Below are 56086 nucleotides of genomic sequence, written 5' to 3' on the forward strand. Positions count from 1 at the left end.
CGAGACCGGCAGCGCCCGCTTCCGCCGGATAGGTGATGTCGAGGGTCTTGGTGTCGAAGCGGTCCTCGAAATGGCCGATGCAGCGGATCTTCTCCAGATCCTCGTTGGTGAGGATCGGCTGGCGAACCTCCAGGCGCTTGCGGCGCGAGGTGCCCTCAAGATCGAGAATGTTCGGACGCGGTCCGATGAACGACACCAAGCTCATGACGAGCTCCTCGCGGATCGGATCGATCGGCGGGTTCGTCACCTGAGCGAAGTTCTGCTTGAAGTACGTATAGAGCAGCTTGGCCTTGTCGGAGAGCGCCGAGATCGGCGTGTCCGATCCCATGGAGCCCACCGCCTCCTGGCCGGTGATGGCCATGGGCTGCATGAGGAGCTTGAGGTCCTCGGCCGTGTAGCCGAAGGCCTGCTGGCGGTCGAGGAGCGACACGTCCGTGCGGGACTCGCGCGCCTGAACGGGCTTCAGGTCTTCGAGCACGATCTGGGTGCGCTTCAGCCATTCCTTGTAGGGATGGGCCTCGGAGAGCTGCTGCTTGATCTCGTCGTCGGAAACGATGCGGCCCTGCTCCAGGTCGATGAGGAGCATCTTGCCGGGCTGGAGGCGCCACTTCTCGACGATCTTCTCCTCCGGAATCGGCAGCACGCCCATCTCGGAGGCCAGCACCACGAGCCCGTCATCGGTCACGAGATAGCGCGCCGGGCGCAGGCCGTTGCGGTCGAGGGTCGCGCCGATCTGCTTGCCGTCCGTGAAGCACACGGCAGCCGGGCCGTCCCACGGCTCCATGAGGGCGGCGTGGTATTCATAGAACGCGCGCCGGTCCTCGCTCATGAGCGGGTTGCCCGCCCATGCCTCGGGGATCAGCATCATCATGGCGTGCGAGAGCGAATAGCCGCCGCGCACCAGGAATTCGAGGGCGTTGTCGAAGCAGGCTGTGTCGGACTGGCCCTCATAGGAGATCGGCCAGAGCTTCGAGATGTCGTTGCCGAAGAGTTCGGAATCGACGGAAGCCTGGCGCGCCGCCATCCAGTTCACGTTGCCGCGCAGGGTGTTGATTTCGCCGTTATGGGCGACCATGCGATAGGGATGCGCGAGCTGCCAGGTCGGGAACGTGTTGGTGGCGAAGCGCTGGTGCACGAGCGCAATGGCGCTCTCGAAGCGCTCGTCCTGCAGGTCCTTATAGTAGCCGCCGAGCTGGCCCACGAGCACCATGCCCTTGTAGACCACAGTGCGCGAGGACAGGCAGACCGGATAGTAACCGGCCGTGCGCGGGTCGGTCATGTTGTAGACGGCGTTGGAGATAACCTTGCGGGCGATGAACAGGCGACGCTCGAACTCGTCCTGATCGTCCATGCCCTTGCCCTTGCCGACGAAGATCTGCCGGTGCAGGGGCTCGGACGCCTTGATGCTTTCTCCGAGATCGCTGGAATCCACCGGCACGTCGCGCCAGCCGAGGAGTTGCAGGCCCTCATCCGCGATGGCCTTGGTGACCAACTCCTCGACGAGCTTGAAGCCTTCCGGGTCGCGGGGCATGAACAGGTGGCCGACGCCATACGCGCCCGCCTCCGGCAGCCAGATGCCGAGCTTGGCGCATTCGGCCGCGAAGAACATATGGGGGATCTGGACCAGGATGCCGCAGCCGTCGCCGCTCTTCGGATCCGCGCCGACCGCGCCCCGGTGGTCGAGGTTCAGGAGGATTTGAAGGCCTTGCTCGACGATGGCGTGAGTCTTGCGGTTCTTCATGTCGGCGATGAAGCCGACGCCGCAGGAATCCTTCTCATGGGCCGGGTTGTAAAGACCCTGGGGGGCGGGAAGCGCCGGATCGCGCACGAACGTGACCGTATCGGTTTTGGCGGTGCGGCCCGAGGTTTCGATTTCCAGGCTCTTCTTCGACACGTCGCTCATTCCAGATCCTCACATCCATTCGAACACGTCATCAGGGTTCTTTGAGGCGGCTTTAGGGACCGCCGGATGATCAGATCGCCCGGATGCCCTCCGCTTCTTGCGTTCTTTGAGGCTCGGGTCCTGTAGGGGAGCCCGCTCCTCGCGGGCATCCTGAGCTGGAGTTAGCTCAGCACCGCCCGTTCCGCCCACGTTTTGCGGGCGGCTTTATGGGTATCTCGTTTCGTTCGCGTCTGGCGAAACATCAAGAAACCTCGGGGCCAAGAGTGCGAGCACTCGAAAAGGGACAGCATCGCTGTCCTAATGTCAGGCAAATTGCCAGAGTTCCTCCGGGCGCACAAGTGGGTTTAGAAAGATTTTAGACAAAAGTTTCAACCCGACCGCCCGGAATGTAACAAAGGCATTTTTCTGGCGGCCGGAATGAAAGCCTTCGCCGATAGGTCAATGACCTTGACATGTGCCGCAGGGTCGGGAGGCTGCACGGCCTGAGGAGACTGATTCATGAACTTTGCGAGCGACAACATTGTGGGCGCCAGCGCTCCGGTGCTTCAAGCCCTGGTGCAGGCCAACAGCGGCGCGCTGCCGGCCTACGGCAACGACGAGATCACGAAGCGGGTGAAGGCGCGTTTCGCGGACATCTTCGAGCATGAGGTCGCGGTGCACCTGGTGACGACCGGCACCGCCGCCAACGCGCTTGCGCTCGCTTCCGCCGTGCCGCCCTGGGGGTTGTGCGTATGCCATCAGGAAGGGCACGTGATCGACGATGAATGCGGCGCGCCGGAATTCTTCATGCACGGAGCCAAGCTGGTCGGCCTGCCCGGCGTAGGCGGCAAACTCGCGGCTGATGACGTGGCGTCGTACCTCAAGAGCCTTCCCAAAGCGGTCAAGCAGATGCCCCCGAAGGCGCTGTCGATCTCTCAGGTGACCGAATGCGGCTTGGTCTACAGCCTAGACGAGATCAAGGCCCTGGGCGCGGTTTGTCGCGAGCACGGCCTGTCGTTCCATATGGACGGGGCCCGCTTCGTGAACGCCCTGGTGTCCTTGGACTGCACCCCTGCCGAGATGACCTGGAAGCAGGGCGTGGACATCCTGTCTTTTGGGGCCACCAAGAACGGCTGCCTCATGGCCGAGGCCATCGTAGTGTTCAATCCCGCCCTAGCCGAAGCGCTCGACTACCGGGCCAAGCGAGCCGGGCAGGTGGTGTCCAAGGGGCGCATCATCTCGGCCCAGTTCGAGGGCTATTTCGCTGATGACCATTGGTACGCCAATGCCCGCCACGCCAACCGGATGGCCAAGCTTCTGTCTGAGGGTTTGTCCGGGATCCCCGGGGTGCGGTTGGGATGGCCGACCCAGGCTAATGAGGTGTTCCCCATCGTGCCGAAAGCCATCGATCAGGCCCTCAAGGCGACCGGCGCCCATTACCACGCCTGGACGGATGTGAGCCTGCCGGCTGATGAGCGTGTCGGTCCGGACGAGGCGCTGATTCGCCTTGTCACCTCCTTTGCGACCACGGAGGCGGAGGTGCGACAGGTTGTGGATATCGCCCGCTCAGCCCTGTCCCGGCAGGCGGCGGAGTAACTTTCACCGGATGCTGCCCTATCCTGGCCGCATTCTCCCCCGATTGATCGCCTCGAAACCGTTGACCGAAGGGGTGGCTTCAAAGCCCCGCGGGACTTCAAGGACCAGGTTTCAACCAAAAAGAAAAGCGCCCCGGACGAACCGGGGCGCTCTTTTTTTGTTGTCAGGCGGATCGATTAGGCGGCCTTCTTGGCCTCGATCGTCGGAGCGCTGTTGCTCGCGATCGGGATCAGCTTCGGCTTCTTTGCCTCGGGGATTTCGCGAACGAGATCCACATGGAGCAAGCCATTCTCAAGGGCCGCGCCAACCACCTGGACGCCATCGGCGAGCTGGAAGCGCCGCTCGAAGGTGCGCGCCGCGATGCCCTGATAAAGGACGTCGGACTTGCGCTCTTCCGAGCCCTGCCGCTCACCGCGGACCGAAAGGGTGTTCTCCTTCACTTCGATCGTGAGGTCACGATCGGTGAAGCCGGCCACCGCGACCGAGATGCGATAGGCATTCTCGCCGGTGCGCTCGATGTTGTAAGGCGGGTAGCTGGGGGCCGCTTCGACGCTGACCAGCTGGTCGAGCATCGAGAAAAGACGGTCGAAGCCGACCGTGTTGCGGTACAGGGGAGCAAGATCGAATTGTCGCATGGCATATCCTCCAATTGAAGCAACATGCAGGTCCGATCCACCTAGGAGAGGCTGGATCGTTTAAGGTCGTGCCGCCGTCATGGCCGGCACGTGGTTGATGTGGGAAGAGGCTTTTTTGCTGTCAAGAGCCGCATGGCATCTTGTAATAACGCCCTATAAAAAGGCCAAGTTCGTGTTCTGGGATTCATCCGCCGTGCAACTTTACGACCATCCCGAAAACCCCATACCGGGCGATCCGACGCTCGTGAACGTCACGGCGAAGGATGGCCTTGCCCTACGGGCGGCCTATTGGATGCCGGGCGCCGAAAAGCCCAAGGGAACGGTCTGCATCCTCCAGGGCCGGGCGGAGTTCATCGAGAAATATTTTGAAGTGATCGGCGAACTGCTTGAGCGAGGCTTTGCGGTCGTGGCCTTCGACTGGCGCGGACAGGGCTTTTCCGGCCGGCAAGTGGGTAACCCGCGCAAGGGGCATGTGCGGCGCTTTGCCGATTACCGGCACGATCTCGAAGCGGTCCGGGACCAGATCCTCGTTCCCCACATGCCGGAGCCGCATTTCGGCCTTGCTCACTCCATGGGCGGCGCCATCGCCTTGAGCGCGGCCTACGAGAGCTGGCTGCCCTTCCGCCGCCTGGTCACCTCGACGCCGATGATCGCCCTGTGCATGATCCGCTATACCCGCGCCGCAGCCCTGACGGCCAGGATCCTGAAACTGCTGGGCTTCGGGAAGACGTTCGTGCCCGGTGGAGGCGAAACCTCGATCAGCACCCTGCCATTCAAGGGAAACCGCCTCACGAGCGACCCTGTCCGCTATGCCCGCAACGCCCATGTGGCCAACGCCATCGGGGCCGGTGCGATCGGCGCTCCGACCGTCTCGTGGCTCGATGCCGCCTTCCGTTTCATGAGGCGTTTCGTCGATCCTCGTTACGCCCTAAAAATCCGCCTGCCGACCCTGATCATCGCAGCTGGGGCCGACCCGGTCTGCGCAACCCCGGCGACAGAGCGGTTCGCCGCACGCCTCAAGGCCGGGCGCGCCATCGTCCTGCCCGGGGCCAGGCATGAGATCCTGATGGAGCGCGACGTGATCCGCGAGCAGTTCTGGGCCGCCTTCGACGCCTTCATTCCCGGAAGCCCCGACAGTGCAGGGGCGAAACAGGATGCCGTCGAAACGGCGTCAGCGGCTGAGCAGCTCGACGGCGGCCGCGTGGACGCGGCGGTCGCCGGCCGCCACAATGCGCCCGCCCTCAGCGGCTGAGCCGCCGTCCCAGGCGGTGACGATGCCGCCTGCGCCTTCGATGATCGGGATGAGCGCCACGATGTCGTAGGGCTTGAGGCCGGATTCGACCACGAGGTCGATATGGCCCGCCGCCAGCATGCAATAGGCGTAGCAGTCGCAGCCGTAGCGGGCGAGACGGGCGACGCTCTCGACCCGGTCGTAGGCCCGCAGCTCCTCGCCGGCGAAGAGTTTCGGGCTGGTGGTGGAGATGACCGCATCCTTGAGGGAAGCGCAGCGGCGCGTCATCAGCTTGCGCTCGCCGCCGTGCCCCTGATAGGTCGCGCCGCCCTCGTCCCCGAAGAAGCGCTCGCCCGTGAAGGGCTGGTGCATCATGCCGAAAACCGGCTGCCCGTTGCGCGAAAGGCCGATCAGGGTGCCCCAGGTTGGGAGGCCCGCAATGAAGGCTCGTGTGCCGTCGATGGGATCGAGCACCCAGACGTATTCCGCATCTGTCCCCTCGGAGCCGAACTCCTCGCCGATGATGCCGTGGGTCGGGAAGGTGCGCTTGATGAGCTGGCGCATGGCCGCCTCGCTCGCCCGGTCGGCTTCCGTGACCGGATCGAAGGCTCCGCCCCGGGACTTGTCCTCCGCCGCGATGGTGGTGCGGAAGAAGGGCAGGATCGCCTGGCCCGACACAGTCGCGAGCTCGTTGACGAAATGCTTGAAGTCGATGAGCCCCATGTGCCCCGATCCCTTGTCTCTTGCCGCAGACCGCCCTGGCGGCCCCGTTTCCCCTCCGCTTTTATCAACAGCGCCTCGCGCGGCAAGCGATTCCATGGCAGGAAGCCGTTCCCGTCACGGATACCAAACGGCATGAAGACTGCTCACAGCTCTGCTCCGACCCGCTCTGAGACAGCCATCGTTCTCATCCTCGCGCTTGTGGCGATCTACGCGGTCAGCCAGTTCCTGCGTAATTCCGTGGGGGTCATCGCCCAGGATCTCGCTCGGGAACTCAGCCTGACGGCGACCCAGATCGGTCTCCTATCGAGCACGTTCTTCTTCGCCTTCGCGGCCGCGCAAATTCCTGTCGGGATCGCGATCGATCGCTATGGCCCCAAGCGGACGATGGTCGCAACCGCCGTTCTGGCGATTCTCGGTGCCGTCCTGTTCGCCCTTGCGTCATCGGGCGCGATGCTGGTGACAGCCCGCGCCGTTATGGGTCTTGGCTGTTCGGCGTTCCTGATGGCCCCATTGGTGATCTATGCCCGGCGCTTTCCGCCGGAGCGGTTCGCGAGCCTGACGAGCCTTCAGATGGGCTTTGCCAATATCGGAACCCTGACGGCCACGGCCCCGCTTGCGGCCGCGGCCGGCCTGTTCGGCTGGCGTGCCTCTTTCCTCGTGGTGGCCGGCTTCGCCGTTCTCGTGACCCTCTGGATCGCCTGGAAAGTGCCAAGCGACAAGGATGCCGGTCCGGCGCGGGAGAGCTTGTCCGCAGCCGTTCGGGGCGCGGTGCTCGCCCTCAAGGTGCGGTCGTTCTGGCCGGTCTTCTTCGTGCACCTGACCGCCTATTCGTGCTTTGCCAGCGTCATCGGTCTCTGGGGCGGCCCCTGGCTGGCGGATGTCCATCAGGCGGACGCCGCCGTGAAGGGCAATATCCTCCTCATCGGCGCGAGCGCCCAGATCGCCGGCCTGCTTCTCTGGGGCGCCATGGACCGCTTCTGGGGAAGCTACAAGCAGCCGGTGCTGTTCGGTGGCGGGACTGTGGTGTTTCTCCTGATCATCGTGACTTTCTTCCAACTCGACAGAACCTCGGCTGCCGTGTGGTTCGGCCTGTTCGGTCTGTTCGTCGCCTTCACGCCGATCCTGACGGCGCACGGCAAATCCCTCTTTCCGCCTGAGCTGACGGGACGAGGGATCACCCTCATGAACATGGGCACCATGGGAGGCGCGTTCATTTCCCAGAGCGTGACCGGAATGCTGATGGACCTCATAGGCCGGACTGAGACCGGAGCCAACCTGCCGGAAGGCTATCGGCTGGTTTTTGCCGCTTTGGCAGGCTGGCTGCTCATCAGTCTTGCATTCTATACCAGGGCTATTGACCTACATCCAAGCAGGTATGCATCCAATGCATAACAAAAAGCTGGATTTCGGTTGCAAATGTTGCGGCGCGGTGTAATTGTTGCAGTGCGGTAAGGCGATGGCGTCGCCCTACCGCAGCCCTTCTTGGGCGTTTCCTCCCTAAACTTTGGGCCGCTGGCAACAGCGGCCTTTTTTCTTGCCCGGATTCCTAAAATGCCCGGCCGAGACGTGGCAGTTCATCGGGCGCGAAGCTTCCCGAGGGCAGGGGAGGTGGGATCGGGATTATTCGGCTGCGATCTGCCGGGGGGTGAGTTCGCCGGAGAGTTCGCCGATGACCTGGGAAAAGGTCTCCATCAGATCGCTCGCCAAGGGAGCGAAGCCCGCCTTCTTCTGCAGACCGCGCTCGTCCATGTAGATGGCGCGATTGATCTCGACCTGCAGGGCATGCCGGCCCAGCGCCGGTTCGCCGTAATGTTCCGTAATGAAGCCGCCCGCATAGGGCTTGTTGCGCACCACCGTATAGCCTCTGCCCCGCAGGGCCGCCTCCACCAGATCGATCAGCAGCACGGCGCAACTGGTGCCGTAGCGATCCCCTAGGACGATGTCGGCCTTGGCGCCGTCTTCGCGGCTCACGCTGCTGGACGGCATGGAGTGGCAGTCGATCAGGATGGCGTGGCCGAAGGTCCCTCCCGTGCGGCGCAGGAGCTGCCGCAAGGCCCGGTGATAGGGTTTGTAGAGCCATTCGATGCGGTGGAGCGCTTCTTCGACAGGCAAGCGCGAGCGATAGATCTCCTGCCCGTCGGCGACGATGCGCGGGATGGTTCCGAGGCCTCCCGCGACCCGCATGGAGCGCGTATTGGCGAAGGCTGGCAGCCTTCCATCGAACATGCGGGAATCGAGTTCGTAGGGCTCCCGGTTCAGGTCGAGATAGGCGCGCGGGAAACGAGCCGTCATGAGGGGCGCACCGAGGCTTGGGACCTCGGCGAAAAGCTCGTCCACGAAAGCGTCCTCGGACCGCCGCAGGGCCATGGCGTCGAGGCGGGATTCGGCCAGGAACGATGCGGGGTACACAGCCCCCGCGTGAGGAACGTTGAAGATGAACGGCACCGATTGGGCCGGTGGTTCAACGACGACGTAGGGTGGATCGAACTCGTCAGCGATTACTGGCCGCATCAGGGTGTTGGTTCTGCCGGAGATGAAGGAAAATGAAAACGTTTCATTTAGTGTAAGGAAGCGCTCTCGTCTGTCCATGACAATATTGTTGACGAACTGCGTCGTTCTTTCACGGCTTGTTTACCACGAGGCGTCATGAAGGCTGGAGATATCCGCCACGATTCGGGGTCGGCAACCGATGAAGATTATTCTCGCTGAAGATGACAATGACATGCGGCGCTTCCTTGTGAAGGCGCTGCAGAACGCAGGCTACGACGTGGCCTCGTTCGACAACGGCCTTTCGGCCTACAACCGGTTGCGCGAAGAACCGTTCGAGCTCCTGCTGACGGATATCGTCATGCCGGAGATGGACGGAATCGAGCTGGCGCGTCGGGCGACGGAGCTCGATCCGGACATCAAGGTGATGTTCATCACCGGCTTCGCGGCCGTGGCTCTCAATCCGGATTCCCAGGCTCCTCGCGACGCCAAGGTCCTGTCGAAGCCGTTCCACCTTCGCGACCTCGTCAACGAGGTCGAGAAAATGATGGCCGCCTGAAAAAGGTTGCCGTTCACGGCTTGCGTCCCTGGGCGCTTGCCGCTATATCGCCCTCCACACCGGGGGCGCGGTCTTTTATAGATCATCTTCCGGATGGAGATGGGCGATTAGCTCAGCGGGAGAGCACACCCTTGACATGGGTGGGGTCACAGGTTCAATCCCTGTATCGCCCACCATCTCCACCCCAATATTCCAGCCCCGTGAATCGCTGCGGCTGGCCGGCACCCCTTAAAATTCATTCCTTTGGCTCCCGCTTGCGGGCGCATCGAGCTTTGCCGTTGCGACGCGGCCCATGCAGCGCGTCATAGGCTCAGTACGCGCGAAAGATGCCACGAAAGGGGTTGCTTTTCTTGAGGAAATCCGTAGATAGACGGCTCCAACAGCACGGCAGTGATGTGTCCACATCGTGGGGTCGTTCATTCGATCCCAGCCGGGCTCAGTCTTTGCTTATTTTCCGGCCTTCCTGAAAGGCCGCAGGAGACCGGATATGAAGATCCGTAACTCGTTGAAGTCGATCCGCGGCCGTCACCGCGACAACCAGCTGGTTCGTCGCAAGGGCCGGGTCTACATCATCAACAAGACCCAGAAGCGCTACAAGGCTCGTCAGGGCTGAGTTTCGCTTGCGGCAATGCCGCACGCATTATTGAATTGACCGCGCATGCCGGGACCCTAAAATCCCGGCATGCGCTTTTTCGCGTTCCTGCTGACCGCCTCATTGAGCCTCCTCATCCACCCCGTTGGGGCGCAGGAGGGCGCGCGTCCCAAGGAGCAGGCTCCCGCCGCGCGACCGGCGCCCCGCGCCTCGACCCTCGATGAGCTGTTCGAGCGTCTCTCCAAGGCTGAGAACGAGCAGGAAGCGCAGGGCATTTCGACCCTGATCGACCGGCGTCTGTCACGGTCCGGGTCCGATACGGCCGACCTACTGCTGAGCCGGGCAACGCAGGCCTACGAGTCGAAGGATCATCCGCTGGCGGTCGAGCTTCTGGATCGCGTGTTGGCGCTCCAGCCCGCCTGGGCTGAGGCCTGGTACCGGCGGGCCACCATTTTCTACCAGCTCGATGATCCCATCGGCGCCATGGCGGATCTCCACAAGGCCCTGAAGATCGAGCCGCGCCATTTCGGAGCTTGGGCCGGGCTCGGCCATATTCTCATGGCGTCAGAGGACAAGATCCGCGCCCTGGAGGCCTACCGGCGCGCCCTTAAGATCAACCCGCAATTCCCGACCCTTCAGACCATCGAGAAGCGCCTCAGCCAGGAGGTCGGCGGTCAGGACCTCTGACCCGACCATCCATCAAGACATGATGTCCCAGCCACGCGCGGCGGCCGGGACCTGCAGGCTCAGGCCTGGGCGGCGTGTTCCGGGCTGACGAAGGCGATGCGCACCATGTTGGTGGCGCCCGGCGTGCCGAAGGGGACGCCCGCCACGATGATGATGCGGTCCCCGACCTGCGAATGGCCTTCGCGTACGGAGAATTTGCAGGCCCGGAACGCCATGTCGTCGATGTCGCTGGCATCCTTAGTGCGGATCGAATGCACCCCCCAGACCAGCGCTAGGCGACGGGCGGTGTTGACGCTCGGCGTCAGGGCAATCACCGTCGAGTTGGGCCTCTCGCGGGCGATGCGGAACGCGGTGGAGCCCGAATAGGTCCAGGCGGCAATGGCCTTGAGGTTGAGCGTATCGGCGATCTGGTGCGCGCCGGCCGCGATGGCGTCGGAGCCGGTGGCCTCGGGCGCGGCGTTCTGGGTCTGCACGATCGACCAGTAGCTCTGGTCCTGCTCGACCTCCTCGGCGATCCGGTTCATGGTGGCGACCGCTTCGATCGGGTATTGGCCTGAAGCGCTTTCCGCCGAGAGCATCACCGCATCGGCTCCGTCATAGACGGCCGTCGCTACGTCGGACACCTCGGCGCGGGTCGGCACCGGCGACGTGATCATGGATTCCAGCATCTGGGTCGCCACCACCACGGGCTTGCCCAGCCGGCGCGCCGCGCGAACGATCCGCTTCTGGATGCCCGGCACCTTCTCCAGGGGCATCTCGACGCCCAGATCCCCGCGCGCCACCATGACCGCGTCCGAAATCTCCATGATTTCGTCGAGGCGGGTGATGGCCTGGGGCTTCTCGAGCTTGGCCATGACGAGCGCGCGCCCGCGCGCCACCTTCTTCACCTCGGCCACGTCCTCGGGGCGCTGCACGAACGACAGGGCGATCCAGTCGACGCCCGCGTCGAGAGCGGCTTCCAGATCAGAGCGGTCCTTATCGGTCATGGCCGCCACGGGGATCACCGTGTCGGGCAGGCTCACGCCCTTGCGGTTGGAGATCTTGCCGGCCACCTCGACCTCGGTAGTGGCCGAACCCTGCTTCACGCTTTTCACCCGCAGGCGAAGCTTGCCGTCGTCAACGAGAACCGTATCGCCCGGCTCCAGGGAGGACAGGATTTCCGGATGGGGCAGGTGAACGCGGTCTCCGGTGCCGAGGGTCTTGTCGGCGTCGAGGGTAAAGGTCTGACCCTGCACCAGCATGGTGCTGTCGCCTTCGAACGCGCCGACCCGCAGCTTCGGGCCCTGAAGATCGGCCAGGATGGCGATGGGGCGCTTGAACTTCGCCTCCACGGCGCGGATCATCTCGACCCGCTCCTTCAGGCGCTCCCGGGGCAGGTGGCTCATGTTGAGGCGGAACACGTCGGCGCCCGCCTCGAACAGCTTGGCGATCATCTCCGGGCTCTCGGAGGCCGGGCCCAAGGTTGCCAGTATCTTCGTGCGCCGTGCGCGTCTCATGTCATTGCCCCCCTGGGCGGTTCGTTTCGGTCAGCTGAATTGTCCAGCTCTTCTGTTCCCCGGTATCGACTTCGAAGAAGCCGCTGCGATCGAAGCCCCTGGCGAGGCAGTCCTCCGTGCCGCGAATGGTAAATTCCCGCTCGCGCGTGCACATGAAGGAGCGTCCGCTCCACTCGCCGCCCCGGTCGTAATCGACGGCGTACACATAATAGAATCGCCCGGCGAGCTGCCCCTTGAGAAGGGTTTCGCACCCGCGCGCCGTCAGATTCCACCAGCCTTCGGTCACCCAGCCATCGGCATCCCGGTAACCGAGGGCGATGCCAACCCGACTCGACGTCATGTTGCACAGGCGCAGGTCGGCCCGCGCCGGGGAAGCGCTCAACATTCCTCCCGTGACGAGAAAGACCGCGAGCCCGAGGCTTCGCCGCCAGCAAGGAGCCGAGAGGATGGATGCGGGCTTCATGGATGCCGGTTCAGGTCTGTCCGAGAGGAGCGGGATCGCGCAATGCTTCGTGAACGATGGTGAGCCCTTGTCGATCAGAAGTGCCGTCGCATCAAGTCCCACCGACAGGATTGATGCAGCTTGAGCGCGTTTAAATTCACCAAGCCTCTCTGTTCCAAGGGGGAAAAGGGCCTGGATCAGCCGATCGGCGCCTGCGGCTGTTTGGGCCGCGCGGCCCAGATGCCGATGAGGATCAGCGCGCCGCCCAAGCTTTGGACGAGGGTCAGCGCCTCGCCCAGAATCGCCCAGCCGAACAGAGCCGCCGCCACCGCTTCGAGAAAGATCACCAGCGACGAGAAGACCGGAGGCAAACGCCCAAGGGCTAAGACCAGCAATCCCTGGCCGCCCGCATGGCTGATGAACGCCATGGCGGTCAAAGCCGCGACACCCTGCCAGGTCTGCGGGATCACCCGCGTGTCGAACAGAGTCGCGATCACCAGGAGAACCGCGGACGTGATCACGCCCGTCTCGAACGTCACCCGGGCGGCTCCCGCCGTTTCGCGGGCGCGGCCGACGGCGAGGAAATAGAGCCCAAAGAAGAACGCCGTGGCGATCCCATAGAGATCGCCCCGAATGCGGGCCGGGTCCACCTGGAGGCTCTGTCCGATCAGGGCCGCGCCGCCGAGCAGGCAGAGCAGCAAGCCCACGAAAGTGCCGCGCGATACCCGCTGCTTGAGCACCAGCCAGACCATCAAGATCACGAACAGGGGGGCGGTCGTGGCGAAGAAGGTGGCGTTGGCCACCGTGGTGCTGAGGATCGACAGGTGCCAGAAGAAAAGGTCGCCCGAGAAGGCGAGGCCCGCCAGGATCGTCCCCTTGCTGTACGAGGTTCGGGGCGCATCCGCCGGCGCTTTGGCTTCCTCGAACCTCATCCAGGCATAGAGAAGCGGCAGCGACAGGGCGACGCGCCAGAAGGCGCTGGCGAAAGGACCGACGTCGGCCGCGGCGAAACGCACGAAGATGGGCGAGATGCCCATGGCGACGGCGCCCAGGCAGAGAGCCGCAAAGGCCGACGCGAAGCCTGTCTCCAGGGGAGCCGTGGTCGAGGGGGAGGTCATGGATTCTTCTGATGCTGCGCGGATGGTCGCGTTGTGTTGTTTCGTAGGTCAGTTTAAGGCTTTTCTTCAACCCCAAAACCACTCCGCTCCTCGTCCATGCATTCTTCTGCCGCGCTCAAGCTTGCCGACCCCTCCCTGGAACCTTGCCCTGTCGAGACCATCGAAGGCGCCGTCGAATCCGGCGTGCTGGTCCTGTGCGATCACGCGTCCAACGCGGTGCCGCCGGATCTCGGGGACCTCGGCCTGCCCGACACGGAGTTCCAGCGCCACATCGCCTACGATATCGGGGCCGCCGCCGTGACCCGGTCGCTGGCCCGGCGTCTCAAGGCTCCGGCGATCCTCACGCAGTTCTCGCGCCTGATCATCGACCCCAACAGGGGGCGGGACGATCCGACCCTGGTCATGCGGCTGTCCGATGGCGCGGTGGTGCCCGGCAACGCGCAGGTGGACGAAGCCGAGGTCGCGGCCCGGATCGAGCGCTTCTACGATCCTTACGATGCCGCCATCACGGCCCATATCGAGCGGGCCATGGCGGCCGGTCATCCGCCCGTCATCGTGACGGTCCATAGCTTCACGCCCATCTGGCGCGGCTGGGTTCGCCCCTGGCACGTAGGCATCCTGTGGGATTCGGACGAGCGTTTCGCGCGGCCGCTCCTGGAGGGCCTGAGCGCGGAGGATGGCCTCGTGGTCGGCGACAACGAGCCCTATGACGGCGCGCTCGCCGGCGATACGGTCGACCGCCACGCAAGCGTGCGCGGGCTCGCCAATGCGCTCATCGAGATCCGCCAGGACCTGATCGCTTCCGACGAGGGCGCCGAGGAATGGGCCGAGAGGTTCGCGCGGTTGCTCGATCCCCTGGCGAAGCGGCCGGATCTGCGGGCCCCAAGAATCCACGCTTCCCGCACGCGGGAGCGCCTGCGCCGTCACTGAGGACAAAGTCATGAAGGACATCGACGCCCAGACACAGCTCGAGCTGGAAGCCGCGGCTTTCCGACGGCTCCTCGAACACCTGCGCGAAAGGACGGACGTTCAGAATATCGACCTGATGAATCTTGCGGGTTTCTGCCGCAACTGCCTGTCCAACTGGCTGAAAGAGGCGGCCGATGCGCGGAGCGTTCCGCTCACGAAGGACGACAGCCGGACACATGTCTACGGCATGCCCTACGAGGAGTGGAAGGAGCGCCACCAGCGCGAGGCCACGACCTCCCAGCTTCGGGACTTCCAGGAAACGAAGCCGTCGCATTAAACCGGCTTCAACCAAATCGGTGTAACCCTGGTCCCAACACTATCAATCAAAGGCTAGAATTCATGGACGACGCAGCTTTTCAGACCGAATCGGTCGCAGCCGACCAGCTCAAGGCCTTCATCGAACGCATCGAGCGCCTCGAAGAAGAAAAGGCCGGCATCGCGGGCGACATCAAGGATGTTTACGCCGAAGCCAAGGGCAACGGCTTCGACACCAAGGTCCTGCGCAAGATCATCGCGCTTCGCAAGCGCGACTACGCCGAGCGCCAGGAGGAAGAGGCGATCCTCGAACTCTACATGCAGGCGCTCGGGATGGTCGGCTAAGGCTGTCCTGTTCACCATTTTGCGCCGGAGCTCCCCTCCGGCGCAAAGCTTATGCCCTCCGTCGTTCCGCCAGCGCCTGATCCAGCGCGGCGATGAAAACCCGTAGTTTGGGCAAGACCAAGCGGGCGCTGGGGTAAACGGCCCAGATGGCGATCTCCTGTGGCAGGGCTGCGCTGAGCGGGACCTCCACCAGCGCGCCCGACCGAAGCTCGTCCACCACGTCCCAGGCCGACAACAAGGCCAGGCCGAGACCGCCCAGACAGGCGGCATGCACCGCCTCGACGCTGCTGCTCGACAACCGACCGTTGACCCGGATGTCCTTGAGGCGCCCGCCGATCTCGAACGGCCAGTGGGTCGTGCCGCTGAGCAGGATGCATTCGTGCCGACCCAGATCCTCCAAGGTCTGAGGGGTCCCGGCGCGCTCCAGATAGGCGGGCGATGCGCACAAAACCCGTGGGTTTGGCGCGAGCTTCTTGGCGATCAGGCTGGAATCGCGCAGACGGCCGATGCGCACCGCCACGTCGATCCCGGCCGATACGATGTCGACGACGCTGTCGGTCAACTCCAGGTCCACGCGCAGTTCCGGGTTCTGTTCGAGCAGCGCGGGCATGAGAGGCGCCACGACCTTCCGGCCGAAGGCTGCAGGCGCCGTGACCCGCAACAGCCCGTTGGCCCCATGGGTCGCGCTGGGCGCGAGGCTCGCCTGGGCCGCTTCCATGGCCTCGAGCATGGCCTGAGCGTGGGGCAGAAACGCCTCGCCTTCAGGTGTGAGTGACACCGAGCGGGTCGTGCGGTGCAAGAGGCGTGTGCCGGTTTCCCGTTCCAGGCTGGCGAGCCGCCGGCTTGCGATCATCGGCGTAAGGCCCAGCCGTCGCGCGGCGGCTGACAGGCTGCCCGATGAGGCCGCGTGGACCAGGACCGCGAGGTCATCGGTGTTCATCGGCTATATCGCAATTCGTTATACTGCCTTATCAGCTGGGAGGACTACATCGGATTATACAGCATAAGCATCTACGGTAGACCAAGTTTCCCACCAGAGGTTCTTAATGTCTGCTTCCCTGTTCGCTCCCGTCTTGATGGGTGCGCTTGATCTCAAGCATCGCGTTGTCATGGCTCCTTTGACCCGTCTGCGCTCCAGCCAGCCCGGCGATGTGCCGAACGCCCTGAATGCCGCCTATTACGGCCAGCGCGCAAGCGAGGGCGGCCTCCTCATCACCGAGGCGACCGACATCTCGGCGCAGGCCCATGGCTATCCGGGCGCGCCGGGCATCTACTCGCCGGAGCAGATCGCCGGCTGGCGTCTGGTGACGGACGCGGTCCATGCCAAGGGAGGCAAGATCGTCGTGCAGCTCTGGCACACGGGGCGTGTGTCCCACTCGTCGATGCAGCCCGGTGGCGCTCTGCCGGTCGCACCGTCGGCCATTGCGGCGGCGGGGAACCACATGGATGCGAACGGCGGCACCGTTCCGTTCGAAACGCCCCGCGCCCTTCGCGAGGACGAGATCCCGGGCATCATCGAACAATTCCGTCAGGCCGCCCTCAACGCCCGCGAGGCAGGGTTCGACGGCGTGGAAGTGCATGGGGCGAATGGCTATCTCTTCGACCAGTTCCTGCAGGACGGCACGAACCATCGCATGGACGCCTATGGCGGTTCGATCGAGAACCGCGCCCGCCTGCTGCTCGAAGTGGTGGACGCGGTCGCGGCGGCCTGGAGCGCCGATCGGGTGGGTGTGCGCCTGTCCCCCTGGGGACGCGCCAACGGCACGAGCGACAGCAATCCGGCCGAGCACTTCGCCTATGCGGCGACCGAACTCGGCAAGCGTGGGCTGGCCTATCTGCACGTGATCGAGCCACGGGCGGATCAGCACAGCGACACCAATGCCCTCAATCCGAATGCGCCTGATGCGGCATCCCGCTTCCGCTCGCTCTTCGGCGGCAAGCTGATCGTCGCTGGCGGATTCGTGCGTGAAACGGCCGAGAAGGTGGTGGCGCGAGGCGACGCAGACGCGGTGGCGTTCGGCCGCCTGTTCATCGCCAATCCCGATCTGCCCGAGCGCCTGCGCCTGAACGCGTCGCTGAACCGATACGATCGTCCCAGCTTCTATGGCGGCACCGAGCGCGGCTACACGGACTATCCGACTCTCGCCGACAAGGATGCGGCGGCGGCGTAAGCACCATGCGGGTGGTGAGCTTCCGTCACCACCCGCTTTTCCCGCGCCGTATCCTTATGTCCGTCGTTTAAGCCTAAAGCGTTGTGGGCGTGCGGTGCGGCGGACACGCATCCGCCGGAATTGGCGTCGAACCTGATCGGTCCCGGTTCGAGAGGCGCTCATGATTTCGACGAACAGGACGGCCGTCGCGGCCGCCGCTTTGATGATTGCGGGCTTCTCGCTGCCAGGAGCCCAAGCCGCCGAGGATGCATTTCTCGACCGGTTCAAGGGGAGCTGGACGGGATCGGGCCGCGTTCAGCGCAATGCAGAGACGAGCCCCTGGCAGGTCAATTGCCGCGTCACCGGCAACACCGGCCAGGATCGAATCAGCATCCAGGGCAATTGCCGCGCGGCCATCATCATCCAACGGCAGATCGCCGCCGATCTCACCTACAATCCACGCTCGGGCGACTACAGCGGCACCTATATCGGCGCGAGGGTCGGGCCCGCGCGCCTGACGGGCACGCGCAAGGGCGACGTGGTCAACCTGAAGATCGCTTGGCCGAAGCCCGTCAATGGCGACAGCCAGGCCGAGATGACGATCCAGAACACGGGCAGCGGGATGCTGCGCATCGTCGTGCGCGACAATCTGAGCCCCGGCGGTCCGGTGCAGCAGACGTCGGACCTTGTCTTACGGCAACAATAGCCGATGTTTACCCCCATAAGCGGGTTGCGGATCGACCCGCAGCAAACGAACGGAGACAGTGGGGTGCCACGGCTAGTTGTTGTGTCCAATCGGGTGGCCATTCCGGATCCGACGGGAAAAGGTTCGGCCGGCGGTCTGGCGGTCGCCTTGAAGGAGGCCTTCGAGGCCCATCGGGGCCTGTGGTTCGGCTGGAGCGGCAAGGTTGCGGCGCAGCCCTCGACCACGCCGAGGATCGTCGACAAGGGGAATGTGCAATACGCCCTCATGGACCTGACTCCCCTCGACCGTCAGGAATATTACAACGGCTTCGCCAACCGGGCGCTCTGGCCCATCATGCATTACCGGATCGGCCTGTCGGAGTTCTCGCGCGCCGATTACGCCGGCTACCTGAGGGTCAACCGCAGCTTCGCCAGCGCGTTGGCCGGCATGATCCAACCCGACGATCTCATCTGGGTCCACGACTACCATCTCATTCCCCTGGCGGCGGAACTGAGAGCGCTCGGGGTGACGAACCGGATCGGCTACTTCCACCACATTCCGTGGCCTGCTCCCGAGGTGCTTGGAACCCTGCCCGGAAGCCAGGATCTCCTGCGCGACATCACCGAGTACAACCTCGTGGGCGTGCAGACCGATCTCGACGCGGACAATCTCAGGCGCGGTCTCGTCCAGGAGGTCGGAGCCATTCAACGGAAAGGGGATCTGGTCGAGCTGGGCGAGAAGCAGATCCGCGTCAAAGGATTTCCCATCGGGATCGACGTCAACAGCTTTCAGCAGGCCGCCAAGCGCTCCTCCACGAACCGCCTCGTCCGCCAGACGGTCGCCGGCCTGGGTTCGCGCCGGCTGATCATCGGGATCGACCGGCTCGACTACTCAAAAGGCATTCCGGAGCGGATGGAATCCTTCGAGCGCTTTCTCATCGGCAATCCCGATCAGCGCGGGCAGGTGACGTATTTGCAGGTGACACCGGTCAGCCGCAGCGAGGTCCCGGAATACGCGACCCTGAGCCGGGTCGTGAACGAGACCCTCGGGCGGATCAACGGTTCCCTCGGCGAGCCCGGCTGGGTGCCGATCCACTACGTGAACAGCACCTATCCGCGCCCCGTCCTGGCGGGTCTCAACCGGTTGGCGCGCGTCGGTCTCGTGACTCCTATGCGCGATGGCATGAACCTCGTGGCCAAAGAATACGTGGCGGCTCAGGATCCGGAGGATCCGGGCATGCTGGTCCTGTCCAAGTTCGCCGGCGCGGCGCAGCAAATGACCGATGCGCTCATCGTCAATCCCAACGACAAGATCGAGGTCGCGGAAGCCATCCGGGACGCCCTCTACATGGGCCGGGAGGAGCGCGTGGCTCGTTGGGAGAGAATGATGGCCACGATCACCCAGTGCGATATCGCGTCGTGGACGGCCTCTTTCCTGAAGGATCTCTCAGGAGGCAGGTCTCCAGGGGCAGGCCGCATCCTGCGTCCGGTGCAGAGCGCCGGACAGCGCTAGAACAAGCGACCATATGAAAAAGGCGGGCTTGGCCCGCCTTTTCCGTCTGACCTATCGCGTCACCGGCAGAGGTTTGACGGCGGGGCCCGTAAAACGGTTCGTCGCCAGATCTCCCATGGGCTTGGACGTGAAGCCTGTGGACAGGCTCGGCTCGGCCGACAAGAGAGCGCTCAGCGCTGTCGGCGGCCCTTTCTTGGGGGCAGGGGCCGCCTTGCTCACCGCGGCGGGCGTCGGCTTGTCCTCCTTCGCTGCAGGCTTGTGGGCCGGCAGGCTCGGAACGGGGATCTCCACAGGGCTCGCCGCCGCAACCGCGATCGGGCGCATGGAGGGCCTGGGCGGAGGAAGCGGGTGCTGGTCCGACGCCGTGCTCGCCACCAGGCCAGTCGCGCCGCGAAGCTCCGGGATGCCCGGGATCGGGTTCGACTCGGCCAGCGCACTCGGGCGCACCGGCGGAAGGGGCGCATACGCCAAGGCGCCGGTCTCCACGATGTCATCCGCATCGGGTCGGCGCGGCGGAACTGGCGCAAAGGCGACCTCCTGCGGCATGCCGCCCAGCCCGGAGCGGGTCAGGGCCTGCCCACCCGGCCCCTGTTGCCAATTGAGGGACGGACCCGTCGGGGTCTCGACGGTATTCGGCAGGCCGGCGATCCGGGTCGGCGGGAGCGGAGGCGGGGTCAGATCCTCACGCAGGGCAGGTGCGATGGACATGGGCGCCACGGCCACGGCCTGCGGCTCAGGCTCGGGCCGCGGCTGCACCACGGGCGCCGGCCTTGCGATCGCCTGCGGGGCGGGCGCTGCGGTCGTCTGCAGGGCCGCATAAACCGACGAGTTGGAATCGCTGGCGTAATAGTTCTGTGGGTTTTGCGGGCTCGGCGCGCTGGAGCGCGCCGCCAGAACGGCGCGGCCCGGGCGTGACGCGGTGCGGATCTCCTCCACGTCCTCGTCCTCGTCGCTACCGCCAAAGCCGAACAGGGTGGCCCAGAAGCTCTTGCGCTTGGGCTGCGCGACCTCTTCGGCGGACGCGTAGGCGGTGTATCCGGCCACGGTGCCGCCCTTGGCCAGAACTTCGGCCTTGGCTTCCTCGTAACGGGCCATCGGAGAGCCGTCCGCCGGGATGTGCACCGTCTTGCCGTCCGGGAAGATGCGCGCGAGCTGGTCGCGGGTCATGCGCGGCCAAGCGCGCACGCTTCCCACATCGAGATGGATGAAGGGCGTGTAGGCGTTGGGATAATACCCGACGCCGCCGTTCTGCAGGCGCATGCCGATGGCGCGCACCTGTTGGGCTGGAACGTCGGGCAGGTAGAAGTCCAGGGCCTTGCCGAGCATGTGCTGGCTGTGCTTCGCAACCGCGCTGGAGCGCCGCCGCAGCATCGAGTTGGTCTGGGGCGAGCGATAGGCCGAGTTCACGCGGACCGGCGCGCCTGATCCCACCTCGCGATAGACCTCCCAGACGGTGTCGAAGAGGCGGGGGTCCATTCGGGTCGGCTCATCCCGGCGCCAGTCGCGCAGGAACCAGTTGAGCTGCTGCAACGCCGCGGAATCGTATTGGCCGTTGCGCCGGAAGGTGACCGTGAGGGTCTCCTTCGTGTTGTTGTGATAGAAGGTGAGGGTGCGCGTATCGCCATTGGCGACGGCATCCTGTGTGCCACGTATGCCACCCACCATAACGACCGCCAATGCCGCAAGACCAATGCCGGCACGACGCAAAAGGTTCGACGCGACCGCAGAGCGATCCGAACGCAATACTCTCACTGTAATACTCGTCTTTAGCGCCGCGAACTCAGAGCGGCATCCTTATAGTGAAAGGATCTTTGCCGAAGACGGTTACCTCCCGGTTAAGCGCGGGGCAAAAAACACGGGAAAATTCCAGGAGAATTCAAGGGTTTGCTCAGGAGGCGAACCCAAGGGCCGCGCGGACCTTGCGGTCCAGGCCATAGATGTCGTCGAAGGTCTTCAGCTGGCCGTGCTCGTCGGCCGCCACCGTGAAATAGGTCAGGTGCACGGGCAGCGGCTTGCTCAGGTGAACGTAGCGCTCGCCCTTGCCGATCAGGCCGCGAAGCCGCTTCTCGGGCCACTTGCCGTCCGCCCCTAGAACCTCCTCCGCCAGCTCGAAGGGCTGGTCGACGCGCACGCAGCCGTGGCTGAAGGCGCGCTTGGCGGCCGAAAACAGGTTCCTGTTGGGGGTATCGTGCAGATAGACCGCGTGATCGTTCGGGAACATGAACTTGACGAAGCCCAGGGCATTGCGCTCGCCGGGCGGCTGCTGCACCGAAATCTGCTTGCCGCGGCGGATGATCTTATAGCCTTTCCGCGCCGCATAGTTCGGGTCGGCCGCCAGTGCCGGAAGGATCTCCTTCTTCATGATCGAAGGCGGGATCGTCCAGGACGGATTGACCACGAGATACTTCATCTCTTCCGAGAAGATCGGCGTCTGGGATTCAGGCTTGCCGACGATGACCCGGGTCTGATGGATCAGCCTGTCGTCGTCCATGAACCGCAGGCGGTATTCCGGCAAGTTCACGATGATGTGGCGCGAGCCGAGATCGGCCGGAAGCCACCGCCAGCGCTCCATGTTGGAGATCAGCTCCGCCTCCATGCGGGCTACGGAGGGCCCCGACAGGGCCGCAACGGTCTGCGGCGTCAGCACGCCGTTCGTCGGCAGGCCCTTCTCCTTCTGGAACTCGGCCACGGCGGAAGCGACCCGCTTGTCGTAGACTGTCCGGTCGTCGCCCTCGCCAAGCTTGAAGCGGGCCCGGATCAGCGGCACGCGCGGATCCTGCATGCCGACCCGCAAGGTGGGGCCTTTCGGCACCTGAACGCTGGGCTGAGACGGATGCGTCTCGCGCAGCTGCGCCAGGCGCTCCTTGAGGGCGCGGTAGCCTGGATGCGGCGGGTTGTAGGATGCGAGCGCTGCCCCCGCATCCTTGGCGGTCGACACCTTGGCCAGCACGTCGCCCGCATCGGGGAGATCGAGCTTCGGCGTCGCCAGACGCGAAAGTCGGGTGGGGTCGATTCGTCCCCCGCGAGCGTCGCGGGCGTAGCGGAGCACGGATACGCTGAGCTTCATGTCCGCCTCGGCCCATTTGGCCGGAGCGGCGTCCTTGCGCAGACCAAGATCCGGGAGCGGGTAGTTGGTGGGATCGAGACCATCCTCCGCAGCGGCCCTGAGCTGGCCGGCCACCGCACGGGCGGCGGGCGTCCATGTGCCGTCCTGCACCCAGGCCAGCGGGCGCTCGGCCTGGGCGTAGAACGCCGACAGCGCATCGCGGTCGGCGCGGCTGAGGCGCAGCTCCCGCATGGCCGTCTCGTCCGCGAGACGCTCCTCGATGGCGATGCGGAGCCAGTTGGAGCGGGTGACCGCAACATCCAGCGGTCCGGGCAGTGGAATATCGATGGTAACCGCCGGGCCGCTATCGGCTGCGGCCTGCGGCGCGGCGGAAGCCCTCGGCGTCGCGCCGGTGGCGACATCGTGGAACGAGGGTTCGGCCGCCACCGTGTCGGTCAGCACGAACGGTTCGGGCTGGGGAGAGATTTGCGCTGCGGCGGGAAGCGTTAGCAGGGAGGCGGATCCGAGCAGACCCAGCCAGAGTGTCGTCGTGCGCAAATCCCGCATGACCCAGTTCCTCGTCGCAATGAAAAGGGAGGTTTGAACATCCTCCCATGTTGGTCGAAAAATTCCGTGTGACGGCGCACACCCGCTACGCTTAACGCACAAACCCGTCATGCGGCTGCATCGTCTAAGCCAAGTTCTTTCAATTTCCGGTAAAGAGTTGAACGTCCGATGCCAAGCCGACGCGAGATCACGGACAATTGTCCTTGATAATGGACGAGCGCGAACCGGATGGCCTGCGCCTCCAACTCAGCGAGCGTAGATACCTCGCCGGTTTCGTTCACGAGCGCAAGCACATGCGGATCGCGCCTCTCCGCCAAAGTGAACTCTCGGATCGGCGCCGGCGGTTTCGCTTGCGGCGCCGGTGGGATTTCAATCCGGCAGCCCGGTACATGCGCTGCGATCTGGGGAAATTCGGACGGCCTCAGGAGCGGGCCATCAGCCAGGATCACCGCACGGAAGATTGTGGTCTCGAGTTGGCGCAGGTTGCCCGGCCAGTCGTAACCGTGGAGAAGATTTTCCGCCTCGGCGGACAGCCCGTGGATCGACTTGCCTTCCTCGGCGGCGGAGCGCTCGAGGAAGCGCCCCGCCCATGCGAGGATCGAGCCGCGCTCGCCGCGGAGCGGCCGCAGGGAGATCGGCAGGGCCTGAAGTCGGTAGAACAGGTCCTCGCGGAAGCCGCCCTGGCGCACCGACTCGCTGAGGTCGACGCTGGTAGACGCGATGATGCGGACATCCGGGCGAGCCCCGCGCCGTCCGGCGCGTCCTGACATGTCCTGCGGGTGCAAGGCCTCGAAGAGTTGGTGCTGGGCCGGGGTTGCCAGCCCTTCGACGTCCTGAACCAGAAGAGTGCCGCCATGGGTCTCCTGCAACCGCTTGTGCAGGATCGAAGGCCCATCCTGCTCCGTGAGGTCGCCCGCATGAAATCGGACGAAAGGGCGCTGCCTGCGCTCGCCGGCATCATGAATCGCGCGGGCAAGATCCTGCGCCCCGCTGCCCGGCTCCCCTTGGATCAGGACCGGAATCGCCGAGCGGGCGGCGCGATCCCCCAAGCGCACGACCCTTGCCCAGTCGGAGCCCGCTGCATGGGGAGGCGCGCCATGCCGAACGGCGCGGATGTCGTCCGTGAAGATCTGTACCAGGAGCATGATTGGGTGTGAAACAAAGGATCGTATGTCCCGATGCTGGGCCACGCGGGTAAACGAGTTCTTAACGGGAGGGCCCGCGCGGAACTTATCCTCAGAGGATGCCTTCAATCCGGCCAAGAGCGGATCATCGGTGTGAGCCTCATCCTGAGGAGCGAAGCGTCTCCAGAGACCGCAGGATCCTCCTTCGAGACGCCGCTCACGCGGCTCCTCAGGATGAGGTGAGAGGCATGAGCCAGTTCCTCAGGATGCGGCCGCGAGAGGCGACGATCCTGGATGGGCCCGACTCTCGGGCAGGATCGGGTTGATCCAGGGGCGCAGGAGCCAATATGTGATGGTCACCTGACCTCGAACCATGCTCCGGAAATGCCACGCACTCTCGACCTCCAGACCGCTTCCCCCCTTCACCATACGGCCTCCGCGGGCGCGGCCCAAGCCGAACTGGGCGCTTTGCCCGAATGGAATCTGGCGGATCTCTATCCGGCCATGGACAGCGAAGCGTTCAAGCGCGATCTCGCCAAGGCCGAGGAGGAGTGCAAGGCGCTGGCCGAGGCCTATCGAGGCAAGCTCGACGGCCTTGCGCGTGGCGGCGAGGCCGCGGAGATGCTCGGCCAGGCGGTGAAGCGCTACGAGGCGATCGAGGATCTCCTGGGCCGCCTTATGTCCTATGCGGGCCTCGTCTATTCGGGCGACACCACCGATCCGGCCCGCGCCAAGTTCTACGGCGACACCCAGGAGCGGCTCACCGCGGCGTCGAGCGAACTGCTTTTCTTCGGGCTGGAGCTGAACCGGATCGAGGACGCGGTGCTCGACAAGGCCGTGGCCGAGGAGCCCCTGGCCCATTACCGCCCGTGGGTCGAGGACCTGCGCAAGGACAAGCCTTATCAACTCGACGACACGATCGAAAAGCTCTTCCACGAGAAGTCGGTGACCGGGCGCGCTGCCTGGAACCGCCTGTTCGACGAGACCATCGCGTCCCTGCGCTTCACCGTGCGCGGGGAGGAGCTGCCCATCGAGCCGACCCTCAACAAGATGCAGGATCCGGACGAGGGCGTGCGCAAGGACGCGTCCGACGCCCTGGCAAAGACGTTCCGCAACAATCTGCGCACCTTCACGCTGATTACAAACACGCTTGCCAAGGACAAGGAGATCTCCGACCGCTGGCGCGGCTTCGAGGATGTGGCGGATTCCCGGCATCTCGCCAACCGGGTCGAGCGCGAGGTGGTGGAGGCGCTGGTCTCCGCCGTGCGCGAGGCCTATCCGCGCCTGTCTCATCGGTACTACGCCCTCAAGGCCAGGTGGTTCGGCAAGGACAAGCTCGACCACTGGGACCGCAACGCGCCCCTGCCGAAGGTCGAGCAGCGCACCATCGCCTGGGATGAAGCCAAGGAGACGGTGCTCTTAGCCTATTCGGCGTTCTCGCCGCGCATGGCCGACATCGCCAGGCGCTTCTTCGACGAGAGCTGGATCGACGCGCCCACGCGCCCCGGCAAGGCCCCGGGGGCATTCGCCCATCCAACGGTGCCCTCAGTGCATCCGTATGTGCTGCTGAACTACCAGGGCAAGCCCAGGGACGTGATGACGCTGGCCCACGAACTCGGTCATGGCGTCCATCAGGTGCTCGCCGCTCCCAACGGGGCGCTCATGGCTCCGACGCCCCTGACGCTCGCCGAGACCGCGAGCGTCTTCGGCGAGATGCTCACCTTCCGGCGCCTCCTCGACCAGACCGCCAACCCGGTCCAGCGCAAGGCGATGCTGGCGGCCAAAGTCGAGGACATGATCAACACGGTGGTGCGCCAGATCGCGTTCTATTCGTTCGAGCGCAAGGTGCATTTGGAGCGCCGCAACGGCGAACTGACGGCCGACAAGCTGTGCGAGCTCTGGATGTCCGTGCAGGACGAAAGCCTCGGCCCGTCGATCCGTTTGGGAGACGGCTACGAGTCCTTCTGGACCTACATCCCGCACTTCATCCATTCGCCGTTCTACGTGTATGCCTATGCGTTCGGCGACTGCCTGGTGAATTCGCTGTACGGGAAATACGAGACCGCCAACGAAGGCTTCGTGGACCGCTACTTCGCGCTCCTGTCGGCGGGCGGCACGAAGCATTATTCGGAGCTCCTCGCGCCCTTCGGGCTCGACGCCCGCGATCCTGCCTTCTGGCAGATCGGGCTGTCGATGATCGAGCGGCTGATCGGCGAACTGGAGGACATGGAGAAAGAGGCGGCTTGAGCCGCCTCTCACCCATTTATTCCATCTCGATCGGGAAATTCCGGTGAGGTTGCGCTCGATTGCCCGAAGGGCCATCCTGCGCCGCAAGACGGGTTCATATCTCTATCCCTCGTCCTGAGGAAAAGCATGTGGGCTTTGGGATACTCAGCTTTTTGAGTCATGGTCAGATGACGGATCACAGAGCGCGTTCAGCGCCGGCAATGCGGGGCAGGCAGGAGGCCTGTAGTGGTCACTCGTATTGGTAACAACGCCGAGAACATTCTCGTCGGCAGCAGCAGGGCCGACACGATCTACGGATACGATCCACAATCCACCAGCGCGCCGACGATTGCCGCCACCGCCATCACCTCGGGCCTGAACAGTCCGCTCTACCTGACGATTCCTCCCGGCGATCCGAACCGTCTCTTCGTCGTGGAGAAGGGGGGGCTGGTGAAGATCCACAATGCCGCCACCGGCCAGACCCTCGCGACGCCGTTCCTCGATGTGTCGAACCAAGTGGCCACGAGCGGAGAGCAGGGGCTCCTTGGTTTGGCCTTCGCGCCGGATTACGCCACGAGCCGGAAGTTCTACGTCTATCTCAGCAACACCGCTGGCGACACGGAAATCCGCGAATATCAGACGCTCGCCTCCGATCCGTCGAGAGCCGATGCCGCCAGCATGCGGCGCATCACGACCATCGACTACCCGTCGACCACGACCAACCATCGCGGCGGATGGATCGGCTTCGGTCCCGACGGGTATCTGTATGCGGCGACCGGCGACGGAGCCGTCCGGGCGAACGCGCAAAGCCTCAATCAGCTCGGCAAGATCCTCCGCCTCGACGTGAATGCCGACGCATTTCCGAACGATGCCGGCCGGAACTACGCGGCCCCGGCGGACAATCCTGCGTCCATCGCGGGGATCAGCGGCAGCGCAGCGGGAACCGGCATTTTTGCGGCTGGCCTGCGCAACCCCTGGCGCGCCAGCTTCGACCGCCAGACCGGGGAATTGTACATCGGCGACGTAGGCGAGGGGACCTTCGAGGAAATCAACCTGGGAAGGGCAGGAGCCAATTACGGCTGGAGCCTGACCGAGGGTCCGTTCAATTCATCCTCGTTCCCGAATTTCACCAACCCGATCCACTCCTACGGGCGCGCGTCTGGTCAGGCGGTGACGGGCGGTTATGTCTATCGCGGCCCCGAAGAGGCGTTTCAGGGCCAGTATTTCTTCTCGGATTTCAGCACGAGTCGGATCTGGACGCTGCAACCCGCCAACGGTTCGAGACTGTTGGCGGATTACACGGACCAGACCGCGGTCGCGGGCGGTCCGATCAATTCGGTTCCGTCCCTGGGCGAGGACGCATCTGGGAACCTCTACATCGTCGACATCGGCGGCAAGATCTTCCGTCTCGATCTCACGTCGGGCGGCGCCGCGGATCCTGCCGCCGATGCCGGAGACGACCTGAGAGGCGGCGGCGGCAACGACACGATCGACGGCGGCGGCGGACGCGATACCCTGCGGGGCGAGAATGGTTCGGATCGCCTCGAGGGAGGCGCGGGCGCCGATCGCCTGCTGGGCGGAAACGGCTTCGACTTTGCGGTCTACAGCGACTCGCCGCAGCGCGTGGTGGTGGACCTGTCCCGGATCACCCAGAGCGGCGGGGAGGCGGCCGGAGATCGCTTCTCCAGCATCGAGGGCGTGTTTGGAAGCGCCTTTAACGACATCATCAGAGGATCGAACGGCAACGACGCCGTGAATGCAGGAGCCGGCAACGACAGCGTGTCCGGACGCGCCGGGAACGACCGGCTTTCCGGCAACGCGGGAGACGACTGGATCAATGGCGGGCCGGGCCGGGATACCATGTCGGGAGGAAGCGGAGTCGACACGGTGAGCTATGCGGGCTTTGCCGCCGGCGTCACGGTCGATCTGGGCCGCTCTCTCCAGCGCGGGCCGGGCGCTTTGGGGGACGTGCTCTCCGGCTTCGAGAACATCGCAGGCTCCTCGCACAACGATGTGCTGATCGGCGACGCGCTCGCGAACCTGCTGTCTGGCGGCGCGGGCCATGACAGGCTCAGCGGGCGCACCGGCAACGACGTGTTGCGCGGCGGCGCGGGAAACGACCAGATGCGCGGCCAGGCCGGTGCGGACATCCTCGAGGGCGGGGCGGGCCGGGACCTGTTCCGATGGCGATCCGTGGCCGAGAGCCGGGCCGACAGCGCCGATCTCGTGCTGGACTTCCGGCGTTCCGCCGGCGATCGTTTCGATCTTGCCCAGATCGATGCCAATACCACGCGGGGCGGCAGCCAAACCTTTGCCTTCGTGGGAACGGATGCCTTCACGGCGGCCGGACAGGTGCGCTACGCAGTCCAAGGCGCGGAGACGCATGTCCTCCTGAACGTGGACGGCGATCTCGAGGCCGAAGGCATGATCCGTCTCAATGGTGTGTTCACCATTCGGGCGGGCGATTTCATGCTGTAATCCGGACCTACTCTGCGTCCATCTGCCCGTTGGGTCGAAGCCGCGCCCCCCGGGGCCGCCCTGGCGTTCGGCGCTTCACGCCATATCTAAGGATCTCCCACTTTCCTGAGGAAGAGATCCCGCTCCATGTCCGATACCGACCGCGAAGGGAACCGCTTCTCGGCCCGCGCCGCGCGTTATGCGCGCGTCGGGGCCAATATGGGCGGGGTCGCGGCCCGCATGGCGGGCGCAAGGCTCTTCAACCTCGATGGGCGCGATGCCTCCAACGCGGCGGTGCTGGCCCAGGCGCTCGGCGGCCTGAAGGGGCCGATCATGAAGGTGGCGCAGCTTCTCGCCACCATCCCCGATCTGATCCCGCCGGAATACGCCGCCGAGCTGCAGAAGCTGCAGAGCGAAGCGCCGCCCATGGGCGCGGCTTTCGTCAAACGGCGCATGCAGGCGGAGCTCGGACCGAACTGGCAGAGCCGCTTCGGCTCCTTCCAGCTGAACCCGGCCGCCGCCGCATCCCTCGGCCAGGTGCACCGCGCCGCCACGAAGGACGGGGAGAGGCTGGCGTGCAAACTGCAATATCCGGACATGCAATCCGCCGTAGAAGCTGACTTAAAGCAGCTGGAACTGGTCTTCGCCGTCCATCGCCGCATGGACCCGGCCATCGACACCCGCGAGATCTCGAAGGAAATCGGCGAGCGGGTGCGCGAGGAACTCGATTACGAGCGGGAGGCGAAGCACGCCGCGCTCTACGCCATGGCGCTCGACGACGTGGAGCAGGTGCGGGTGCCCAAGGTCCATCTCGACCTGTCGACGAAACGCCTTCTCTCGTTGAGCTGGTTGGAGGGCGAGAAGATCCTGCAATTCACCGAGGCCGAGACGGAGATCCGCAACCGGCTGGCCATCGCTATGTTCAAGGCCTGGTGGCACCCCTTCAGCCACGCAGCCGTCATTCATGGAGATCCGCATCTGGGCAACTACACGGTCTTCTCCGAGGACGGAGAGGCGAAGGGGATCAACCTTCTCGATTATGGCTGCGTTCGCATCTTCCATCCCCGCTTCGTGGGCGGCGTGGTGGATCTCTATCGGGGGCTCCAGCGCGGTGAGCGGGACCGTATCGTGCACGCCTACGAGACCTGGGGCTTCAAGGACCTGTCGAACGAGCTCATCGACATCCTCAACATCTGGGCCCGCTTCATCTACGCGCCGCTCCTCGATGACCGCATCCGCACGGTGGCTGATGGGGTGAAACCTGGCGAATACGGCCGCCGCCAGGCCTTCGAGGTGCACAAAGCCTTGAAGGAGAAGGGCCCTGTGACCGTCCCGCGCGAATTCGTCTTCATGGACCGCGCCGCGGTGGGCCTGGGAGCCGTGTTCCTGCACCTCAAGGCGGAGCTGAACTATCACCAGCTGTTCGAGGCCGAGATCGAGAAGTTTTCCCTGGAAACCCTCGCGGCGCGTCAGACCGAGGCTCTTACGGCGGCCGGATTGCCGCTTCCTGCGTAACGAGGTTGCGCCCTGGCCCGTCTTGCCTTACGGCGATGCCGGGGACTAGGGGGCAGCCATGAAGATCGCTTTCGTTCACCAGAACTTTCCGGGGCAGTTCGGACGTCTGGCCCTGGCGCTCGCCAAGGACGGCCACGAGGTCACGGCGATCGGGATGGTCAAGACCTGCGCGCTCCCGGGCATCGCCTACCATTCCTACGCGCCCGTTCCAGGGCCCGACGACGCGCAGTTCCAGAACCGGTACTCGCCGGCCATTCCCCGCATGCGGCGGGCCTACGGCGTTGCCCACAAGGCGCGCCAGCTGGCCGAAAAGGGGTTTCGGCCCGACGTGGTGGTGGTCAATACGGGATGGGGCGAGAACCTGTTCCTCAAGGATGTGTGGCCCGACGCCCGGCACGTGGCCTATTTCGAATATTATTATGCCGCCAAGGGTCAGGACCTGGATTTCGATCCCGAATTCCCGCCTCCCACCGAGGAGACGATCTGGCGGCTGAGGGCCAAGAACGCCATGCAGCTCGGGGCCTTCGATGCGGCTGATCTGGCCGTTGCCCCGACTCGCTACCAGCAGGGCACCTTCCCGGACTACCTGCGCGACCGAATCGCCGTCATTCACGACGGTATCGACGCCCAGAACCTGAAGCCCAACCCGGACATGTCGATCCAGCTCGGAAAGGACGGCCTCAAGCTCGACCGCAATACGCCCGTGGTGACCTATGTCACCCGCAACATCGAGCCTATGCGGGGCGCGCACATCGTCCTTCGCAGCCTGCCGGACATTCTGGACATCGACCTGCGCCTCCAGGTCGTGATCGTGGGCGGGGCCGGCGTGAGCTATTCGGGGAGCGCCCCCAAGGGGAAATCCTGGCTCGACATCTTCCGCCAGAAGATCAAGCGTCCGGTAGACTGGTCGCGGGTCCATTTCGTCGGGCACCTGCCTTACGACCAGTTCATCAAGGTCCTGCAGATCTCCTCCGCTCACCTCTACCTGACTTATCCGTTCGTGCTTTCCTGGTCGTTGATCGAGTCCATGGCCTTGGGATGCCGCATCGTGGCCTCGGACACCGCGCCTGTGCGCGAGGTCATCCAGGACGGGGTGACCGGTCGGCTCTTCCCGTTTTTCGACGAGAAGGCCCTGGCCGAACGGGTGCGGGAAACCCTGGCCGAGAAGGAGCGCTCCGCCGCCATGGCCGAGGAGGCGCGCAAGTTCGCTCTTGCGCAGTACGATTTCCAGACGGTGTGTTTGCCCCAGTGGCGTGAATTTCTAGGAATACAATGACAGAGGCGGCCCGTTCACAAAGTTTTCGCCGGATGACATCGGGGTGATTGCGGCTCCGCAGCGCATGGGTTAAACGCAGCAATTAAGAATTGTTGTTCTAAAGGGCATTTTTGAACATGGCCGATGTAAAACACGCATCCCACGGGGGCTACAGCCCGGACATGGATGGGCGCGCCCACGAGGCGACCTATCACGGGTTCGTCAAGTTCGCCGAAATCGGCGCCGCCGTCGTCATCTGCCACGTGCTGGCTTTGGCGGTGGGAGGCATCAAGCATGCCTGGCTGACGGCGATCTTTGGCGTCATCCTGTCCCTCGTGGCGGGCGGCGTCGGGGCTGTCGCGCCGTCCGTCGGCGTGCGTGCTCCGGCGGCGGTGGGCGTCCTGCTCCTGCTGGCCCTCATCTTCTATTGATAAGCTTGCCGACCCGGCTCAAAGTGGAAAGACCCGAAGGCGCTTAAACCCGAACAAGAGGTTGTGGATGCGGATCGCCGTTCTCTCCGAAACCGACAGAGCGGAGACTCGCGTCGCCGCTACGCCCGACACGGTCAAGAAATACAAGGCTCTCGGCGCCGATGTCGCGGTCCAGGCCGGCGCCGGCGCCCAGGCGGGCGTTCCCGACCAGGATTTCGAGGCCGCCGGCGCGACGATCGCCGCCAGCGCCGCGGAGGCCCTGCGGGACGCGGATGTGGTCCTGAAGGTGCGCCGCCCGGCCGAGGGTGAATTGACGGGCGCCAAGTCCGGCGCCCTCGTCATCGCCATCATGGACCCCTACGGCCAGGAAGCCGCCCTCAAAAGCCTCGCCGACGCGGACGTGGCGGCCTTTGCCATGGAGCTGATGCCCCGCATCACCCGGGCCCAGGTCATGGACGTGCTCTCCTCCCAGGCCAATCTGGCCGGCTACCGCGCTGTGATCGACGCCGTGGCCGAGTATGGCCGCGCCATGCCCATGATGATGACCGCAGCCGGCACCGTGCCGGCCGCCCGCGTCTTTGTCATGGGAGCGGGCGTTGCAGGCCTGCAGGCCATCGCCACCGCCCGCCGCCTCGGCGCGGTCGTCACCGCCACCGACGTTCGCCCCGCCGCCAAGGAACAGGTGGAAAGCCTCGGCGGCAAGTTCGTGGCCGTCGAGGACGAGGAGTTCAAGCAGGCGGAGACCGCCGGCGGCTACGCCAAGGAAATGTCGGCGGAGTACCGCGCCAAGCAGGCGGAGCTCGTGGCCTCCCACATCGCCAAGCAGGACATCGTCATCACCACGGCGCTCATCCCCGGCCGTCCGGCTCCCAAGCTGGTGACCCGCGAGATGGTGGAATCCATGAAGCCCGGATCGGTGATCGTGGATCTGGCCGTCGAGCGCGGCGGCAATTGCGAGGTTGCGCAACCGGGCCAGGTGGTCGACCACAACGGCGTGAAGATCGTCGGGCACCTCAACGTGCCGGGCCGGCTCGCGGCGACCGCGTCCAGCCTCTACGCGAAGAACCTCTACGCCTTCGTCGAGACGCTGGTCGACAAGGAAACCAAGACGCTCGCCGTGAAATGGGACGATGAACTGGTGAAGGCCACCTGCCTGACGCGACAGGGCGCCATCGTTCACACGGCCTTCCAGCCGACGGTTTGAGACAGGGGGACAATCATGGCACTCACGCCCGAACAGGCCGTCGAGCAATCCCGAGCCGCGGCGGACGCCGCCCAGCGGGCGGCCGAAACGGCCCAGGCCATCGCCGACCAGGTGGCGGTCGCCGCCTCAGCGGTCACCCATGGGGCGGTCGATCCGACCGTGTTCCGCCTCGCCATCTTCGTGCTGGCGATCTTCGTCGGCTACTACGTGGTCTGGCAGGTGACGCCGGCCCTGCACACGCCCCTGATGTCGGTCACCAACGCGATCTCGTCGGTGATCGTGGTGGGCGCGCTCCTGGCGGTGGGCGTCGACGTGGCCCCGGCCTTCGACGATGGGTCGGTCTGGTCGCGGGCGCTCGGCTTCGTGGGCCTGATCCTCGCCTCCATCAACATCTTCGGCGGCTTCCTGGTGACCCAGCGCATGCTCGCCATGTACCGCAAGAAGGGTTGAGGCCATGTCGGCGAACCTAGCCTCGATCCTCTACCTCGTCTCCGGCGTCCTGTTCATCCTGGCCCTGCGCGGCCTGTCCCACCCGACCACCTCCCGGCAGGGCAACCTGTACGGCATGGTCGGCATGGGGATCGCGATCCTCACCACCCTGATGATCCAGCCGCCGACCGGCTTCGGCGGCTGGATCCTGGTGATCCTCGGCCTTGGCATCGGCGGCGGCGTGGGCGCGGTGATCGCCAAGCGCGTGCCGATGACCGCGATGCCGCAGCTGGTGGCGGCCTTCCACTCGCTGGTGGGCCTCGCGGCGGTTCTGGTGGCCGCGGGCGCGCTCTACGCGCCACAGGCCTTCGGCATCGGCACCGTGGGCACCATCCATGGCGGCTCCCTGTTCGAGATGGCGCTCGGCGCCGCCATCGGCGCCATCACGTTCACCGGCTCGGTGATCGCGTTCCTGAAGCTCGATGGGCGCATGTCCGGCAAGCCGATCATGCTGCCGCAGCGTCACCTGCTCAATATCGGCCTCGGTCTGCTGCTGCTGGTGCTGCTCGTCGCCTTCATCCGCACCGAGAGCTACGCGGCCTTCTGGCTGATCGTGCTGGTGTCGTTCGTGCTCGGCGTCACGCTGATCATCCCCATCGGCGGCGCGGACATGCCGGTGGTGGTGTCGATGCTCAACTCCTATTCGGGTTGGGCGGCCGCCGGCATCGGCTTCACGTTGGGCAACCTCGCGCTGATCATCACCGGCGCCCTGGTCGGCTCCTCGGGCGCGATCCTGTCCTACATCATGTGCAAGGGCATGAACCGCAGCTTCATCTCGGTCATCCTGGGCGGCTTCGGCGGGGATACGTCGGGTGGTGCTGCAGGCGCGGTCGAGACCCGTCCGGTGAAGCACGGCTCGGCGGACGATGCGGCCTTCATCATGAAGAACGCCTCCAAGGTCATCATCGTGCCCGGCTACGGCATGGCGGTGGCGCAGGCGCAGCACGCCCTTCGCGAGATGGCGGACGTTCTCAAGGGCGAAGGCGTCGAGGTGAAGTACGCCATCCATCCGGTGGCGGGGCGCATGCCCGGCCACATGAACGTGCTGCTGGCCGAAGCCAGCGTGCCCTACGACGAGGTGTTCGAGCTCGAGGATATCAACGGCGAATTCGCGCAGGCCGACGTGGCCTTCGTGATCGGCGCCAACGACGTCACCAACCCGGCCGCCAAGACCGATCCGCAATCGCCGATCTTCGGCATGCCGATCCTCGACGTGGAGCGGGCCAAGACGGTGCTGTTCATCAAGCGCGGCATGGGCTCCGGCTATGCGGGCGTCGAGAACGAGCTGTTCTTCAAGGACAACACCATGATGCTCTTCGGAGACGCCAAGAAGATGGTGGACGAAATCCTCAAAAATCTCTGAGCCGTCCAAAACGGGATGATGCGATAAGGCCGGTTCGACCCGGCCTTATTTTATGAAGGCGGGGATATGACCATTAAGTTGCGGACGGCGCTTTCATCCGACCGGGATGCGGTCATCGAGCTGATCCACCGGCTCAATGTCTACGAGGCCGACCTCACGGGCGACCGTCGCCGGGATTATGGCGGCGCGATCGGCTATTACGATGAACTGCTCCAACGCCTCGCCAAGCGTCAGGGCCGGATCGTGCTCGCGGTCGAGGACGGGGTCGTCGTGGCGGCCATGGGGTACTCGCTCGATGAGGATGCGGCCTATGTCACCAATGACGTGCGCCGCCACGGCACCGTCACGGATCTGATCGTCCACGAGGAATGGCGCGGGCGCGGCATTGGCCAGTTGCTCCTGGCGGAGGCCGAGCGCCTGACCCGGGAGGCGGGCCTGAAGCGCCTCATGATCGGGGCGCTGGCGGCCAACGAGCCGGCCTGCCGGATCTACGGCAAGTTCGGCTTCGAGCCCTACGTGTCGATCATGGTGAAGGAACTGTGAGAAACCTTACTTAAGCCGACATTGCGAAGCCGCGCCGGATGGAACTATGTTTCAAATTAGCTCCAGCGACAGAGAGGCTCGCATGATCGGGACTAATCGAAGTTTCAGGCTTATGGCCTGTATCGCCCTAATCGCATCGTTTGCGTGGGGACCATCGATCGCGCAAACGGGAAGCGGTGCCTCGTCTCGGGCGGCAACGGACGAACGGGTCCGAGAATTGCTGGACTTGGCTCTGCGAAACATCTCGCGCGCCCGATGCGACGGCGACACGCCTTGCAAGCCCGCCACGGCAGCTGAATTACGGTCTCCTCCGTTGCCTATGGAGCATGCCCGAAGGGCTGTGCAGACGGGCGTCTTATCAGCTGTTGCGGAAAGATGCGGTTTCGGCTCCGATCAGAAACTCTTCCGTGCCATGATGGCTCACTTCCGCCATTCCGTCGGCCTCAGTGAGCGCCAGCTCGTCATACTAGCCTTGATGCACGGGATAGAGTTGGGGTCTTCCTCAAGAAACCTGCCGCAGGATGCCTGCACGCCGGAAATCAGAGAATTGCTTTCCAAGAGCCTCAAGAGATCTTGAGGGCTCGGCCACAAGGAACGCGCCGTCCTTCACAGTCTTCTGTAAGTTCGGAATCTAGGGCCAGAGCGCGGCGCATTCGCCTGGAATAAGGGTCCGCGATATACGCGAACCCCCTCACGCCCGAAGCCTTAGATCTGCCTCAGCGGAACAGGCCCGCCACGCCGCCACCGCCGCCTTGGACACGCGACTGACCCTGACGGGCGGTGGCGTTGGCGTTGTCGATGGAGAGGGCGCGTTGGAAGCTTTCCACCGCCTGCGGCCGGTCGCCCTTGCGCTCGAAGGCAACGCCGCGCCAGGCCCAGGAATCGGCGTCCTGCGGGTTGACGTTGAGGGCCGCGTTGAAATCCTCGATCGCCTTGTCGAACTGGCCTGTCGCCACGAGGCTCTGGCCGCGGGCCGCATAGGGCGCGCCCACGAAGGGATTGCGGTCGATGGTGGCGTCGAAGTCGAGGATCGCCTGGGGGTGCTGGCCCTGGCGCTGATAGAGCAGGCCGCGGGCATGAAGGGCCTCGGCGGATTCCGGCAGGAGACGGATCGCCACCGACAGGTCGTTGAGGGCTTCCTGATACTGGTTCTGCGCGCGCAGCAGGTTGCCGCGACCGATATAGGCAGGTCCGTAATTCGGGTCGGCCTGGATGGCGCGGCTGAAATCGGCCAGGGCCTGCTCGTTGCGGTTGGTCTGGCGGAAGGCCAGCGCCCGGTTGGTATAGGCCGGGGCGTAGTTCTGGTCGATCTGCACCGCCTTATTGAAATCGGTGATCGCGTCGCTGTAGCGGCCGACGCGGGCATAGGCAGCGCCGCGGGTGTTGTAGGCGCTCGGATCACTCGGGTTGCGCTGGATCACGTCCGTCAGGGAGGCGATGTTCACGCTGCTCGTGCCCTGCGTGTCCTCTTCCACCACGGCGATCCGCTGGGCGACCCCGCGGCTCGTGGTCTCGCAACCGGCAAGGCCGAGGGCCAGAAGGGTGAGGCTCAGAGGGGCAAAACGGCGAATCGATGGGGCGAACACCTTCGTCTCCAATTTTCAGGGGAAAGGCCACTCTGCCGAGAAAACCTTAACAGCCGCAAAACGGGTGGCCAAAAGAGGCCCACAAATGCAAACAGCGCCCCGCTTGCGCGGACGGGCGCTGAATTCACAACCGATAGACCAAGCCTGAGCTCGGTAAGCTTAGCGCGTCGCCGTCGTCGGACGGGGCTTCGAAGGCAGCAGGCCTTCGCGCTGCATGCGCTTACGGATCAGCTTGCGGGCGCGACGGACGGCCTCGGCCTTTTCACGGGCCTTCTTCTCAGAGGGCTTCTCGTAATGGCCGCGAAGCTTCATCTCGCGGAAGATGCCCTCACGCTGCATCTTCTTCTTGAGAGCGCGGAGCGCCTGGTCGACATTGTTATCCCGGACAAGAACCTGCACGCGAATTCCTCGTATTGATCCGTTTCGATTGTGACAAAAAAACAAAGGAGGCGCGTCATGCGCACCTCTATCTGGCCGGCGGGATTATCAGAAGAAGCCTCGATTGTCCAGGCTTGGTTCCGACAAAAGCGCCGCTCGTCTAAGGCAACTGCCGAGTTTTGAAAAGGTTCAGGTTGTCTCGGCGAAAATTCGCGTCACATGGCCCATCTTGCGGCCCGCGCGGGCTTCCGCCTTTCCGTAGAGGTGCAGATGGGCGCCTGGCTCCGTCAGAATGCGCTCCCAGGCATCGACATCATGGTCGATCAGGTTCTGCATCTCGACCCGGCCGAGCCGCCGGGTCTCGCCCAGGGGCCAACCGCAGACCGCCCTGACATGCTGCTCGAACTGCGACGTGGCCGCGCCGCCCAGCGTCCAATGGCCTGAATTGTGGACCCGAGGAGCGATCTCGTTCACCACCAGGCGCTCGCCGCCGTCGCCGGTCACGAGGAACATCTCGACTGCCAGAACCCCCACATAGTCCAGGGCGTCGGCGATGGCTCGGGCAATGTCCACGGCCTGCTGCTCGGTCCGGGCGGACACGCCTGCCGGAACCCGCGTGATGTCGAGGATGTGGTTGCGATGCTCGTTGGCGCACAGATCGTAAGCTGCGAAGTCCCCCGACGCCGTGCGGGCGGCCACCACCGAGGCCTCGCGCTCGAACGGCACGAAACCCTCGAGAATGGAGGGCGCCGACCCGACAGCCCGCCAGGCCTCGCCTGGCTCCGTCTCCGGACGGATCATCGCCTGGCCCTTGCCGTCGTAGCCGAACCGGCGGGTCTTGAGCACGCAGGGCCGGCCGATGCGGCTCAAGGCTTCATCGAGCTCGGCCTCGTTCGCGACAGCCGCAAAGGGCGCAACCGGGATGCCGAGATCGGCGATGAAGCTTTTCTCCACGAGCCGGTCCTGGGCCACAGCGAGCGCCCGGGCGTTCGGGGCAAGCTGTGTGTGGGCGCTCAAGGTCGCGGCGGTGGCGCTCGGCACGTTCTCGAATTCATAGGTGACCGCGTCCACCGCCTTGGCGAAGCGGATCAGGGCGGCCTCGTCCTCGTAGGCCGCCAGCGTGTGCTCCGCCGCCACGTCAAAGGCGGGGCTGCCGGCGTCCGGCGAGTAGATGTGTGTGCGCAGACCGAGCTGCGCCGCCGCCATGGCGATCATCCGCCCAAGCTGGCCGCCGCCGAGGATGCCGAGGGTGCTGCCGGGGCGAATCATGGGGGTCTAGCTTTCGTTGGAGGGGCGCTCGGCGACGCTCTCGCTCTGCCGGGTCCGCCAGTTGTCCAGGCGGGTGCTCAGGGCCTCGTCGTGGAGCGCCAGGACCGCCGCCGCCAGGAGAGCCGCGTTCACGGCTCCGGCCCGGCCGATCGCCAGGGTGCCAACCGGAATGCCGGCCGGCATCTGCACGATGGACAGCAGGCTGTCCTGGCCCGAGAGGGCTTTCGATTCCACCGGCACGCCAAAGACCGGCAGCGGCGTCATGGCGGCCGTCATGCCGGGCAGATGCGCCGCGCCGCCCGCGCCCGCGATGATGATCTTGAATCCGTCCGCCTTGGCGGACTTGGCGAAGCTGACGAGGCGATCCGGCGTGCGGTGGGCGGAGACGATGCGGGCGTCGAAGGCGATGCCCAAAGCCTCCAGGGTCTCGGCCGCATGGCGCATGGTCGCCCAGTCGGACTGGCTGCCCATGATGATGGCAACGGGGGCTCCCGCCATGATGTCGCTCCGGCTGACGGCCTCTGGATAATGGCGGAATAGCGAAGGCTTCTCGGCCAAGCAAGGCCGGGAGCGCGCAGCCCTGACAATTCTTAGGCGATAATGTCGGGCGTGAGCTGGTCTTCGAGCTGGATGATCTGGTCCTTGAGGCCGAGCTTGCGCTTCTTCAGGCGCTGGATCTGAAGCTGATCCCCCGCGACCATGCGCTCCAAAGCCTCGATGGCCATGTCCAGGTCGCGATGTTCCTGCTTCAATCGGGCGAGTTCCGATTCCAGTTCAAGCGTTTCTGTCATTGAAAGATCCAGATGGCCGATCCGCTCCGGGCGATCCGGCGAGAGGGCGAAATTATGCCCTTCGGCCTCATGGAGAGCAAGGTGATTCCGGGCCCTTTCATGCGGCAGCGCAGCGAAAATGTAACAATATTGGCCTTCGACTCGCCACACTCTGCGTGTCACATTCGGCCTGTCGGAATATCGAATAGGAGGGACCGACATGGCGTTACAGAACCATTTGACGGAACTCGAACGGAAGCATCGGGCGCTCGAGCGCGAAATTCAGGATGCTCTGAACCACCCGTCTTTGGACGATACCAGACTTGTTGAGCTCAAGCGCAGGAAGCTTCAGCTCAAGGACGAGATCGCCAGGCTGCGTGACAACACGGTGGTGCATTAACCAGGCAAAGCCTCACCTTCCCTGTACATTTCCCGAGTAAAGCCGTCGTTTCTCGAAGAAGCGGCGGCTTTTTTGCTGCCGGCCTGACGCTCTAGAGAAGCATGCCCGCTCCATCGACGATGAGCTTCGCGCCAACCGCGATCAACAGCCCATACACGAGGGTGTAGAACCGCTCGCCCGACACGTATCGAACGAGGCGCACGCCCGCCCATGTGGACGCGATGGCGAGCGGGAACAGGGCTGCGGCGGTGGCGAGGTTTTCAGGCGTAAGCTGGCCGAGGGCAAAGTAGGGCGGCACCTTCATCCAGTTGTTGACCGCGAAGAAGATCGCGCCGGTCCCGATGAACACGTCCCGGGCCAGCCGCTGCGGCATCACGTAGATCTGGAAGGGAGGCCCGCCCGCATGGGCGATCATGCTCGTGAAGCCCGTGACCCAGCCCCAGAAGATTCCGCGGGGCACATCGGAGCGCGTAGGCGCAGGCGGGGTCTTGCGGCGCTCCAGGACAATTCGGCGCAGCGCGAAGCCGACCGCGATCAACCCGACCGCGAGTCTGATGGCCGCGTCCGAGACCTGCGCCGCCAGAAGATAGCCCGTGCCGGTGCCCAGGATTGCGCTCGGAACCAGGATCATCACGTTCCGCCGGTCCCAGGAGTGCCGATAGACCCACACGGAGACGGCGTCCTGCACCAGCAGGATCGGCAGGATGATGGCCGCAGCCTGCACCGGCGAGAGGACAAGGGAGAGCAGGGGCATGGACAAAAGCCCGAGTCCCGAGAAGCCGCCCTTGGCGAGCCCGAGAAGCACGACCGCCGGGATGGCGGCGGCATAGAAAAGGGGATCAGTGATCATGAAAACCCGCAGAAACTCGCCGAAAGTCGCCCCTGACCGCGGCGCGATTGCCTGCTACCACGGCAAGGCTTTCATGTCTCATGCGGTCAGAACAACGGGGTAACGCCATGACATCAACCCAAAGCCGCTATCACGACGTCTATGCGAGCTGGAAATCCGATCCCGTGCGCTTCTGGGAGGAGGCGGCGCGGGAGATCGACTGGATCAAGCCCGCCGACAAGGTGTTCGACGCCGAGGCCGGCGCCTATGGCCGCTGGTTCGTAGGCGCCGAGTGCAACACCTGCCACAACGCTCTCGACCGGCATGTGGCCGGGCGAGGCGATCAGGCGGCGATCATCTACGACAGTCCGGTGACGGGCACAAAGCGCACCTTGACCTATGCGGAGCTGCGGGACGAGGTCGCGACGCTCGCGGCCCTTTTGCAGGACCTCGGCGTCGAGAAGGGGGATCGGGTCATCCTCTACATGCCGATGATCCCGGAGGCGGCCGTCGGCATGCTGGCCTGCGCCCGCATCGGCGCGGTCCATTCCGTGGTCTTCGGCGGCTTTGCCCCGAAGGAGCTCGCTACCCGTATCGAGGACGCACAGCCCAAGCTCATCCTGTCCGCCTCCTGCGGCATCGAGGGAGCCCGCGTCATTCCCTATAAGCCCCTCTTGGACGAGGCGATCACGCTCTCCACGGCCAAGCCCGAGGCCTGTCTCATCTTCCAGCGTCCGCAACTCGCCGCGTCCCTGGTCGAGGGCCGGGACCGCGACTGGAGCGAGGCGGTTGCAGGCGTCCGCGCCGCGGGCCGCCAGGCGGAGTGCGTGCCGGTGGCGGCGACCGATCCGCTTTATGTGCTCTATACCTCGGGCACGACCGGCAAGCCCAAGGGCGTGGTGCGGGACAACGGCGGCCACATGGTCGCGCTGAAATGGACCATGCGCCACTTCTTCGGCGTCGAGCCCGGCGAGGTCTTCTGGGCGGCCTCCGACGTGGGCTGGGTGGTGGGCCATTCTTACATCGTCTATGCGCCGCTCTTCCACGGCGCGACCGCCATTCTCTACGAGGGCAAACCCATCGGCACACCGGATGCGGGCGCGTATTGGCGGGTTATCGCCGAGCATGGGGTCGTGACGATGTTCACGGCGCCGACGGCCTTCCGGGCCATCCGCAAGGAAGATCCAAACGCCACCCTGCTGAAAGGTCATGACCTGTCGCGATTCCGGGCTCTGTTCCTCGCGGGCGAGCGGGCGGATCCTGACACGATCAAATGGGCCGAATCGGTGCTGAACGTGCCGGTCATCGACCATTGGTGGCAGACCGAAACCGGCTGGCCGGTCGCGGGCAATCCCATCGGGCTCGGGGCTCTGCCGGTCAAGTACGGTTCGCCCACCGTTCCCATGCCGGGCTACGTGCTCGACGTTCTCGACGAGAACGGGAAGCCCGTTCCGCCCGACACGATGGGCTCCATCGTGATCAAGCTGCCGCTGCCTCCGGGCTGCCTGCCGACCCTGTGGAACGCGGACCAGCGTTTCCGGGAAGCGTATCTCTCGGTGTTCCCGGGCTACTACACCACCTCGGATGCGGGCTATCTGGACCAGGACGGCTATGTCTGGGTCATGGGTCGCACTGACGACATCATCAACGTGGCGGGCCATCGCCTGTCCACCGGCGGCATGGAGGAGGTGCTGGCCTCTCACCCGGCAGTGGCCGAATGCGCGGTGATCGGCGTCAAGGACGCGCTGAAGGGTGAGGTGCCTTGCGGCTTCGTGGTGCTGAAATCCGGCGTCAACCGCCCGCCTGCGGAGGTCGAGACGGAGCTCGTGGGCTTGGTGCGCGAGAAGATCGGGCCCGTGGCGGCCTTTAAGCTCGCCATCACGGTGGGGCGCCTGCCCAAGACCCGGTCGGGCAAGATCCTGCGCGGGACCATGAAGAAGATCGCCGACGGCGATTCCTGGACGATGCCAGCCACCATAGACGACCCGATGATCCTCTCCGAAATCGGTGAGGCCCTGCGGGGCAGGGGGCTTGCGGGATGAGCCGCGAGCCCGATCGGGGCGGTGTGGGTCCGAGGACGTCACACAGGCTGCCGACGCGGCGCAAGCGCGGTTTGAGGCCATGCTGGCGCAGGTTCTCACGACGGACGAGGAGGCGCTTGAGCATCAGGCCGCTAAGGGCACGCGGATGGCGGCCCGGCGACACGCCCGCAAAGCCAGGGCGACCTTCGAGCGAAATCGGACAAAGCCCCTCAAGCCCCGTAGGCGGGAGCCGAAGCGGGGCGACTGAGCCCGACAGCTTGAAATGAAAAGGCCCGGAGCGATCCGGGCCTTTCGAATTCTTACTCTTCGTCCTCATCGTCCGCTCGCCGGAGCTGCTTGAGCTTGGCGAAAACCGAATTGACGTCGATCTTCTCTTCCTCGACGGGCTTCGGACGGCTCATGTCGGCGAAGGGATCGTCGCGCCGCTCGGGAGCCGTCGAGACCTCGGCCGGCATCAGGGTGCCGCCGGTCTCCTGAACTTCCACGTGCGGACGATCCTTGGCGGCGCGCTGAACCTCGAAGTCGAGATCGATCTGCGAACACAGGCCCAGCGTCACCGGGTCCATCGGAGCAAGGCTCGCCGAGTTCCAGTGGGTCCGCTCGCGCACCTGCTGGATCGTGGTCTTGGTCGTGCCCACGAGGCGCATGATCTGCGCATCCTTCAGCTCGGGATGGTTGCGCACGAGCCAGAGGATCGCGTTGGGACGGTCGTGGCGGCGGGACACGGGAGTGTAGCGCGGTCCCTTCTTGACCCGCTTCTGCTCGGGCAGCTTCACGCGGGATTCGGCGATCTTGAGGCGATGGTCAGGGTTGCCCTGAGCCTTCTCGATCTCCTCGCGGGTCAGCTGGCCGGTGGTGATCGGATCGAGGCCCTTGATGCCTGCCGCAACTTCGCCGTCGGCGATACCCTTCACCTCGAGCGGGTGGAGCTTACAGAAATCGGCGATCTGCTCGAACGACAGCGACGTATTCTCGACGAGCCAAACGGCTGTCGCCTTCGGCATCAGCGGTCCCTGGGACATGCCCGAATCTCCTTCAAGCCGGGCGCCAACCTGGCGGCGCCGCACGGCAAAACTCTCTTGCGCTCCGAACCGGTCGACCCGGAGCATCTCGTCTCACGATGTGAGGGAAACGAGTTGATTATAGGGATCGTGCCCCGATGTTGCAAATTTTAAAGGCGAAATGCGGCCATGCCGATGCCTTTTTGATCGTGAGATCATGTAGTGTCGGCGGGCTCCGCTCCGGCCAGGGCAGCCGGAGGGCCCCGGCGTTGGCAAACGGGCCGTCCCGCACTAATTTTCGGCTCGATCGTTCAGAAGGAGAGACGCCATGGCTTTCGATCCCTTCGCCGACGAACCGGCCGTCCAAGCGGCCGGGCATCAGGTCGGACAAGACCTGTCGATGTTGTCCATCGACGAAATCGACGAGCGCATCGCTCAACTCGAGCGCGAAATTTCCCGGCTCAAGGAGGCCCGGTCCGGCAAGGAGAGTTCACGCGCCGCCGCCAGCGCCTTTTTCAAGCTCGGTCAGGAATAAAGCGCTTTTTGTCACTCAGTTACGTTGTTTAACGGCTTTTTAAGGTTTCCGAGAGATAAATGAGGCTATCCAGTTTCCTCTGGATGCCGAGTGGCTCCTATCCACTCTGTTTGACGCCTCCCTGTTATGACTTAGAGCCGCCTCTGGCGGCTCGATTTTTGTCAGGCACCCTCCGGTTTAACCTTAACCGAGGGTTAGCGAAGCATCCGGCGCAAAGGCGCTCTATAATCATCTCCTAACGACAACATCACGCCCTCGTCCGACGACCCGGACCGAGGACGAGAAGCGCTTTGGAGACCCTTGGTGAGCGAACCCGACGTGATCAATCTTGGCGCCGGTCCGATCCGTTTCGGGCAGAGCTTCGTGCATTCCGAGGCCTTCAAGGTGCTGTTCCAGGAAGGCATGGAGCTCATCGAGGAAACGGCCGCCTATCTGGACGGCCCCGGGCGCGAGGATTCGCGGCTCATGGCGCGGGAACTGAGCGTCGTCTACGCCAGCGAGAGCATGCGCCTGACAACCCGCCTGATGCAGATCGCCTCCTGGCTCCTCCTGCAACGGGCCGTGGCCGAGGGCGAGATCACCCCCGATCAGGCCCACGAGGAGAAGAACCGGGTCCGCCTGTCGGCGCAGGACACCCCCACCACGGTGGGCGAGTTCGACGCGCTCCCGCCGCGCCTGCAGGAGCTGGTGGGCCTCGCGACGCGGCTCCATGCCCGCATCATCCACCTGGAAAGGCTGATCTCGGAACCCCAGGCCGCCCCTGAGCCGATCGCCGCGAATCCCGTCTCGGCCCAACTCGGACTGCTCGAACGGGCTTTCGGCAGCCACACCTGAGACAAAGAAAAAGCCCCGCCGAAGCGGGGCTTTTCGCAACCGGATCCCTTGCGGATCGGCGGCTTACTTCTTGCCGAGGCCCAGGTTGCCGAACTTCGAGTTGAAGCGCGACAGACGGCCGCCGCGGTCGAGCAGCTGCTGCTGGCCGCCGGTCCAGGCCGGGTGGGTGTTCGGGTCGATGTCGAGGTTGAGCGTGTCGCCCTCTTTGCCGTAGGTCGACCGGGTCATGTACTCGGTGCCGTTGGTCATGACGACCTTGATCATGTGGTAGTCGGGATGGTCGGTTTCTTTGCGCGCCATTGCCATAGTCCTTCTTGCGGCCAGCCAGTCTGGCTTACCGCAGCCTGAGATCGAGCCTGTCTGAATGATTGCGCGCCTATACCTCACTTAGGACCTTGAAACAAGCCGGTGGAAAGATGCTAAGTCCTTGAGCTCCCGAATTGTCGTAACGAAACCTGTGATGGCCGAACCTTCCAACCGCCCGAAAGCCGCTCTCAGCTCGCTCAAGCCCCTGATCCCGTACGGCTTGGCCTATAAGGGGCGGATCGCAGCCGCGATTGCGGCGCTGGTCGTCGCCTCGGCAGCCACCCTCGTGGTGCCGATCGCCGTGCGCCGGGTGGTGGATTACGGCTTCTCGGACCAGGGCAGGGCCTATATCGACGCCTATTTCGCCGTTCTGATCGTGGTCGTGGCCGTTCTGGCCGTCGCCAGCGCCATGCGCTACTACCTGGTCATCACCCTGGGCGAGAGGGTGGTGGCGGACCTACGATCCGCCGTCTTCCGGCATCTCACGTCCCTCGATCCGGCGTTCTTCGACCAGACCAAGACCGGCGAGATCGTCTCGCGCCTGACCGCCGACACCACCCAGGTGAAGGCCGCCTTCGGGGTCAGCGTGTCGATCGCGTTGCGCAACGCCGTCCTGTTCCTGGGCGCGCTTATCCTCATGGTGATCACGAGCCCCAAGCTCTCCGCCTTGGTGCTCATCGCCATTCCGGTCATCGTCCTGCCGCTGGTCTTCTCCGGCCGGGCCGTGCGCCGCCGGTCCCGAGCCGCTCAGGACCGGCTGGCCGACGCCTCGGCCTATGCGGCGGAGGCCATCGGGGCGGTGCGGACCATGCAGGCCTTCGGGATGGAGCGGCTCACCGCCTCCCGGTTCTCCGCCGCGGCCGAGGAAGCGTTCGATGCCGCCCGCATGTCCACCACCATGCGGGCGCTCTTGACCGGCACCGGGATCTTTCTGGTCTCGGCGAGCGTCGTCGGCGTGCTCTGGTATGGGGCGCAGGACGTTCTGGTCGGCGAAATGACCGGAGGGCGGCTCTCGCAGTTCGTCCTCTATGCGGTCTTCGCCGCGAGTTCGCTGGGTCAGCTCTCGGAGGTTTACGGGGAACTCGCCCAAGCGGCCGGTGCGGCCGAGAGGCTCGGCGAGATCCTGGCCGCAAAACCCGCCGTCGAGGCGCCCAAGGACCCGGTCGCCCTGCCGCAGCCGCCCCTGGGCACCGTCGCTTTCGAGGATGTGCGGTTCTTCTACCCCACCAGAACCGAGCAGCCGGCCCTTCATGGGGTGTCGTTCAAGATCGCGCCCGGCGAGCGGGTGGCACTGGTCGGTCCCTCGGGAGCGGGCAAGAGCACCGTTCTGCAGTTGCTGCTCCGGTTCTACGATCCTGTGAGCGGGTCAATCCTGGTCGACGGCGTGCCGATCCAGCGGGCCGACCCGTTTGAGCTGCGCCGGCGCATGGCCCTGGTGCCGCAGGAGCCGACGATCTTCGCCGCGAGCGTTCTCGACAACATCCGCTACGGCCAGGCCGACGCCACCGAGGACGCGGTGCGTCAGGCCGCGGCGCTTGCCTCCGCGGACGGTTTCATCCAGGCCTTGCCTCAAGGATACGAATCCATGATCGGCGAACGGGGCGTCACCCTCTCCGGGGGACAGCGCCAGCGTCTCGCCATCGCGCGGGCCATTCTCAAGGATGCGCCGATCCTGCTCCTGGACGAGGCAACCTCGGCTCTCGACGCCGAGAGCGAGCGCAAGGTGCAGACCGCCCTCGACCGCCTGATGGAGGGGCGCACCACCCTCGTCATCGCCCATCGCCTGGCCACCGTGCGCTCGGCGGACCGGATCCTCGTGATGGATCACGGCCGCATTGTCGAGGAGGGCACCCACGACACGCTTCTGGCTCAGAGCGGGCTCTATGCGCGCCTGGCGCGGCTCCAGTTCACCAGCCAGGGTGGGCGCGCGGAGGCCGCAGAATAGGCCGGTTGAACAAAGTCCTAGACTTTCCTGTTAAGAGAGAGCCGACCGAAGGTCGGTTCCTTCATTCGGGAGAGCGAGCATGGCCGACAATCTGGGCAAGAGAAGTCCGCAGGATGCGTCCCGCATCAATGTTCATGAGGATTGGGAGGTCCGCTACTGGACGGACAAGTGGCAGATTTCCCGCGAGCAGCTGATGGAAGCCGTCAAGCGGGTCGGCGTCCACGTCAGCGATGTCGCCAAGGCGCTGGGCAAAAGCCAGTAGAGCCGCCTCAGGCAGCGCCTCGCATCGAGCGAGGAACACCCTTCGCTTCGTCGCGGGATGATTGCGTCAGGGCCCCGGCCTCAGCGCTCCGTCATCTTGAGCTCGATGCGCCGGTTGCGCGCATAGGCGTCTTCCGTCGTTCCCTGATCAATGGGCTGGAATTCGCCGAAGCCCGCCGCGACCAGGTGCTGGGGCTGAATTCCCCGCTGCACCAGCGCCTGCACCACCGCAATGGCGCGGGCCGCCGAAAGGGCCCAGTTCGACGGGAACTGCGCGGTTGCAATGGGGCGATTGTCCGTATGACCGTCCACCCGGATCACCCACGGGATGTCCGGCGGGATCTGTCGCTCGAGCTCGAGCAGAGCAGTGGCGATCCGGTCCATCTCGCCTGACGCCTCCGGCCGCAGGACCGCCTGGCCGCCCGGGAACAGCACCTCCGACTGAAACACGAAACGGTCGCCCACGATGCGGATGTCCGGCCGGTTGCCCAGGATCTGCCGCAGGCGGCCGAAGAAGTCCGACCGATAGCGGGCGAGTTCCTGGACCCGTTGGGCCAAGGCGACATTGAGGCGGCTGCCCAGATCGGCGACGCGGGCCTGGCTTTCCTTGTCTCGCGTCTCGGAGGCGGCAAGGGCCTGCTCCAGGGCCGCCAGCTGCTGGCGCATGGCGGCGATCTGCTGGTTCAGGATCTCGACCTGGCTCATGGCCCGGCTGGCCGTCTGGCGCTGCGATTCCAAGGCCGTGTTTAGCTCGTTTGCTCGCGCTTCGGCCACGCCGCCGCTGTCGATGAGGCCCTGAAGGCGATTGCGCTCGGCCTGATTGGCCTGCAGGGTCATCTGGAGAGCGCTTAGATTGTCCTCGACCGAGCGCCGGCTCGACCGTTCGAGGGACAGGAGGTCGGTGAGCTCGGAGATCTGCCGGTTCAGCCGGTCGAGCACCGTGTCCCGGCTCGAAAGTTCGCGGGACAGGAAGAACTGTCCGACCATGAAAACCGAGATGAGGAACACGATGGCCAGAAGCAGGGTCGAGAGCGCATCCACAAAGCCGGGCCAGTAATTGATCTGGCCCCCTCGACCGCGACGGCGGCCTCCCGTGCTCGACATGGGCATCAGGGCAACCTTTCACGGGTGAGGCGATCGAGCACCTGCTTCAGCTCCTTCTCCCGGGCGGCCTGCGCCTCCACCCAGTCCCGGATCATCTGCTGCTCGGCGCGCATATGCTGGACGAGGCCCTGAACGCCCTCGGCCAGGTTCGCCATGGCCTGGGTCGAGGCGCGTCCGCCAGCCCCGTCGTTGACGGCGGCCGTGAGGCGGTTGAGGGCGATCGCGATGTCGCTCGAATGACCGGACGGGCTCACGATGTCCGTGTTGTCGGTGGTGGAGATGGCGAGCCAATCCTCCAGTTCGGTATAGAAGCGGCTCTGCGCCTGTCCGGCCTGAAGGTCGAGGAAACCGACCACGAGTGAACCGGCGAGGCCGAAGAGCGAGGCCGAGAAGGACAGGCCCATGCCTTGGAGCGGGCCGGCCAGGGAGTTCTTCAATTCGTCGAACAGAACGGCGGTGTCCTGGCCGGTTCGGAGCGACGAGATGATGCGCCCGACGGAGCCAACCGTGTCGATGAGACCCCAGAAGGTGCCGAGAAGGCCGAGAAACACCAGAAGGCCCGCCAGATAGCGCACAATCTCACGGCTCTCGTCCAGGCGCGCGCCAACCGAATCGAGCAGCGAACGCATCGCCGTCACGGACATGAACGAGCGGCTCGACCGGTTGCCGATCAGGGCCGCCATGGGGGCGAGAAGCACGGGATTGGTCGGGGCCACGAGCCCTTCATCGGTCTGCCGGATCGTGTTGACCCAGCGCACCTCCGGGAAAAGACGCCAGACCTGGCGGATAGCCAGGATGGCGCCGATGAGCATGACGCCCAGGATCAGCGCGTTGAGGCCCGGATTGGCCAGAAAGGCTTCCCAGATCTGCCGATAGAGAATGAAGGCGACGAACCCCGCCAGAACCAGAAAGACCGCCATGCGGACAAGATAGATCCGCGGTGGGGTAAGGGGTTGGTCGTGCATCGTTATCCTGCTCGCCGGTGCTTCGAGACGGCTCCACTGTGACCGCGCTGGATCGTTCGATCAAGCGCGGCTGCAGGCTGCGGCGCGTCGGCGAACAGAAAATATCAGCCTTTGGCGCTTTTCAGCAGCTTCAGCAGTTCGCGATGGATGATCTCGTTCCCACAGGCCACCGATCCCTTGGCCAGAGGATCGCTGCCGCCATCGGCGTCCGACACGAAGCCGCCGGCTTCGCGGATCATCAGAATGCCGGCCGCGATGTCCCAGGTGTTGAGGCCACGCTCCCAGTAGGCGTCCACGCGCCCGCAGGCCACATAGGCGAGGTCGAGGGCCGCGGCGCCCAAGCGGCGCATTCCGCCCACATGGCCCATGACGGAGGCCGTCTCCCGGAGGAATTGGCCGTGATCGCCCCGGCCGATATGCGGCATGCCGCAGGTCACGACTGCGTCGGCCATGTCGTTACGGGCCGCCACGCGGATGCGGCGGTTGTTGAGATACGCGCCCTTGCCGCGCTCGGCGATGAAGAGTTCGTCCTTGGCCGGGTCGTAGATCACGCCGGCGACGACTTGGCCCTCGCGCTCCAGGCCCACCGAGATGGCGAATTGCGGCAGCCCGTGGAGGAAATTGGTGGTGCCGTCGAGGGGATCGATGTGCCAGCGGTGCGAAGGGTCGGTGCCTTCGACGACGCCGCTCTCCTCCATCACGAGGCCATAGCCCGGGCGCGCCTTCTCGAGTGCCTCGCGCAGGATCTTCTCCGCCTTGCGATCGGCCGCGGAGACGAAATCGCCAGGGCCCTTACGGGAAACCTGAAGGTTTTCGACTTCGCCGAAGTCGCGCTTGAGGGAGCGCGAGGCCTTCATCACGGCATCGGTCATGACGGTCATGAGGGGCGAGCGGATCATTCGGAGGTGTCCTGGATAGTAAGCGGCCTGAAGGGAATGTGGTCGGGTGGACCACGACGGGGGGATAACGTCAAGCGGCTCGAAAATCACCGCATCCCGAGACGCTCTGCCGCGAGGCGTTCAGCGCGCTTGCGGTCGTCGGCGCTCAAATCCTTGAGGGCGTCGTCGAGCCAGGGGTCGCTGAGCCCCTGCGCGGCAGCCAGAAGGTGCCATGCGGCCGCGTCCACCTTGTTTTGCGGAACGCCCCGGCCGGCCGCAAGAAGCCGCGCCAGCCGGTTGCGCGCGATGGCGTTGCCCTTGGCGGCGGCGCGCCGGAAATAGCGGGCGGCCTGGGATTCGCTGGCCGGAACGCCTTCGCCGTTGAACAGCAGGATGGCGTATTCCACCTCGCCGACCGAGCTGCCGTTCCGGGCCGCACGCTCGAACAGGCGGGCGGCCTCCGCTGCGTCCCGCGGCACGCCGCTGCCTTTGAGGTAAAGCACCCCGAGCGCATGCTGCGCATCCGGAATTTCGGCCTCGGAGGCCTTTTCCAGCAGCTCGACGGCCTTCTGCACATCCGTGAAGGAGCCGCTCGTCAGCAGCATAAGGGCGAGATTGTAGGAGGCGATCGGATTGCCCTTGGCGGCGGCCTGCTCCAGCCAGATCCGGGCCTGCGCGGGGTTCTTGTCCACGCCCCGTCCTTCGAGCGCCATGAGGCCCAGTGCGGCGAGCGCATAAGCATCGCCGCGCTCAGCCGCGAGCCGATACCACTCGGCGGCCTTCTTGGGATCGTTGGGAACGCCGAGGCCCTGATTGTAGAGCTCGCCCAGGAGCGTCATGGCGGGCGCATCGTTGCGGTTCTTCTCGAGCCGCAGCGTCGCTTCCCGAAACGCCGTTTGATAGAGGCCCCGTTGATAGGCGCCAAAGGCCAGATCAGGCTCGGCGGCGCGACCCGGCAGGGCGGAGGCCAGGAAGAGCACAAGACCGATGACGAAAGGAGAGCGCATCAGCCGGCCTCTTCCTCGTCGCCGATGGCCTCCACGGCCGCCGCCACAGCCTTCACCGGGCCGCCCTCATGGGACCAGACCGCATCGCCCAGGGCGATGAACTCCGCCCGGGTGGCGACTAGGGCCGGAATGGCCGCCAGATCGGGCGCATAGGCGACGCACGGCGTCTCGAATATCTCGGCCCACCAGGCGGCCCGCTCCACCACCGTGTCCAGGGCCGGAACGGACCCGTCCGGCCGCGGCTCCCCGAAGAGCAGATAATCGACCCCCGCCTCACCCAACGTCATGGCCTCATCCTTGGTGCGGATTCCGCCGGCCCCAACGGCGCGATCCGCCTTGAGCCTCTCCCGCAATTCCCGGGCGCTGGCAGGGTTGCCCTGGAGATGAACGCCGTCGGCCCCGCCCCGGGCCGCGATGGTGGCGAGATCCGCCTCGCCCTCCACGGCGACGATCAACGCGGCCCCGTGGTCCTGAACCGAGGGGCCGAGGGCTTTCACGTGATTGATGAGGGTCCGCTCGTCGGCGCTTCCTAGGCGAAGCAGCACGGCCGCCACGCTGCCGGACGCGCAGGCCTCGGCGAGGTGCGGCGCGAAGGCGGCATCGGTCAGAACGGGGGTGACGAGATAGAGACGGGCAGCGGGCTCGGCCATGGTCCACGGATCGTGAGAGGTTTCAGACAGCTACGCCATAACGAAAACGGGGCCATCTTGCGAGGCCCCGTTTATTGTTACCCGATTGAGGCGAAAGCCTGATCGGCTTTTCCTGAAGATGCTTTTACTCGGCTGCCTGACGGCTGGCGCCGAAGGTCGGGTCCAGCTCGCCGGAGGCGTAGCGCTTGGCCATCTCGGCCAGGGTGAAGACGCGCTTGATCTTGGAGGCCTGGCCGGCGGTGTTGAATTCCTGCAGGCGCTGCTTGCAGAGCTTCGTCATCGCCTCCATGGCGGGCTTCAGGTACTTGCGTGGGTCGAACTCGCCCGGGTTCTCCGACAGAACCTTGCGGATCTGGCCGGTCATGGCCATGCGGTTGTCGGTATCGATGTTGATCTTGCGCACGCCGTTCTTGATGCCGCGCTGGATTTCTTCCACGGGCACGCCCCAGGTCGGCTTCATCTGGCCGCCATACTGGTTGATGATGTCCTGCAGGTCCTGCGGAACCGACGAGGAGCCGTGCATCACCAGGTGGGTGTTCGGGAGCTTGCGGTGGATCTCCTCGATCACATGCATCGCCAGGATCGCGCCGTCGGGCTTGCGGGTGAACTTGTACGCGCCGTGGGAGGTGCCCATGGCGATGGCGAGCGCATCCACCTTAGTTTCAGCCACGAACTTCACGGCCTCATCCGGGTTGGTCAGAAGTTGGTCGTGGGACAGCTTGCCCTCAGCCCCGTGGCCATCCTCGGCCTCGCCCTCACCGGTTTCGAGAGAGCCCAGCACGCCAAGCTCGCCTTCCACCGAGATGCCGCCGAGATGCGCCATCTCGACCACCTTCCTGGTGACGCCCACATTGTAGTCCCAATCGCCCGGGGTCTTGCCGTCCGCCTTCAGCGAGCCGTCCATCATCACCGACGTGAAGCCGGCCTGGATCGCCGTCATGCAGGTGGCGGGCTCGTTGCCGTGGTCGAGGTGTACGCAGACCGGGATGTGCGGGTAGATCTCGGTGACCGCGTCCATCATGTGCTTGAGCATGACGTCGTTGGCGTAGGAGCGCGCGCCGCGGCTCGCCTGGATGATCACCGGCGCGTCGACCTCGCTGGCGGCCGCCATGATGGCCAGCGCCTGCTCCATGTTGTTGATGTTGAAGGCAGGCACGCCATAGCCTTGCTCGGCTGCGTGATCCAGAAGCTGCCTCATGGTGATGCGTGCCATCATAATCCTCCGTTTGTGTTCTTGCTCTTTAACCGTGGCGAAGCTGAACCGCGCCTTAAGCCTTCAACGCCTCGACGCCCGGCAGCGACTTGCCTTCGAGCCATTCGAGAAAAGCGCCACCTGCCGTTGATACATAGGAGAACGTCTCCGTAACGCCAGCGTGGTTGAGGGCTGCGACCGTATCGCCGCCACCCGCCACCGATACGAGCTTGCCGGCCTTGGTGCGCTCCGCCGCATGGCGCGCCGCCGCCACCGTGCCCTGGTCGAAGGGCGCGATCTCGAATGCGCCGAGGGGGCCGTTCCAGACCAGCGTCGCTGCGTCGTTGATGGCCGAATTCACCCGCTCGACCGACTGCGAACCCACGTCGAGGATCATCTGGTCCTCGGGGATCGCGTCGATGCCGTAGGTGTGGTTCTGGGCTCCCGCCTTGAACTCGTAGGCGCAGACCCCGTCCACCGGCAGGATGATGGCGCAGTTGGTCTCGCGGGCCCGCGCGAAGATGCGCATGGCCGTCTCGGCCAAGTCCTTCTCGGCCAGCGACTTGCCGATCCCGAGCCCCATCGCGTGCAGGAAGGTGTTGGCCATGCCGCCGCCGATCACCAGCGCGTCAACCTTGCTGACGAGATTTTCGAGCAGGTCGATCTTGGTCGAGACCTTCGCTCCGCCCACGATGGCGACCACTGGGCGCTTGGGCGCCTCGAGGCCCTTCGTCAGGGCGTCCAGCTCGGCCTGCATGGTGCGGCCTGCATAGGACGGCAGGGCGCGGGCCAGACCCTCGGTCGAAGCATGGGCCCGGTGAGCTGCCGAGAAGGCGTCGTTGACATAGATGTCGCCGAGCTTCGCCAGCTCTTGAACGAAGGCCGGATCGTTCTTCTCCTCGCCCGCATGGAAGCGGGTGTTTTCGAGGAGAAGCACGTCGCCGTCCTTCAGGGCGTTCACGGCCTGGGACGCCGCGCCGCCGATGCAGTCATCCGCAAAGGCGACGGGCTTGCCGAGATGGCTCGAGACCGCTTCGGCCACGGGTTTCAGGGACTCTTTGGGATCGCGGCCCTTGGGGCGTCCGAAATGGGCGAGAAGTATGACCTTCCCGCCCTTGTCGGCGATCTCCTGGATGGTCGGGAGGACGCGTTCGATGCGCGTCGCATCCGTCACCCGGCCGTTTTCCATAGGGACGTTCAGGTCCACCCGGACCAGAACGCGCTTGCCCTTGACGTCAGCCTGATCGAGCGTGCGGAAGGCGGTCATATGGGCCTCCCGTCAGATGAGCTTCGCCATGGCCACGGCGGTGTCCGCCATGCGGTTGGAGAAGCCCCACTCGTTGTCGTACCAGGACATGACGCGCACGAGATTGCCGTCCATTACCTTGGTCTGGTCCATGTGGAAGGTGGACGAGGCCGGGTTGTGGTTGAAGTCGATGGAGACGTTGGGATCATTCGTGAAGGCCAGAACGCCCTTGAGCTCCTGCTCGGCGGCGCGCTGGATCGCGGAGTTGATCTCGTCCTTCGTGGTGGCCTTCTTGGCGATGAACTTGAAGTCGATCACCGACACGTTCGGGGTCGGAACGCGGATCGAGACGCCGTCGAGCTTGCCGTTGAGTTCCGGCAGCACGAGGCCCACGGCCTTGGCGGCGCCCGTGGAGGTGGGGATCATCGACAAGGCCGCCGCGCGGGCGCGGTAGAGGTCCTTGTGCATCTGGTCCAGGGACGGCTGATCGTTGGTGTAGGAGTGGATCGTCGTCATGAAGCCTTTCTCGATGCCCACCGCGTCGTTGAGCACCTTCGCGACGGGCGCGAGGCAGTTCGTGGTGCAGGAGGCGTTCGAGATGACGATGTGTTCCTTGGTGAGCTGGTCGTGATTGACGCCGTAGACAACCGTAAGGTCCGCGCCGTCGGCGGGAGCCGACACGATCACGCGCTTGGCGCCGGCGGTCAGGTGCGCCGAGGCCTTCTCCTTTGAGGTGAAGATGCCGGTGCACTCCATGGCGATGTCGACGCCGAGTTCCTTATGCGGCAGGGTCGCCGGATCCTTGATGGCCGTGACCTTGATCTTCTGCCCATTGACGACGATCGAGTCGCCCTCGACCGTCACCTCGGCCGGGAACCGGCCATGGACCGAGTCGTAGCGAAGCAGGTGCGCATTCGTCTCGACCGGGCCGAGATCGTTGATGGCGACGACCTGAATGTCCGTCCGGCCGCTCTCCACGATGGCGCGCAGGATGTTGCGCCCGATGCGACCGAACCCGTTGATCGCGACCTTCACCGTCATAGTCTTTGCTCCCTTTTTAGAAGGCTCGAAATCAGTTCGAGCCTCACAGATTATGCGTTCTGAGAACCTTCTCGACGATCGCCTCGGCGGTGATGCCGAAGTGCCGGTAGAGATCCTTATAGGGCGCGCTCGCGCCAAATCCGGTCATGCCGACGAAGATTCCGTCGGGTCCGATGACCGAATCCCAGCCGAAGCGCACGGCGGCCTCGACCGCGACCTTGACCGGCGCATCGCCGATGATGCGGGCACGGACGTTCTCGGGC

The 56086-nt window shown here is 64.9% G+C and carries 56 protein-coding genes and 1 tRNA gene (2 of these 57 running past the window's edge); 29 read left to right on the top strand and 28 right to left on the bottom strand.

Annotation, left to right across the window (positions count from 1 at the left end):
* A protein-coding gene (gene gltB, locus DRB19_RS04510) for a glutamate synthase large subunit (protein WP_114184848.1) crosses the window boundary here: on the bottom strand, positions 1 to 1903 show its beginning. It extends 2807 nt beyond the left edge of the window; only the first 1903 of its 4710 coding nucleotides appear in the window; its start codon is at positions 1901 to 1903; the stop codon falls past the left edge of the window.
* A 498-nt stretch (positions 1904 to 2401) separates the two neighbouring features.
* Here gltB and DRB19_RS04515 point away from each other — a divergent pair, with 498 nt between their 5' ends.
* A complete protein-coding gene (locus tag DRB19_RS04515) occupies positions 2402 to 3478 on the top strand; it encodes a threonine aldolase family protein (RefSeq protein WP_114184849.1) in 1077 nt (358 codons plus the stop codon).
* Positions 3479 to 3654: 176 nt separating this feature from the next.
* Here DRB19_RS04515 and DRB19_RS04520 read toward each other — a convergent pair whose 3' ends face one another.
* Positions 3655 to 4113 (bottom strand): Hsp20 family protein, encoded by a 459-nt coding sequence (locus tag DRB19_RS04520; RefSeq protein WP_114184850.1) that lies wholly within the window; start codon positions 4111 to 4113, stop codon positions 3655 to 3657.
* 193 nt (positions 4114 to 4306) lie between these two features.
* Between DRB19_RS04520 and DRB19_RS04525 the strand changes: the two genes are divergently transcribed.
* Positions 4307 to 5365, top strand: a complete 1059-nt coding sequence (locus DRB19_RS04525; protein WP_373867347.1) for an alpha/beta fold hydrolase — start codon at positions 4307 to 4309, stop codon at positions 5363 to 5365.
* Here the strand turns inward: DRB19_RS04525 and hisN are convergent.
* Positions 5285 to 6067 carry a histidinol-phosphatase gene (hisN, locus tag DRB19_RS04530; protein WP_114184851.1) on the bottom strand — a complete coding sequence of 261 codons (783 nt, stop codon included), beginning with the start codon at positions 6065 to 6067 and terminating at the stop codon, positions 5285 to 5287. The genes DRB19_RS04525 and hisN overlap by 81 nt on opposite strands.
* 132 nt (positions 6068 to 6199) lie before the next feature.
* Here hisN and DRB19_RS04535 point away from each other — a divergent pair, with 132 nt between their 5' ends.
* Entirely contained in the window at positions 6200 to 7459 is a 1260-nt protein-coding gene (locus DRB19_RS04535) for an MFS transporter (RefSeq protein ID WP_114184852.1), read from the top strand.
* Between the two features lie 228 nt (positions 7460 to 7687).
* On the opposite strand, the gene DRB19_RS04540 is transcribed toward DRB19_RS04535, so the two are convergent.
* Positions 7688 to 8578 carry an N-formylglutamate amidohydrolase gene (locus DRB19_RS04540; protein WP_174799927.1) on the bottom strand — a complete coding sequence of 297 codons (891 nt, stop codon included), beginning with the start codon at positions 8576 to 8578 and terminating at the stop codon, positions 7688 to 7690.
* 178 nt (positions 8579 to 8756) lie between these two features.
* Here DRB19_RS04540 and cpdR point away from each other — a divergent pair, with 178 nt between their 5' ends.
* From cpdR to DRB19_RS04560, 4 genes are all read left to right on the top strand, one after another.
* Positions 8757 to 9113, top strand: coding sequence for a cell cycle two-component system response regulator CpdR (cpdR, locus tag DRB19_RS04545; RefSeq protein ID WP_114184854.1), 357 nt, complete (start codon positions 8757 to 8759; stop codon positions 9111 to 9113).
* Between the two features lie 101 nt (positions 9114 to 9214).
* Positions 9215 to 9289: transfer RNA gene (locus tag DRB19_RS04550), tRNA-Val, on the top strand.
* Between the two features lie 311 nt (positions 9290 to 9600).
* Positions 9601 to 9726 (top strand): type B 50S ribosomal protein L36, encoded by a 126-nt coding sequence (gene ykgO / locus DRB19_RS04555; RefSeq protein ID WP_009763379.1) that lies wholly within the window; start codon positions 9601 to 9603, stop codon positions 9724 to 9726.
* A gap of 69 nt (positions 9727 to 9795) precedes the next feature.
* A complete protein-coding gene (locus tag DRB19_RS04560) occupies positions 9796 to 10392 on the top strand; it encodes a tetratricopeptide repeat protein (RefSeq protein ID WP_114184855.1) in 597 nt (198 codons plus the stop codon).
* 59 nt (positions 10393 to 10451) lie between these two features.
* Here DRB19_RS04560 and pyk read toward each other — a convergent pair whose 3' ends face one another.
* The 3 genes from pyk to DRB19_RS04575 form a co-directional block, all read right to left on the bottom strand.
* Entirely contained in the window at positions 10452 to 11888 is a 1437-nt protein-coding gene (gene pyk, locus DRB19_RS04565) for a pyruvate kinase (protein ID WP_114184856.1), read from the bottom strand.
* Between the two features lies 1 nt (position 11889).
* A complete protein-coding gene (locus DRB19_RS04570) occupies positions 11890 to 12351 on the bottom strand; it encodes a DUF1036 domain-containing protein (RefSeq protein ID WP_114184943.1) in 462 nt (153 codons plus the stop codon).
* Positions 12352 to 12527: 176 nt separating this feature from the next.
* On the bottom strand, positions 12528 to 13448 hold the full coding sequence (locus DRB19_RS04575) for a DMT family transporter (protein ID WP_114184857.1): 921 nt from the start codon (positions 13446 to 13448) through the stop codon (positions 12528 to 12530).
* Positions 13449 to 13544: 96 nt separating this feature from the next.
* Here DRB19_RS04575 and DRB19_RS04580 point away from each other — a divergent pair, with 96 nt between their 5' ends.
* The 3 genes from DRB19_RS04580 (at position 13545) to DRB19_RS04590 (ending at position 15017) form a co-directional block, all read left to right on the top strand.
* Entirely contained in the window at positions 13545 to 14378 is an 834-nt protein-coding gene (locus DRB19_RS04580; protein WP_114184858.1) for an N-formylglutamate amidohydrolase, read from the top strand.
* Between the two features lie 10 nt (positions 14379 to 14388).
* Positions 14389 to 14694 (top strand): DUF1244 domain-containing protein, encoded by a 306-nt coding sequence (locus tag DRB19_RS04585; RefSeq protein WP_114184859.1) that lies wholly within the window; start codon positions 14389 to 14391, stop codon positions 14692 to 14694.
* 62 nt (positions 14695 to 14756) lie between these two features.
* Positions 14757 to 15017 (top strand): DUF2312 domain-containing protein, encoded by a 261-nt coding sequence (locus tag DRB19_RS04590; protein WP_114184860.1) that lies wholly within the window; start codon positions 14757 to 14759, stop codon positions 15015 to 15017.
* A 49-nt stretch (positions 15018 to 15066) separates the two neighbouring features.
* On the opposite strand, the gene DRB19_RS04595 is transcribed toward DRB19_RS04590, so the two are convergent.
* Positions 15067 to 15957, bottom strand: a complete 891-nt coding sequence (locus DRB19_RS04595) for a LysR family transcriptional regulator (RefSeq protein WP_114184861.1) — start codon at positions 15955 to 15957, stop codon at positions 15067 to 15069.
* A 106-nt stretch (positions 15958 to 16063) separates the two neighbouring features.
* On the opposite strand from DRB19_RS04595, the gene DRB19_RS04600 reads away from it, so the two are divergent.
* The 3 genes from DRB19_RS04600 to DRB19_RS04610 all read left to right on the top strand — a co-directional run bounded on the left by DRB19_RS04600 (position 16064) and on the right by DRB19_RS04610 (position 19364).
* Positions 16064 to 17188 (top strand): alkene reductase, encoded by a 1125-nt coding sequence (locus tag DRB19_RS04600; protein WP_114184862.1) that lies wholly within the window; start codon positions 16064 to 16066, stop codon positions 17186 to 17188.
* Between the two features lie 160 nt (positions 17189 to 17348).
* On the top strand, positions 17349 to 17873 hold the full coding sequence (locus DRB19_RS04605; RefSeq protein ID WP_114184863.1) for a hypothetical protein: 525 nt from the start codon (positions 17349 to 17351) through the stop codon (positions 17871 to 17873).
* A 63-nt stretch (positions 17874 to 17936) separates the two neighbouring features.
* Positions 17937 to 19364, top strand: a complete 1428-nt coding sequence (locus DRB19_RS04610; RefSeq protein ID WP_162815584.1) for an alpha,alpha-trehalose-phosphate synthase (UDP-forming) — start codon at positions 17937 to 17939, stop codon at positions 19362 to 19364.
* Between the two features lie 51 nt (positions 19365 to 19415).
* Here DRB19_RS04610 and DRB19_RS04615 read toward each other — a convergent pair whose 3' ends face one another.
* The 3 genes from DRB19_RS04615 to DRB19_RS04625 form a co-directional block, all read right to left on the bottom strand.
* Positions 19416 to 21116 (bottom strand): peptidoglycan L,D-endopeptidase MepK, encoded by a 1701-nt coding sequence (locus tag DRB19_RS04615; protein ID WP_373867345.1) that lies wholly within the window; start codon positions 21114 to 21116, stop codon positions 19416 to 19418.
* Between the two features lie 136 nt (positions 21117 to 21252).
* On the bottom strand, positions 21253 to 22977 hold the full coding sequence (locus DRB19_RS04620; protein WP_114184865.1) for a L,D-transpeptidase family protein: 1725 nt from the start codon (positions 22975 to 22977) through the stop codon (positions 21253 to 21255).
* A 107-nt stretch (positions 22978 to 23084) separates the two neighbouring features.
* Entirely contained in the window at positions 23085 to 24122 is a 1038-nt protein-coding gene (locus tag DRB19_RS04625) for a sigma-54-dependent transcriptional regulator (RefSeq protein WP_114184866.1), read from the bottom strand.
* Between the two features lie 363 nt (positions 24123 to 24485).
* Here DRB19_RS04625 and DRB19_RS04635 point away from each other — a divergent pair, with 363 nt between their 5' ends.
* The 9 genes from DRB19_RS04635 (at position 24486) to DRB19_RS04675 (ending at position 35584) form a co-directional block, all read left to right on the top strand.
* A complete protein-coding gene (locus DRB19_RS04635; protein ID WP_114184868.1) occupies positions 24486 to 26348 on the top strand; it encodes a M3 family oligoendopeptidase in 1863 nt (620 codons plus the stop codon).
* 225 nt (positions 26349 to 26573) lie between these two features.
* Positions 26574 to 28805: a PQQ-dependent sugar dehydrogenase gene (locus DRB19_RS04640; RefSeq protein WP_114184869.1), complete on the top strand. Its 2232-nt coding sequence runs from the start codon at positions 26574 to 26576 to the stop codon at positions 28803 to 28805.
* Positions 28806 to 28931: 126 nt separating this feature from the next.
* The gene (locus DRB19_RS04645) at positions 28932 to 30299 is read left to right on the top strand and encodes an ABC1 kinase family protein (RefSeq protein WP_114184870.1); all 1368 of its coding nucleotides are present in this window, start codon (positions 28932 to 28934) and stop codon (positions 30297 to 30299) included.
* A 58-nt stretch (positions 30300 to 30357) separates the two neighbouring features.
* Entirely contained in the window at positions 30358 to 31575 is a 1218-nt protein-coding gene (locus DRB19_RS04650; RefSeq protein ID WP_114184871.1) for a glycosyltransferase, read from the top strand.
* 116 nt (positions 31576 to 31691) lie between these two features.
* A complete protein-coding gene (locus DRB19_RS04655) occupies positions 31692 to 31985 on the top strand; it encodes an aa3-type cytochrome c oxidase subunit IV (protein WP_114184872.1) in 294 nt (97 codons plus the stop codon).
* Positions 31986 to 32052: 67 nt separating this feature from the next.
* Complete coding sequence (locus DRB19_RS04660; protein WP_114184873.1) at positions 32053 to 33189, top strand: Re/Si-specific NAD(P)(+) transhydrogenase subunit alpha; 1137 nt, start codon at positions 32053 to 32055, stop codon at positions 33187 to 33189.
* A gap of 12 nt (positions 33190 to 33201) precedes the next feature.
* The gene (locus DRB19_RS04665; RefSeq protein WP_114184874.1) at positions 33202 to 33639 is read left to right on the top strand and encodes a proton-translocating transhydrogenase family protein; all 438 of its coding nucleotides are present in this window, start codon (positions 33202 to 33204) and stop codon (positions 33637 to 33639) included.
* Positions 33640 to 33643: 4 nt separating this feature from the next.
* Positions 33644 to 35041 (top strand): NAD(P)(+) transhydrogenase (Re/Si-specific) subunit beta, encoded by a 1398-nt coding sequence (locus tag DRB19_RS04670; protein ID WP_114184875.1) that lies wholly within the window; start codon positions 33644 to 33646, stop codon positions 35039 to 35041.
* Between the two features lie 66 nt (positions 35042 to 35107).
* Positions 35108 to 35584 (top strand): GNAT family N-acetyltransferase, encoded by a 477-nt coding sequence (locus DRB19_RS04675; RefSeq protein ID WP_114184876.1) that lies wholly within the window; start codon positions 35108 to 35110, stop codon positions 35582 to 35584.
* A 716-nt stretch (positions 35585 to 36300) separates the two neighbouring features.
* On the opposite strand, the gene DRB19_RS04685 is transcribed toward DRB19_RS04675, so the two are convergent.
* The 5 genes from DRB19_RS04685 to DRB19_RS04705 all read right to left on the bottom strand — a co-directional run bounded on the left by DRB19_RS04685 (position 36301) and on the right by DRB19_RS04705 (position 39608).
* On the bottom strand, positions 36301 to 37170 hold the full coding sequence (locus DRB19_RS04685) for a tetratricopeptide repeat protein (protein ID WP_114184945.1): 870 nt from the start codon (positions 37168 to 37170) through the stop codon (positions 36301 to 36303).
* A 159-nt stretch (positions 37171 to 37329) separates the two neighbouring features.
* On the bottom strand, positions 37330 to 37569 hold the full coding sequence (gene rpsU / locus DRB19_RS04690; RefSeq protein ID WP_114184878.1) for a 30S ribosomal protein S21: 240 nt from the start codon (positions 37567 to 37569) through the stop codon (positions 37330 to 37332).
* 168 nt (positions 37570 to 37737) lie between these two features.
* Positions 37738 to 38817, bottom strand: coding sequence for a 5-(carboxyamino)imidazole ribonucleotide synthase (locus tag DRB19_RS04695; protein WP_114184879.1), 1080 nt, complete (start codon positions 38815 to 38817; stop codon positions 37738 to 37740).
* A 6-nt stretch (positions 38818 to 38823) separates the two neighbouring features.
* Positions 38824 to 39315, bottom strand: coding sequence for a 5-(carboxyamino)imidazole ribonucleotide mutase (gene purE / locus DRB19_RS04700; protein ID WP_114184946.1), 492 nt, complete (start codon positions 39313 to 39315; stop codon positions 38824 to 38826).
* A gap of 92 nt (positions 39316 to 39407) precedes the next feature.
* Positions 39408 to 39608 carry a YdcH family protein gene (locus tag DRB19_RS04705; protein ID WP_114184947.1) on the bottom strand — a complete coding sequence of 67 codons (201 nt, stop codon included), beginning with the start codon at positions 39606 to 39608 and terminating at the stop codon, positions 39408 to 39410.
* 199 nt (positions 39609 to 39807) lie between these two features.
* Here DRB19_RS04705 and DRB19_RS04710 point away from each other — a divergent pair, with 199 nt between their 5' ends.
* Entirely contained in the window at positions 39808 to 39987 is a 180-nt protein-coding gene (locus DRB19_RS04710; protein WP_114184880.1) for a YdcH family protein, read from the top strand.
* A gap of 91 nt (positions 39988 to 40078) precedes the next feature.
* Here the strand turns inward: DRB19_RS04710 and DRB19_RS04715 are convergent, their stop codons facing one another.
* Positions 40079 to 40837 (bottom strand): sulfite exporter TauE/SafE family protein, encoded by a 759-nt coding sequence (locus DRB19_RS04715; RefSeq protein WP_114184881.1) that lies wholly within the window; start codon positions 40835 to 40837, stop codon positions 40079 to 40081.
* A 107-nt stretch (positions 40838 to 40944) separates the two neighbouring features.
* On the opposite strand from DRB19_RS04715, the gene DRB19_RS04720 reads away from it, so the two are divergent.
* Complete coding sequence (locus DRB19_RS04720; RefSeq protein ID WP_114184882.1) at positions 40945 to 42858, top strand: propionyl-CoA synthetase; 1914 nt, start codon at positions 40945 to 40947, stop codon at positions 42856 to 42858.
* A complete protein-coding gene (locus DRB19_RS04725) occupies positions 42848 to 43105 on the top strand; it encodes a hypothetical protein (RefSeq protein ID WP_114184883.1) in 258 nt (85 codons plus the stop codon). The genes DRB19_RS04720 and DRB19_RS04725 overlap by 11 nt, the downstream gene beginning before the upstream one ends.
* Before the next feature lie 52 nt (positions 43106 to 43157).
* Here the strand turns inward: DRB19_RS04725 and DRB19_RS04730 are convergent, their stop codons facing one another.
* Positions 43158 to 43880, bottom strand: a complete 723-nt coding sequence (locus tag DRB19_RS04730) for a DUF1013 domain-containing protein (RefSeq protein WP_114184948.1) — start codon at positions 43878 to 43880, stop codon at positions 43158 to 43160.
* Positions 43881 to 44187: 307 nt separating this feature from the next.
* Between DRB19_RS04730 and DRB19_RS04735 the strand changes: the two genes are divergently transcribed.
* Both DRB19_RS04735 and rcdA read left to right on the top strand, forming a co-directional pair.
* Positions 44188 to 44394 carry a DUF1192 domain-containing protein gene (locus tag DRB19_RS04735; RefSeq protein WP_114184884.1) on the top strand — a complete coding sequence of 69 codons (207 nt, stop codon included), beginning with the start codon at positions 44188 to 44190 and terminating at the stop codon, positions 44392 to 44394.
* A gap of 303 nt (positions 44395 to 44697) precedes the next feature.
* Entirely contained in the window at positions 44698 to 45228 is a 531-nt protein-coding gene (rcdA, locus tag DRB19_RS04740; RefSeq protein ID WP_114184949.1) for a protease adaptor protein RcdA, read from the top strand.
* Positions 45229 to 45291: 63 nt separating this feature from the next.
* Here the strand turns inward: rcdA and rpmE are convergent, their stop codons facing one another.
* Complete coding sequence (rpmE, locus tag DRB19_RS04745) at positions 45292 to 45528, bottom strand: 50S ribosomal protein L31 (RefSeq protein WP_114184950.1); 237 nt, start codon at positions 45526 to 45528, stop codon at positions 45292 to 45294.
* Positions 45529 to 45688: 160 nt separating this feature from the next.
* On the opposite strand from rpmE, the gene DRB19_RS04750 reads away from it, so the two are divergent.
* Positions 45689 to 47479: an ABC transporter transmembrane domain-containing protein gene (locus DRB19_RS04750; RefSeq protein ID WP_114184885.1), complete on the top strand. Its 1791-nt coding sequence runs from the start codon at positions 45689 to 45691 to the stop codon at positions 47477 to 47479.
* Positions 47480 to 47558: 79 nt separating this feature from the next.
* Positions 47559 to 47741 carry a DUF3606 domain-containing protein gene (locus DRB19_RS04755; protein WP_114184886.1) on the top strand — a complete coding sequence of 61 codons (183 nt, stop codon included), beginning with the start codon at positions 47559 to 47561 and terminating at the stop codon, positions 47739 to 47741.
* 80 nt (positions 47742 to 47821) lie between these two features.
* Here the strand turns inward: DRB19_RS04755 and DRB19_RS04760 are convergent, their stop codons facing one another.
* The 9 genes from DRB19_RS04760 to tkt all read right to left on the bottom strand — a co-directional run.
* Complete coding sequence (locus DRB19_RS04760; protein ID WP_170148905.1) at positions 47822 to 48844, bottom strand: peptidoglycan -binding protein; 1023 nt, start codon at positions 48842 to 48844, stop codon at positions 47822 to 47824.
* A gap of 5 nt (positions 48845 to 48849) precedes the next feature.
* Positions 48850 to 49809 (bottom strand): flagellar motor protein MotA, encoded by a 960-nt coding sequence (locus tag DRB19_RS04765; RefSeq protein WP_114184888.1) that lies wholly within the window; start codon positions 49807 to 49809, stop codon positions 48850 to 48852.
* A gap of 104 nt (positions 49810 to 49913) precedes the next feature.
* Positions 49914 to 50708, bottom strand: coding sequence for an inositol monophosphatase family protein (locus DRB19_RS04770; protein WP_114184889.1), 795 nt, complete (start codon positions 50706 to 50708; stop codon positions 49914 to 49916).
* An 86-nt stretch (positions 50709 to 50794) separates the two neighbouring features.
* Entirely contained in the window at positions 50795 to 51694 is a 900-nt protein-coding gene (locus tag DRB19_RS04775; protein WP_114184890.1) for a tetratricopeptide repeat protein, read from the bottom strand.
* Positions 51694 to 52344: a thiamine phosphate synthase gene (locus DRB19_RS04780; protein WP_114184891.1), complete on the bottom strand. Its 651-nt coding sequence runs from the start codon at positions 52342 to 52344 to the stop codon at positions 51694 to 51696. The genes DRB19_RS04775 and DRB19_RS04780 overlap by 1 nt, the downstream gene beginning before the upstream one ends.
* A 124-nt stretch (positions 52345 to 52468) precedes the next feature.
* Positions 52469 to 53557 carry a class II fructose-bisphosphate aldolase gene (gene fba, locus DRB19_RS04785; RefSeq protein ID WP_114184892.1) on the bottom strand — a complete coding sequence of 363 codons (1089 nt, stop codon included), beginning with the start codon at positions 53555 to 53557 and terminating at the stop codon, positions 52469 to 52471.
* Between the two features lie 55 nt (positions 53558 to 53612).
* Positions 53613 to 54803, bottom strand: a complete 1191-nt coding sequence (locus DRB19_RS04790) for a phosphoglycerate kinase (protein WP_114184893.1) — start codon at positions 54801 to 54803, stop codon at positions 53613 to 53615.
* A gap of 12 nt (positions 54804 to 54815) precedes the next feature.
* Positions 54816 to 55823, bottom strand: coding sequence for a type I glyceraldehyde-3-phosphate dehydrogenase (gap, locus tag DRB19_RS04795; RefSeq protein WP_114184894.1), 1008 nt, complete (start codon positions 55821 to 55823; stop codon positions 54816 to 54818).
* A gap of 43 nt (positions 55824 to 55866) precedes the next feature.
* Positions 55867 to 56086, bottom strand: partial view of a transketolase gene (gene tkt / locus DRB19_RS04800; protein ID WP_245439282.1) — the 3' end only. The gene runs 1715 nt beyond the window's last position; the window shows 220 of its 1935 coding nt (coding positions 1716-1935); its start codon lies off the right edge, out of view — the gene reads right to left on this strand; its stop codon occupies positions 55867 to 55869.

The organism is Microvirga aerophila (genome assembly GCF_003332305.1).
Lineage (GTDB): Bacteria > Pseudomonadota > Alphaproteobacteria > Rhizobiales > Beijerinckiaceae > Microvirga > Microvirga aerophila.

Coding starts and splice junctions, on each gene's coding strand:
- DRB19_RS04515 (WP_114184849.1), top strand. CDS start 2,402: ATGAACTTTGCGAGCGACAACATTGTGGGCGCCAGCGCTCCGGTGCTT.
- DRB19_RS04520 (WP_114184850.1), bottom strand. CDS start 4,113: ATGCGACAATTCGATCTTGCTCCCCTGTACCGCAACACGGTCGGCTTC.
- hisN (WP_114184851.1), bottom strand. CDS start 6,067: ATGGGGCTCATCGACTTCAAGCATTTCGTCAACGAGCTCGCGACTGTG.
- DRB19_RS04535 (WP_114184852.1), top strand. CDS start 6,200: ATGAAGACTGCTCACAGCTCTGCTCCGACCCGCTCTGAGACAGCCATC.
- DRB19_RS04540 (WP_174799927.1), bottom strand. CDS start 8,578: ATGCGGCCAGTAATCGCTGACGAGTTCGATCCACCCTACGTCGTCGTT.
- cpdR (WP_114184854.1), top strand. CDS start 8,757: ATGAAGATTATTCTCGCTGAAGATGACAATGACATGCGGCGCTTCCTT.
- ykgO (WP_009763379.1), top strand. CDS start 9,601: ATGAAGATCCGTAACTCGTTGAAGTCGATCCGCGGCCGTCACCGCGAC.
- DRB19_RS04560 (WP_114184855.1), top strand. CDS start 9,796: ATGCGCTTTTTCGCGTTCCTGCTGACCGCCTCATTGAGCCTCCTCATC.
- pyk (WP_114184856.1), bottom strand. CDS start 11,888: ATGAGACGCGCACGGCGCACGAAGATACTGGCAACCTTGGGCCCGGCC.
- DRB19_RS04570 (WP_114184943.1), bottom strand. CDS start 12,351: ATGAAGCCCGCATCCATCCTCTCGGCTCCTTGCTGGCGGCGAAGCCTC.
- DRB19_RS04575 (WP_114184857.1), bottom strand. CDS start 13,448: ATGACCTCCCCCTCGACCACGGCTCCCCTGGAGACAGGCTTCGCGTCG.
- DRB19_RS04580 (WP_114184858.1), top strand. CDS start 13,545: ATGCATTCTTCTGCCGCGCTCAAGCTTGCCGACCCCTCCCTGGAACCT.
- DRB19_RS04585 (WP_114184859.1), top strand. CDS start 14,389: ATGAAGGACATCGACGCCCAGACACAGCTCGAGCTGGAAGCCGCGGCT.
- DRB19_RS04590 (WP_114184860.1), top strand. CDS start 14,757: ATGGACGACGCAGCTTTTCAGACCGAATCGGTCGCAGCCGACCAGCTC.
- DRB19_RS04595 (WP_114184861.1), bottom strand. CDS start 15,957: ATGAACACCGATGACCTCGCGGTCCTGGTCCACGCGGCCTCATCGGGC.
- DRB19_RS04600 (WP_114184862.1), top strand. CDS start 16,064: ATGTCTGCTTCCCTGTTCGCTCCCGTCTTGATGGGTGCGCTTGATCTC.
- DRB19_RS04605 (WP_114184863.1), top strand. CDS start 17,349: ATGATTTCGACGAACAGGACGGCCGTCGCGGCCGCCGCTTTGATGATT.
- DRB19_RS04620 (WP_114184865.1), bottom strand. CDS start 22,977: ATGCGGGATTTGCGCACGACGACACTCTGGCTGGGTCTGCTCGGATCC.
- DRB19_RS04625 (WP_114184866.1), bottom strand. CDS start 24,122: ATGCTCCTGGTACAGATCTTCACGGACGACATCCGCGCCGTTCGGCAT.
- DRB19_RS04635 (WP_114184868.1), top strand. CDS start 24,486: ATGCCACGCACTCTCGACCTCCAGACCGCTTCCCCCCTTCACCATACG.
- DRB19_RS04645 (WP_114184870.1), top strand. CDS start 28,932: ATGTCCGATACCGACCGCGAAGGGAACCGCTTCTCGGCCCGCGCCGCG.
- DRB19_RS04650 (WP_114184871.1), top strand. CDS start 30,358: ATGAAGATCGCTTTCGTTCACCAGAACTTTCCGGGGCAGTTCGGACGT.
- DRB19_RS04655 (WP_114184872.1), top strand. CDS start 31,692: ATGGCCGATGTAAAACACGCATCCCACGGGGGCTACAGCCCGGACATG.
- DRB19_RS04660 (WP_114184873.1), top strand. CDS start 32,053: ATGCGGATCGCCGTTCTCTCCGAAACCGACAGAGCGGAGACTCGCGTC.
- DRB19_RS04670 (WP_114184875.1), top strand. CDS start 33,644: ATGTCGGCGAACCTAGCCTCGATCCTCTACCTCGTCTCCGGCGTCCTG.
- DRB19_RS04675 (WP_114184876.1), top strand. CDS start 35,108: ATGACCATTAAGTTGCGGACGGCGCTTTCATCCGACCGGGATGCGGTC.
- DRB19_RS04695 (WP_114184879.1), bottom strand. CDS start 38,817: ATGATTCGCCCCGGCAGCACCCTCGGCATCCTCGGCGGCGGCCAGCTT.
- purE (WP_114184946.1), bottom strand. CDS start 39,315: ATGGCGGGAGCCCCCGTTGCCATCATCATGGGCAGCCAGTCCGACTGG.
- DRB19_RS04705 (WP_114184947.1), bottom strand. CDS start 39,608: ATGACAGAAACGCTTGAACTGGAATCGGAACTCGCCCGATTGAAGCAG.
- DRB19_RS04710 (WP_114184880.1), top strand. CDS start 39,808: ATGGCGTTACAGAACCATTTGACGGAACTCGAACGGAAGCATCGGGCG.
- DRB19_RS04715 (WP_114184881.1), bottom strand. CDS start 40,837: ATGATCACTGATCCCCTTTTCTATGCCGCCGCCATCCCGGCGGTCGTG.
- DRB19_RS04720 (WP_114184882.1), top strand. CDS start 40,945: ATGACATCAACCCAAAGCCGCTATCACGACGTCTATGCGAGCTGGAAA.
- DRB19_RS04730 (WP_114184948.1), bottom strand. CDS start 43,880: ATGTCCCAGGGACCGCTGATGCCGAAGGCGACAGCCGTTTGGCTCGTC.
- DRB19_RS04735 (WP_114184884.1), top strand. CDS start 44,188: ATGGCTTTCGATCCCTTCGCCGACGAACCGGCCGTCCAAGCGGCCGGG.
- rpmE (WP_114184950.1), bottom strand. CDS start 45,528: ATGGCGCGCAAAGAAACCGACCATCCCGACTACCACATGATCAAGGTC.
- DRB19_RS04750 (WP_114184885.1), top strand. CDS start 45,689: ATGGCCGAACCTTCCAACCGCCCGAAAGCCGCTCTCAGCTCGCTCAAG.
- DRB19_RS04755 (WP_114184886.1), top strand. CDS start 47,559: ATGGCCGACAATCTGGGCAAGAGAAGTCCGCAGGATGCGTCCCGCATC.
- DRB19_RS04760 (WP_170148905.1), bottom strand. CDS start 48,844: ATGTCGAGCACGGGAGGCCGCCGTCGCGGTCGAGGGGGCCAGATCAAT.
- DRB19_RS04765 (WP_114184888.1), bottom strand. CDS start 49,809: ATGCACGACCAACCCCTTACCCCACCGCGGATCTATCTTGTCCGCATG.
- DRB19_RS04770 (WP_114184889.1), bottom strand. CDS start 50,708: ATGATCCGCTCGCCCCTCATGACCGTCATGACCGATGCCGTGATGAAG.
- DRB19_RS04775 (WP_114184890.1), bottom strand. CDS start 51,694: ATGCGCTCTCCTTTCGTCATCGGTCTTGTGCTCTTCCTGGCCTCCGCC.
- DRB19_RS04780 (WP_114184891.1), bottom strand. CDS start 52,344: ATGGCCGAGCCCGCTGCCCGTCTCTATCTCGTCACCCCCGTTCTGACC.
- fba (WP_114184892.1), bottom strand. CDS start 53,557: ATGGCACGCATCACCATGAGGCAGCTTCTGGATCACGCAGCCGAGCAA.
- DRB19_RS04790 (WP_114184893.1), bottom strand. CDS start 54,803: ATGACCGCCTTCCGCACGCTCGATCAGGCTGACGTCAAGGGCAAGCGC.
- gap (WP_114184894.1), bottom strand. CDS start 55,823: ATGACGGTGAAGGTCGCGATCAACGGGTTCGGTCGCATCGGGCGCAAC.